43 protein-coding genes, 1 other RNA gene and 10 pseudogenes (2 of these 54 running past the window's edge) are annotated in these 57,671 nt (G+C 39.7%); 40 read left to right on the top strand and 14 right to left on the bottom strand.

All coding sequences use genetic code 11. From position 1 onward, the window contains the following. On the top strand, positions 1 to 318 hold the final stretch of the coding sequence (locus GNP35_RS03095) for a hypothetical protein (RefSeq protein WP_155694402.1). 1,056 nt of this gene lie to the left of the window's left edge; the window shows 318 of its 1,374 coding nt (coding positions 1,057–1,374); the start codon falls outside the window, past its left edge; its stop codon occupies positions 316 to 318. Between the two features lie 55 nt (positions 319 to 373). Here GNP35_RS03095 and GNP35_RS16210 read toward each other — a convergent pair whose 3' ends face one another. The 6 genes from GNP35_RS16210 to map form a co-directional block, all read right to left on the bottom strand. Then, the gene (locus GNP35_RS16210) at positions 374 to 2,356 is read right to left on the bottom strand and encodes a S8 family serine peptidase (protein ID WP_330997678.1); all 1,983 of its coding nucleotides are present in this window, start codon (positions 2,354 to 2,356) and stop codon (positions 374 to 376) included. 23 nt (positions 2,357 to 2,379) lie between these two features. After that, on the bottom strand, positions 2,380 to 2,760 hold the full coding sequence (locus GNP35_RS03085; protein WP_155694400.1) for a hypothetical protein: 381 nt from the start codon (positions 2,758 to 2,760) through the stop codon (positions 2,380 to 2,382). 319 nt (positions 2,761 to 3,079) lie between these two features. Next, on the bottom strand, positions 3,080 to 3,301 hold the full coding sequence (locus tag GNP35_RS03080; RefSeq protein ID WP_155694398.1) for a DUF3820 family protein: 222 nt from the start codon (positions 3,299 to 3,301) through the stop codon (positions 3,080 to 3,082). 106 nt (positions 3,302 to 3,407) lie between these two features. Further along, a complete protein-coding gene (dapD, locus tag GNP35_RS03075) occupies positions 3,408 to 4,235 on the bottom strand; it encodes a 2,3,4,5-tetrahydropyridine-2,6-dicarboxylate N-succinyltransferase (RefSeq protein WP_155694396.1) in 828 nt (275 codons plus the stop codon). A 13-nt stretch (positions 4,236 to 4,248) separates the two neighbouring features. After that, positions 4,249 to 6,864, bottom strand: a complete 2,616-nt coding sequence (gene glnD / locus GNP35_RS03070; protein WP_330997677.1) for a [protein-PII] uridylyltransferase — start codon at positions 6,862 to 6,864, stop codon at positions 4,249 to 4,251. An 81-nt stretch (positions 6,865 to 6,945) separates the two neighbouring features. Continuing rightward, positions 6,946 to 7,737, bottom strand: coding sequence for a type I methionyl aminopeptidase (map, locus tag GNP35_RS03065; RefSeq protein ID WP_155694394.1), 792 nt, complete (start codon positions 7,735 to 7,737; stop codon positions 6,946 to 6,948). Between the two features lie 331 nt (positions 7,738 to 8,068). On the opposite strand from map, the gene rpsB reads away from it, so the two are divergent. From rpsB to tilS, 20 genes and pseudogenes are all read left to right on the top strand, one after another. Next, complete coding sequence (gene rpsB / locus GNP35_RS03060) at positions 8,069 to 8,791, top strand: 30S ribosomal protein S2 (protein WP_155694392.1); 723 nt, start codon at positions 8,069 to 8,071, stop codon at positions 8,789 to 8,791. 149 nt (positions 8,792 to 8,940) lie between these two features. Then, positions 8,941 to 9,792, top strand: coding sequence for a translation elongation factor Ts (tsf, locus tag GNP35_RS03055; protein ID WP_155694390.1), 852 nt, complete (start codon positions 8,941 to 8,943; stop codon positions 9,790 to 9,792). A 136-nt stretch (positions 9,793 to 9,928) separates the two neighbouring features. Further along, positions 9,929 to 10,657 carry a UMP kinase gene (pyrH, locus tag GNP35_RS03050; protein WP_155694388.1) on the top strand — a complete coding sequence of 243 codons (729 nt, stop codon included), beginning with the start codon at positions 9,929 to 9,931 and terminating at the stop codon, positions 10,655 to 10,657. 60 nt (positions 10,658 to 10,717) lie between these two features. Next, a complete protein-coding gene (gene frr / locus GNP35_RS03045; protein ID WP_155694386.1) occupies positions 10,718 to 11,239 on the top strand; it encodes a ribosome recycling factor in 522 nt (173 codons plus the stop codon). A gap of 78 nt (positions 11,240 to 11,317) precedes the next feature. Further along, positions 11,318 to 12,088, top strand: a complete 771-nt coding sequence (gene uppS, locus GNP35_RS03040) for a polyprenyl diphosphate synthase (RefSeq protein ID WP_155694384.1) — start codon at positions 11,318 to 11,320, stop codon at positions 12,086 to 12,088. A 15-nt stretch (positions 12,089 to 12,103) separates the two neighbouring features. Further along, entirely contained in the window at positions 12,104 to 12,748 is a 645-nt protein-coding gene (locus tag GNP35_RS03035; protein WP_155694382.1) for a phosphatidate cytidylyltransferase, read from the top strand. Beyond that, positions 12,717 to 12,971 (top strand): phosphatidate cytidylyltransferase, encoded by a 255-nt coding sequence (locus GNP35_RS03030; protein ID WP_196492398.1) that lies wholly within the window; start codon positions 12,717 to 12,719, stop codon positions 12,969 to 12,971. Before GNP35_RS03035 ends, GNP35_RS03030 begins: the two co-directional genes overlap by 32 nt. Before the next feature lie 9 nt (positions 12,972 to 12,980). Next, positions 12,981 to 13,520: a hypothetical protein gene (locus GNP35_RS16460; protein WP_414153664.1), complete on the top strand. Its 540-nt coding sequence runs from the start codon at positions 12,981 to 12,983 to the stop codon at positions 13,518 to 13,520. Then, a pseudogene (locus tag GNP35_RS16455) lies at positions 13,514 to 14,169 on the top strand (hypothetical protein). Before GNP35_RS16460 ends, GNP35_RS16455 begins: the two are co-directional and overlap by 7 nt. Continuing rightward, a pseudogene (rseP, locus tag GNP35_RS03020) lies at positions 14,162 to 15,507 on the top strand (RIP metalloprotease RseP). The pseudogenes GNP35_RS16455 and rseP overlap by 8 nt, the downstream one beginning before the upstream one ends. A 40-nt stretch (positions 15,508 to 15,547) precedes the next feature. Then, positions 15,548 to 18,022: pseudogene (gene bamA / locus GNP35_RS03015) on the top strand (outer membrane protein assembly factor BamA). A gap of 30 nt (positions 18,023 to 18,052) precedes the next feature. Continuing rightward, entirely contained in the window at positions 18,053 to 18,556 is a 504-nt protein-coding gene (locus GNP35_RS03010) for an OmpH/Skp family outer membrane protein (protein ID WP_155694378.1), read from the top strand. A 68-nt stretch (positions 18,557 to 18,624) separates the two neighbouring features. Beyond that, positions 18,625 to 19,668 (top strand): UDP-3-O-(3-hydroxymyristoyl)glucosamine N-acyltransferase, encoded by a 1,044-nt coding sequence (gene lpxD / locus GNP35_RS03005; protein ID WP_155694376.1) that lies wholly within the window; start codon positions 18,625 to 18,627, stop codon positions 19,666 to 19,668. Between the two features lie 33 nt (positions 19,669 to 19,701). Continuing rightward, positions 19,702 to 20,166 carry a 3-hydroxyacyl-ACP dehydratase FabZ gene (gene fabZ / locus GNP35_RS03000; RefSeq protein WP_155694374.1) on the top strand — a complete coding sequence of 155 codons (465 nt, stop codon included), beginning with the start codon at positions 19,702 to 19,704 and terminating at the stop codon, positions 20,164 to 20,166. Between the two features lie 29 nt (positions 20,167 to 20,195). Beyond that, positions 20,196 to 20,958, top strand: a pseudogene (gene lpxA / locus GNP35_RS02995) (acyl-ACP--UDP-N-acetylglucosamine O-acyltransferase). A gap of 47 nt (positions 20,959 to 21,005) precedes the next feature. Continuing rightward, a pseudogene (gene lpxB / locus GNP35_RS02990) lies at positions 21,006 to 22,162 on the top strand (lipid-A-disaccharide synthase). A gap of 44 nt (positions 22,163 to 22,206) precedes the next feature. Further along, a pseudogene (rnhB, locus tag GNP35_RS02985) lies at positions 22,207 to 22,824 on the top strand (ribonuclease HII); the annotation flags it as partial. Between the two features lie 89 nt (positions 22,825 to 22,913). Beyond that, entirely contained in the window at positions 22,914 to 26,387 is a 3,474-nt protein-coding gene (dnaE, locus tag GNP35_RS02980) for a DNA polymerase III subunit alpha (protein WP_155694371.1), read from the top strand. Positions 26,388 to 26,483: 96 nt separating this feature from the next. Next, entirely contained in the window at positions 26,484 to 27,440 is a 957-nt protein-coding gene (gene accA / locus GNP35_RS02975) for an acetyl-CoA carboxylase carboxyl transferase subunit alpha (RefSeq protein ID WP_155694369.1), read from the top strand. A gap of 88 nt (positions 27,441 to 27,528) precedes the next feature. Further along, positions 27,529 to 29,016, top strand: coding sequence for a tRNA lysidine(34) synthetase TilS (tilS, locus tag GNP35_RS02970; protein WP_155694367.1), 1,488 nt, complete (start codon positions 27,529 to 27,531; stop codon positions 29,014 to 29,016). A gap of 30 nt (positions 29,017 to 29,046) precedes the next feature. On the opposite strand, the gene GNP35_RS02965 is transcribed toward tilS, so the two are convergent. Then, complete coding sequence (locus GNP35_RS02965; protein ID WP_155694365.1) at positions 29,047 to 29,940, bottom strand: GGDEF domain-containing protein; 894 nt, start codon at positions 29,938 to 29,940, stop codon at positions 29,047 to 29,049. Positions 29,941 to 30,117: 177 nt separating this feature from the next. Between GNP35_RS02965 and GNP35_RS02960 the strand changes: the two genes are divergently transcribed. After that, positions 30,118 to 32,097, top strand: a complete 1,980-nt coding sequence (locus GNP35_RS02960; RefSeq protein ID WP_155694363.1) for a cation:proton antiporter domain-containing protein — start codon at positions 30,118 to 30,120, stop codon at positions 32,095 to 32,097. A 9-nt stretch (positions 32,098 to 32,106) separates the two neighbouring features. Here the strand turns inward: GNP35_RS02960 and GNP35_RS02955 are convergent, their stop codons facing one another. Next, positions 32,107 to 33,285: a patatin-like phospholipase family protein gene (locus tag GNP35_RS02955; RefSeq protein WP_155694361.1), complete on the bottom strand. Its 1,179-nt coding sequence runs from the start codon at positions 33,283 to 33,285 to the stop codon at positions 32,107 to 32,109. 214 nt (positions 33,286 to 33,499) lie between these two features. Between GNP35_RS02955 and ffs the strand changes: the two genes are divergently transcribed. From ffs to GNP35_RS02935, 4 genes are all read left to right on the top strand, one after another. Next, positions 33,500 to 33,596, top strand: an RNA gene (gene ffs, locus GNP35_RS02950) — signal recognition particle sRNA small type. A 247-nt stretch (positions 33,597 to 33,843) separates the two neighbouring features. Further along, a complete protein-coding gene (locus GNP35_RS02945; RefSeq protein WP_155694359.1) occupies positions 33,844 to 35,307 on the top strand; it encodes an alpha/beta hydrolase in 1,464 nt (487 codons plus the stop codon). 9 nt (positions 35,308 to 35,316) lie between these two features. Continuing rightward, on the top strand, positions 35,317 to 36,051 hold the full coding sequence (locus tag GNP35_RS02940) for an ABC transporter ATP-binding protein (RefSeq protein ID WP_155694357.1): 735 nt from the start codon (positions 35,317 to 35,319) through the stop codon (positions 36,049 to 36,051). Continuing rightward, positions 36,048 to 37,217 (top strand): ABC transporter permease, encoded by a 1,170-nt coding sequence (locus GNP35_RS02935; RefSeq protein WP_155694356.1) that lies wholly within the window; start codon positions 36,048 to 36,050, stop codon positions 37,215 to 37,217. The genes GNP35_RS02940 and GNP35_RS02935 overlap by 4 nt, the downstream gene beginning before the upstream one ends. A gap of 104 nt (positions 37,218 to 37,321) precedes the next feature. On the opposite strand, the gene GNP35_RS02930 is transcribed toward GNP35_RS02935, so the two are convergent. The 5 genes and pseudogenes from GNP35_RS02930 to GNP35_RS02905 form a co-directional block, all read right to left on the bottom strand. After that, positions 37,322 to 37,510, bottom strand: a complete 189-nt coding sequence (locus GNP35_RS02930; RefSeq protein WP_155694354.1) for a YbaM family protein — start codon at positions 37,508 to 37,510, stop codon at positions 37,322 to 37,324. Between the two features lie 4 nt (positions 37,511 to 37,514). Then, positions 37,515 to 37,784 carry a late competence development ComFB family protein gene (locus tag GNP35_RS02925; RefSeq protein WP_155694352.1) on the bottom strand — a complete coding sequence of 90 codons (270 nt, stop codon included), beginning with the start codon at positions 37,782 to 37,784 and terminating at the stop codon, positions 37,515 to 37,517. Between the two features lie 62 nt (positions 37,785 to 37,846). Then, entirely contained in the window at positions 37,847 to 38,758 is a 912-nt protein-coding gene (locus GNP35_RS02920; RefSeq protein ID WP_155694351.1) for a histone deacetylase family protein, read from the bottom strand. A gap of 1 nt (position 38,759) precedes the next feature. Next, positions 38,760 to 39,310: pseudogene (priC, locus tag GNP35_RS02910) on the bottom strand (primosomal replication protein PriC). 89 nt (positions 39,311 to 39,399) lie between these two features. Beyond that, positions 39,400 to 40,162 (bottom strand): annotated as a pseudogene (locus GNP35_RS02905) (TSUP family transporter). Between the two features lie 123 nt (positions 40,163 to 40,285). On the opposite strand from GNP35_RS02905, the pseudogene GNP35_RS02900 reads away from it, so the two are divergent. The 9 genes and pseudogenes from GNP35_RS02900 to GNP35_RS02855 all read left to right on the top strand — a co-directional run bounded on the left by GNP35_RS02900 (position 40,286) and on the right by GNP35_RS02855 (position 52,915). Next, positions 40,286 to 42,792 (top strand): annotated as a pseudogene (locus GNP35_RS02900) (DNA polymerase II). Between the two features lie 321 nt (positions 42,793 to 43,113). After that, positions 43,114 to 46,020: a TonB-dependent receptor gene (locus GNP35_RS02890; protein ID WP_155694343.1), complete on the top strand. Its 2,907-nt coding sequence runs from the start codon at positions 43,114 to 43,116 to the stop codon at positions 46,018 to 46,020. A gap of 182 nt (positions 46,021 to 46,202) precedes the next feature. After that, a complete protein-coding gene (locus GNP35_RS02885) occupies positions 46,203 to 47,729 on the top strand; it encodes a tryptophan halogenase family protein (RefSeq protein ID WP_155694341.1) in 1,527 nt (508 codons plus the stop codon). A gap of 220 nt (positions 47,730 to 47,949) precedes the next feature. Then, on the top strand, positions 47,950 to 48,717 hold the full coding sequence (locus GNP35_RS02880) for a DUF3450 domain-containing protein (RefSeq protein WP_155694339.1): 768 nt from the start codon (positions 47,950 to 47,952) through the stop codon (positions 48,715 to 48,717). Between the two features lie 6 nt (positions 48,718 to 48,723). Beyond that, complete coding sequence (locus tag GNP35_RS02875; RefSeq protein ID WP_155694337.1) at positions 48,724 to 50,085, top strand: MotA/TolQ/ExbB proton channel family protein; 1,362 nt, start codon at positions 48,724 to 48,726, stop codon at positions 50,083 to 50,085. A 2-nt stretch (positions 50,086 to 50,087) separates the two neighbouring features. Next, complete coding sequence (locus GNP35_RS02870) at positions 50,088 to 50,612, top strand: MotA/TolQ/ExbB proton channel family protein (protein WP_155694612.1); 525 nt, start codon at positions 50,088 to 50,090, stop codon at positions 50,610 to 50,612. Positions 50,613 to 50,623: 11 nt separating this feature from the next. Continuing rightward, a pseudogene (locus tag GNP35_RS02865) lies at positions 50,624 to 51,029 on the top strand (ExbD/TolR family protein). Position 51,030: 1 nt separating this feature from the next. Next, on the top strand, positions 51,031 to 51,645 hold the full coding sequence (locus tag GNP35_RS02860; protein WP_155694335.1) for an energy transducer TonB: 615 nt from the start codon (positions 51,031 to 51,033) through the stop codon (positions 51,643 to 51,645). 1 nt (position 51,646) lies between these two features. Continuing rightward, positions 51,647 to 52,915 carry a tetratricopeptide repeat protein gene (locus GNP35_RS02855; RefSeq protein ID WP_196492396.1) on the top strand — a complete coding sequence of 423 codons (1,269 nt, stop codon included), beginning with the start codon at positions 51,647 to 51,649 and terminating at the stop codon, positions 52,913 to 52,915. 70 nt (positions 52,916 to 52,985) lie between these two features. Here GNP35_RS02855 and GNP35_RS02850 read toward each other — a convergent pair whose 3' ends face one another. Beyond that, positions 52,986 to 53,492 carry a GGDEF domain-containing protein gene (locus tag GNP35_RS02850; RefSeq protein WP_155694331.1) on the bottom strand — a complete coding sequence of 169 codons (507 nt, stop codon included), beginning with the start codon at positions 53,490 to 53,492 and terminating at the stop codon, positions 52,986 to 52,988. A 151-nt stretch (positions 53,493 to 53,643) separates the two neighbouring features. Between GNP35_RS02850 and GNP35_RS02845 the strand changes: the two genes are divergently transcribed. From GNP35_RS02845 to dnaX, 5 genes are all read left to right on the top strand, one after another. Continuing rightward, the gene (locus tag GNP35_RS02845; RefSeq protein ID WP_155694329.1) at positions 53,644 to 54,129 is read left to right on the top strand and encodes an HvfA family oxazolone/thioamide-modified RiPP metallophore; all 486 of its coding nucleotides are present in this window, start codon (positions 53,644 to 53,646) and stop codon (positions 54,127 to 54,129) included. A gap of 98 nt (positions 54,130 to 54,227) precedes the next feature. Continuing rightward, positions 54,228 to 55,055, top strand: coding sequence for an HvfB family MNIO-type RiPP peptide maturase (locus GNP35_RS02840; protein ID WP_155694327.1), 828 nt, complete (start codon positions 54,228 to 54,230; stop codon positions 55,053 to 55,055). 6 nt (positions 55,056 to 55,061) lie between these two features. After that, on the top strand, positions 55,062 to 55,916 hold the full coding sequence (locus tag GNP35_RS02835; RefSeq protein ID WP_155694325.1) for an HvfC family RiPP maturation protein: 855 nt from the start codon (positions 55,062 to 55,064) through the stop codon (positions 55,914 to 55,916). A gap of 79 nt (positions 55,917 to 55,995) precedes the next feature. Next, positions 55,996 to 56,529, top strand: a complete 534-nt coding sequence (gene apt / locus GNP35_RS02830) for an adenine phosphoribosyltransferase (RefSeq protein ID WP_155694323.1) — start codon at positions 55,996 to 55,998, stop codon at positions 56,527 to 56,529. A gap of 25 nt (positions 56,530 to 56,554) precedes the next feature. Then, positions 56,555 to 57,671, top strand: partial view of a DNA polymerase III subunit gamma/tau gene (dnaX, locus tag GNP35_RS02825; RefSeq protein ID WP_155694321.1) — the beginning only. It continues 1,187 nt past the right edge of the window; only the first 1,117 of its 2,304 coding nucleotides appear in the window; the start codon lies at positions 56,555 to 56,557; its stop codon lies off the right edge, out of view.

The following is a 57,671-nucleotide window of genomic DNA, read 5'->3' as shown; positions in this document are numbered from 1 at the left end:
TTAAACCTTTATGACGAATATCAATTAAGGCCTACACAACAGGCTATTTACTGCGATGAAAATCAACCTACCAAGTTGGGTGAGAATTTAATTGTTGCGCCTCTTAAATACAGTATAGAGACCTTACAAACTGAGTTTAATCAAACTCTTTGGCCAGTCAATACTTGTAAAGGAACAAAAAACCAAGCATACAAATGGATACCAGAGTTAACGCCGATGGAATATTTAGATGTGCAATTGACACCGGCAATGCAGCAGTTTTTTAATGAACCAAAGCTCAATCCGTTTCATACAGATTTACAAACATTCTTTGAATAAAAAAAAGCCCGCAAGCGGGCTTCAAAAAGTTACGATTGGGAACATCGTGTTTAAACTAAGGTTGGTATGAAACGTCCATACTAACACCTGAGAATGTGCTGTAAGCGCGAACACCAATATGCCAAGTACCAGCAGTTGGACTATTCACTGAGCAGCTTTCGTTATTACCGCCTTTGTAAGGGCGACATTCGTAAGCTGAAGTAGTTGGTTGCGCACCAAATCTGATATATAGATCCGCATCACCTGAACCACCATACGTGCTTACATCGAAGCTAGACATTCCTGCAGGTACATCAACAGTGTAGTATTTCCAGTTGTTGCGAGTTGCTGAAATGTCACTAATAGTTGTGTCATAACCTTGACCACCACCCGTTGAACCAGCAGTGAAGCTACCAGTCAGACTTACACCACTAAACGCTGAGTAACCAATTACTTTTACGTAATAAGTACCAGCTTGTGCTGTCGCAATAGGACAACTTTCAACATTGCCACCTTTATACGGACGACAATCATAGCTAGAAGTTGTTGGTGCCGATCCAAACTTAACGTATAAGTCTGCATCACCAGAGCCACCAGTCATGTCAAAGTTTAAACCTGTTGCACCGGCTGGTACTTCAAGTGTGAACTCAAGTTGCTGATTTGCAGAGCCTGATAAGCCGGTTTTTGCTTGGCCATTAGTTAATGCGTTACCAGTTGGAGGAGGCGGTGTTGTGCCACCACAGTTCGCTGCTAGATAATCAGAAGCGGCTTTAGTTTGCACTAAACCATATCCCGTTTTATCGTCACGACCAGCTGTTTCCAAGTCAATTGCTGTTGCTTTAAGCGCATTACGCACTTCTGAAGCTGTACAAGAAATATTATTGGACCAAGCTAACGCAGCAGCTGCAGCTACATGTGGTGTCGCCATAGACGTACCATTGTAGTATGCGTAATCTTGATTGGCAGATACAGATAATGAAGCCGATTGACCAATACGTGATGCCAGCTCTAAACCTAGTGCTCTGTTAACAGAAACGGTAGGTACATCAACCGCATTTGTAGCATCAACTAAAAATGGATTTTGAAGACCCGGTCGACTGCTATCGCTATATACAACTACGCCAGAAGCACCGGCATCTGCACAAGCTTTAGCTGGGTTGATTTCAGGATAGTTACTGCCTTTTTGATTATCGTTTCGAGGTGCAATACAAATATTGCCCGCTACGTTAGAACAATTATACGAAGAGCCAGACCAAGTACATTGAGATAAGACACCAGAAGCAGAGCCATTTATGTCTTGTACTACATAACTACCACCACTTTGTACAAAGTGTGTTTGTGGTGCCACGCGGTCGTTTGCCCATGTAGTTCCACCAACTGTTAATGAACCAAGACGGCCATCACCAGCTACGGTAGATAAAATAGCTTCACCAGGGCCAGCAATTTCTACTTGCGGAGTAAATTGAGAAAACTCAGCATGACGACCAGATTCATCTACGGCACCAACAGCCATTACGGTATCGTAAGAGGCAGGGTACGAAAGGCTAGAATCACCGTCATTACCTGATGCGGCAATAAGCAATACGCCTTGAGCAGTGGCAGCTTCTAATCCGTTACGTTCAGACGTACTTTGTGACGGTCCACCAAGACTCATATTAACGACTTTTGCACCGTTGTTCACACAAGTGTTAACGGCTGTTACTAAATCAGAGCTATAACCCCAACCCGCTTCATTAAATACTTTAACAATATGAAGGTTTACATTGGTATTTGGCATTACACCAACAACACCCTCGTTATTGTTCACGGCGGCAATGGTACCTGCTACGTGAGTTCCGTGTGATCCACCGGCTTGATACCAGTTTCCTGTGCCTGGATCATTTGTTCCAGTCGCGTTATTTGCCGCTAAATCTGGATTGTTTGACTGATAACCTGAGTCGATAATACATACAGTCATGTTGCCTGCATTTGAGTCAGAAACTTGATCAGCCTGAATGTTTGGTACGCCCCAAGGAACGTTTTCGGCCATTAAGAAACGAATTGGATCCATTTCAGCCATTTTAATATTTTTATCTTTGCGAATTAAATTAAGAAAGGCTTTACGCTCTTTACTGCCAATTTTTGAGCTAGTTTAAAGATATGCTTTTTGTTTTTAAGTTTACCTTTGTGCTTTACGCCAGACTTTTTAAGCATTTTTCGTAATCGCTTAGCGAGCTTTTTTGCTTCTTTTTTGGTATCAACATTTTCCAAATATTCAATAATAAATTGGTCAGTTTGATCTTCCAAAATCAATTGGCGTTGTTTAGCTTTCCATTCTGCAAAGTCGGCATGTTTGCCGGTATATTGTTTTTCTTCAACTTCTTGAAGGTTAGCAGCGGTTGCTGCACCCATGGTTAACGATGCCGCTGTTGCTAAAGCAAGTACAGACATAGTTGGTACTAATTTTTTGTTATTATTTGTCATCTATCTTCTCTTTTCATGTTCTGTGTCGCGTTGCGCTTCACAAGATTGTTAGATGCATTCCTTTGTCCTGAGACCACACTTTACACTCTCTTCAATGGAGCGCTTGTTTAAAATGTAGAAATAGACCCTAGCTTGTTTTATATAGAAAATGTAGAAAAATTTTTCTCGAAAGTCAGATAGGTGCACTGAAAAGCGGGCTGAGTTGCGTTTTTGGGGAATTATTTTCTGTTCTAAAAGGTATACCTGTTGGGCTTTAGCATGGAGTTGTGAACAGAATATGAAGGTGAAATAAAAAGTTTAAAAAAAGTATTACAAAATGTTAATAGGGAGTTTTTAACGGTTTTAGTACCGATTCTAATCCATTTAATTTAACTTCGTACATTAAGGCTAATTGTTGACCAAGCTTGTTTTCTGGAAACCCTTGTTGGTAAAACCAAACTAGATAGGGCTCAGGCAAGTCAATTAACTTTCTACCCGCGTGCTTGCCAAACGGCATAATAGTATTTACGGCTTGTTTTAGTACTTCTGGGTTATCGAGCATAAGAATACCGCTTATGAATGGTTTTTATTTAGAAAGCTAGTAATTATCGTGTTTATTGACGACTAACTCAGGGAGCTAAATAATAGCTCCTTGAGTTTCTAGAACGCTACTCGTCGATGCCTCTAAGAAGGGCATTAACGCCAACTTTAGCACGAGTTTGAGCATCTACTTTTTTCACAATAATAGCTGCATACAAAGTGTGAGAACCATCTTTAGAAGGTAATGAGCCTGGAACAACTACCGCGCCAGCAGGTACTCGACCATAAGTTATTTCACCAGTTTCTCGATCATAGATGCGAGTAGATTGGCTAATGTATACGCCCATCGAAAGTACTGCACCTTCTTCAACGATAACGCCTTCAACGACTTCAGAGCGAGCGCCAATAAAACAGTTGTCTTCAATAATAGTAGGGTTAGCTTGAAGCGGTTCTAGTACTCCACCAATACCAACGCCACCAGAAAGGTGTACGTTTTTACCAATTTGTGCACATGAGCCTACAGTAGCCCAAGTATCAACCATTGTTCCTTCATCAACAAAAGCGCCGATGTTTGTATACGAAGGCATCAGAACTACATTTTTACCAATAAAGGCGCCTTTACGAACTGCTGCAGGAGGAACAACTCGCATACCTTGTTCTCTAAAGTCTTGCTCTGTGTAGTTAGCAAATTTACTGTCTACTTTGTCCCAGTACTTAGTTTCGCCTCCATCATGAATTTCGTTATCTTTTATTCTGAATGATAATAAAACCGCTTTTTTTAGCCATTGGTGAACAACCCATTCGCCAGCAACTTTCTCGGCAACACGGGCCTTACCTTGATCTAACATTTGTAATGCTTCTTCAACGGCCGATTTAATCTCTGCACTCACAGTACTTGGTGTAATACTGTCTCTTTGCTCAAATGCATTTTCAATAACTTGTTGTAACGTGCTCATAATTTTCCTTTATTCAGTCATTAATCTCAGCTTGCAACGCCTCTACTAAAGCTTGCTTTTGATGTTCGTCTAATCTTTCTCTGTCAGAGGTTGATATCTTAAATATATCTTCTGCTTTTTCACCGTTTGTAGAAATTTTTGCTGAGTACAGCAATATGTTCATTTCGCTAAATACTGTGGCTATTTTAGCGAGCAATCCTGGCGTGTCTAGCGCTGTAAACTCCATCATGTCACGTTTGTTGCTTTTTGCGTCCATAAATTTAACGCGTAGCGGCATCGAGAATTGCTTGATTTGTCTTGGTACTCGTTTCTGAGCTCGCTTAATCGAGACTTCACCGGTGAGGACTTGTTCAATAGTTTGTTTAATGTCATCTCGACGACTTTGAGAGTCTATAACCGTATTGTCATGATCCAACACGATGAATGTATCAATTAAATACCCATCTTTGGTGTTCATAATATGTGCGTCCACAACGTTAACGTTTTTATTGTGGAAAACCGAAACAATATTAGCGAACAAACCAGCCTGATCTTTTGCATAAACAAATACTTGTGTCCCGCCTCTAACCGACTGATTACTTAGCCATACCAAAGGCTTTTTAGTTCGATTTTTGTGCGATAACAAATGTTCAGTATGCCATGCCAATTGTTGTGGGCTGTGCCTTGTAAAATACACAGTACGGAATTGCTTCCATATTTGTGCAGCCCTTTCTAAGTCTAGATTTAGTGCGTCTAGCAATGAAAGCGCTTGTTCTTTGTTCGAGGCAGCTGTTTCTCTCATGTCTTTAGCGTTTTCTAAGCCTTGTCTTAATGCTCGTCTGGTTGCTAAATATAAGTCTGATAAAAGCGTATTCTTCCATTCATTCCATAAGTTTGAGTTTGTTGCTCTAACATCTGCCACTGTTAAACAATATAGGTTGTCTAATCGAGTTTCGTCTTTAATTTTTTTCGCGAAGTCAGCGATAACACCTGGGTCATAAATATCGTTCTTTTGTGCGGTAATAGACATAAGTAGGTGATTGTCCACTAACCAGCTAACAAGCTTTTTGTCTGATGTTGGTAAGCCATGAAGAGTACCAAAGTTGGTTGCATCTATTGCGCCTAGCTTCGAATGATCACCACCTCGACCTTTTCCGATATCGTGGAATATGCCTGCGAGTGTCAACAGTTCAGGCTTATCTAATCGCTTGTAAATTTCGCTGCATAAAGGAAACTCATCTTTATATTTTGCCAAAGAATAACGATGAATGTTCTTTATGAGCCTGTGTGTATGTTCGTCTACTGTGTAAGCATGGAATAGGTCAAACTGCATTTGGCCGACAATGTGTCGCCAGTTTGGCATGTAGTAAGCTAAAACACTGTGCTTAACCATTATTGTAAATGCATGACCTAAGGCATTAGGGTGACGAAGAAATGTCATAAACATAGAACGACATTTTTCTAAGTCATGTAGATCGCCCATGAGCCTTCTGCGAACTCTGCGTAGCAATCGGATTGTATCTGAATGCAGTGTTTTAATGTGCGGGTTGTCGGCTATGTGTATGAACATTTTAATGATATTAGCGCGATAGAAAAATGCATCATTGTGGCGTATAAGTAACGAACTACCGTGCATAGCAAAGTCATCATCAATAATAATGGTTTGCTCTTTAGTACCCAGAATCGCAGAGTTGAAACGCTGCAATAACATGGTATTTAGTTCGGTAACACGCCTAGCAACACGAAAGAACCGTTTCATCATTCTTTCAACAGCTGCTTTGCCATCTTTACCAAAGCCCATGGTTTCGGCAACCAGAGGTTGGTAATCAAATAACAGTCTATTTTCATTTCGATTAGCTACTAGGTGCAAAGCAAAACGCATTTGCCATAAAAAATCTTGGCACTCTAACATTTCTTGATATTCGTCTTGTAGCAAATATTGTTCTTTTACTAAGTCGGTAATGTGTTGAGTATTAAAGTGCTTTTTCGCAACCCATGAAATGGTTTGTAAATCACGTAAACAACCTGGGTTAGCTTTAAGGTTTGGCTCTAGATTATAAGAGGTTGAAAAGTAACGTTTGTGTCTACGTTCTTGTTCGTCTCTCTTTGCTAAATAAAACTCTTTGCTCGTCATGAAATTTGATTCAGCTAAACTTGTTTCTAACGTATCAAAGTTCAGTTTGTTGCCGCATAACAGCCGTCTTTCCATTAAATTTGTGGCAATCGTAATGTCTTCACTAGCACAAGAAATTGACTCTGCAATGGTTCGTACTGAGTGGCCTACGTCAAATTTAAAATCCCAAAGTAGTGTCAAAAATTGGGATATTTTTTCACTGGCACCATTTGTTAATTTTGAGTTTGTAAGCACTAACAAATCAATGTCGGACTCTGGGTGTAACTCGCCTCTACCATAACCACCAACAGCAAGAAGAGTGACGTCAGCTTCATCATTTAACCCACAGTGCTGCCAAATATTTAACAACATAAAATCAACAAAAGTCGCTCGAGCTTGTACTAATTTTCTAACCGATATTAGATTAAAATGCTCTTTGCTCCATGTTGAAAAATCATTTAGCCTTTGCTTATAAATCGGCATGTCAAAAGGCAAAGGTAAAGGGGCAAGTAAATGACTTGGGATTTTTGATTTCACGTTGTTTTCAGCCTCGAATTGTTATTATTGATGGCGAATGTACAGCATTAAAAAAGGAGCGATAATCGCTCCTGTTTAGTTTTAGTGTTCTATCGTTCTTGGGAAATCTTCATCAGAACGAAGCGTTAACACTTCAACCCCATTGGAGGTTACTAAAAGCGTGTGTTCCCATTGTGCAGATAGCTTTCTATCTTTCGTAACTGCAGTCCATTGATCTGGCAATATTTTAAGTTTGTGTGTGCCAGCATTAATCATAGGTTCAATAGTGAAACACATACCTTCTTTTAATTCTTCACCTGTGCCAGGGCGGCCATAATGAACAATTTGTGGCTCTTCGTGGAAGCCTTCACCAATACCGTGACCACAAAAGTCACGAACTACTGAGTATGAATGGCCTTCAGCGTGCTTTTGAATAACTGAGCCAATGTCACCTAAACGACAACCAGGCTTTACTAACTCAATGGCCTTGTATAAACATTCTTGAGTTACTTTAGCTAAACGCTCTGCCATGATTGTAGGTTGGCCTACAAAAAACATTTTTGAAGTATCACCATGAAAACCATCTTTAATAACAGTCACGTCAATATTGACACAGTCACCTTCTTTTAAAGGTTTGTCATCAGGAATACCGTGACAAATTACGTGGTTAATTGAAGTACATACAGACTTAGGAAATGGAGGTTGTCCATAGTTTAGCGGCGCAGGAATACACCCTTGAACATCTACAATGTAGTTATGACAAAGTGTGTTTAATTCGTCAGTGGTAACACCCGGTTTAACGTGTGGACCAATCATTTCTAAAACTTCAGCAGCCAGTCGACCAGCAACTCGCATTTTTTCTATTTGTTCTGGTGTTTTTATTACCGCGCCCATATGACCCTCTCAAGATGTTATTAGTCACAAAACCATTGATATCGGCAAAAATGTCAAAAAATGAGCAATTTTTGAGTGATTTTGTTGTGTTTCACTGGTCTATTATGGTATAAAGCGCGCCTTATTTTTACAAAGGTTTTTTCAGGTTTCCTTAAAACATTTTTGTATTAGTAAGAATGTTGTCTTCTTAAATCAAGAAACAACACTTAACTTTAATTTAAATAACACACATATATCGACACATTCTCCGGGGTGCCAAATCATTGAAAAATGAAGCGGTCGGATTGGAATGGGATATATGGAGGCCTAACCCCAATAGAGGATTATAAAAATGGCAAACGTATCTATGCGTGACATGCTACAAGCTGGCGTACACTTTGGTCACCAAACTCGTTACTGGAACCCTAAAATGAAACCTTTCATTTTCGGCGCTCGTAACAAAGTTCATATCATCAACTTAGAAAATACTGTTCCTATGTTCAACGAAGCACTTGATTTCATCAAGTCTGTTTCTGCGCGTAAAGGTAAAGTTTTATTTGTTGGTACAAAGCGTGCTGCAAGCGAAGCGATCAAAGAAGCGGCAATTGCTAGCGACCAATTCTACGTAAATCACCGTTGGTTAGGTGGTATGTTGACTAACTGGAAAACAGTTCGTCAATCAATCAAGCGTTTAAAAGACTTGGAAGCACAATCTGACGACGGTACTTTTGAAAAGCTTACTAAAAAAGAAGCTTTGATGCGTACTCGTGAGATGGAAAAGCTTGAAAAGAGCCTTGGCGGTATCAAAAACATGGGCGGATTGCCTGACGTTATCTTCATCATTGATGCAGACAACGAGCACATTGCAATCGCTGAAGCAAACAACCTAGGTATTCCTGTTGTTGCTGTTGTTGATACAAACTCGAACCCAGATAACATCGACTACGTTGTTCCTGGTAACGATGACGCTATCCGCGCTATTCAGTTATACACTTCATCTGTTGCTGCAACGATTAAAGAAGGTCGTTCTAACAACATCGAAGTTCAAGCTGAAGATTTTGTAGAAGCTGAATAATAATTGCTGTAATAAATCGTTAATCCCGATTTAATCATTACAACAATTTTAGGGGTCATACTTATGGCCCCTTTTCCAAATTATATAAATTAGCGCTATAAAGCATTTATGCTGACAAGCGATAATCATACAAATTAGAGGACAAGACCATGGCAGTAACTGCTGCATTAGTTAAAGAACTTCGTGACCGCACTGGCGCGGGCATGATGGACTGTAAAAAAGCCCTAACTGAAACTAACGGTGATATCGATTTAGCGATCGAAAACATGCGTAAAAACGGTCAAGCAAAAGCGGCTAAAAAAGCCGGTAACATTGCTGCTGAAGGTACGATCATCATCAAAGAAAACAACGGTGTTGCTGTTTTAGTTGAAGTTAACTGTCAAACAGACTTCGTTGCTAAAGATGCAAGCTTCTTAGCATTTGCTAACAAAGTTGCTGACGCAGCGATTGCTGAAGTAACAACTATCGACGTACTTAAAGAAAAGTTCGAAGAAGAGCGTGTTGCTTTAGTTGCTAAAATTGGTGAGAACATGAATGTTCGTCGTCTTCAGTACGTTCAAGGTGCTGCTTTAGCTTCTTACCGTCACGGTGAGAAAATTGGTGTTGTTGTTGCCGGTGAAGGTTCTGCAGAGACTCTTAAGCACGTTGCAATGCACGTTGCAGCAAGCAAGCCAGAATTCGTTAATCCAACTGACGTTCCTGCTGATGTTGTTGAAAACGAAAAGCGTATCCAAATTGAAATCGCGATGAACGAAGGCAAGCCAGCTGAAATCGCAGAAAAAATGGTTACTGGTCGTATGAAGAAATTTACTGGTGAGATCTCTCTTACTGGTCAAGCATTCATCATGGAACCTAAAAAGTCTGTTGGCGAAATTCTTAAAGAAAAAGGCGCATCAGTTACTTCTTTCGTACGTTTAGAAGTTGGCGAAGGCATCGAGAAAAAAGAAGAAGATTTTGCTGCTGAAGTTGCTGCACAAATCGAAGCTGCTAAAAACGCTTAATTCCATAAGCGCTTAACAGCTAAACAAAAACCGTAATGGGGCAACCTGTTACGGTTTTTTTGTTTTGTAAATTCTCTCGTTTTGACATAGAATACGCCGCAATTTGCACCTCTGTTAAATCTTATCGGGAGCCTTAATGAGCACAAAGCCAGTTTATAGACGCATCTTATTGAAACTTAGCGGGGAAGCCTTAGTAGGCGATGAAGGTTTTGGGATTGACCCAAAAGTTTTAGACCGCATGGCTCAAGAAATTAAAGAGCTAGTTGAGCAAGATATCCAAGTTGGTGTCGTTTTAGGCGGCGGAAACATCTTTCGTGGTGCACCATTAGCTGAAGCCGGTATGAATCGTGTTGTTGGCGACCATATGGGAATGCTAGCGACGGTTATGAATGGCCTTGCAATGCGTGACGCTTTGCACAGAGCGCATGTAAACGCTCGTTTAATGTCTGCCATTCCATTAAAAGGTGTTTGTGACGATTACTCTTGGGCCGAAGGTATTAGTTTACTTAAAAGCGGTCGAGTTGTGATTTTCTCTGCTGGTACGGGCAACCCATTTTTTACTACTGATTCAGCTGCTTGTTTACGTGGTATTGAAATTGAAGCTGATGTTGTTCTTAAAGCAACAAAAGTAGATGGTGTTTACTCTGCTGACCCGGTTAAAGATCCAGAAGCAACATTGTACCGAGAACTTGATTACCAAGATGTAATTGAAAAAGAATTAAAAGTCATGGACCTAGCGGCATTTACTCTAGCTAGAGACCACAACATTCCTATTTGTGTGTTCAATATGAACAAGCCTGGCGCGTTGAAGCGTGTCATTATGGGCGAAGATGAAGGCACAATTGTTACTAAATTAGACAAATAATAGAATTAATCGAAGGATATTTACTGTGTTAGATGAAATTCAAAAGATGCAGCCATTCGCATGGACAAAAGTATTGAGTCGCTTCAGTCTCAACTAAATAAAATTCGTACAGGCCGTGCACACCCAAGCCTGCTTGATGGTATTCAGGTTTCTTATTACGGTGCAGATACGCCACTTAATCAAGTAGCGAATGTAACAATAGAAGACAACCGTACGCTTTCTCTAACTGTTTTTGACAAATCTTTGTCTCAAGCGGTTGAAAAGGCAATCATGAAGTCTGACTTAGGTTTAAACCCTATGTCAGCTGGCACGGTAATTCGTATTCCACTTCCTCCACTTACTGAAGAGCGTCGTCGTGATTTAGTTAAAGTTGTTAAAGGCGAAGTTGAAAGCGGGCGTGTAGCGGTTCGTAACATTCGTCGTGACGCTAATGGTGATATTAAATCATTATTAAAAGACAAAGATATTTCTGAAGATGAAGCTCGCCAATCAGAAGACGAAATTCAAAAGTTGACTGACGCAAAAATGAAAGTAATTGATGCGATGATAGCAACAAAAGAAAAAGAGTTAATGGAAATATAATCCATATCTCAATAAGTTAAGTAAAAACGCCGTTGCAGTTCGAGCTCACGGCGTTTTTATTATCATGTAGGTTATAAAATGGCAAAAAGTAACGTTGTAGATCAAGTTCTAGAACACTATTCATCTTCAATACCGCAGCATGTTGGTATTATTATGGATGGCAATGGACGTTGGGCGCAACAGAAAGGAATGCCTAGAGTATATGGGCACAAGAAGGGCGTTGATGCCGTTCGAGAAACAGTTCGTTTTGCCCGAAAAGTAGGTGTTAAATCTCTAACGTTATTTGCTTTTTCGAGTGAAAATTGGAAAAGACCAGAAGATGAAGTCAGTGGACTGATGGAATTGTTTATGCTGGTATTGACTCGAGAAGTAAATACGCTTCATAAGAATAATGTTCGCCTTAAAATAGTGGGCGATATTTCTGCTTTTAGTGACAAAATTCAAAAGAAAGTCATTTCTGCACATCAAATGACAGAAGCTAATACCGGACTTACCCTTAATGTCGCTGCCAATTATGGTGGTCGTTGGGATATTGCTAATGCAACAAAAAGTATTGCCAATGATGTTCAGTCAGGTAAATTAGACGCAAATGACATTGACGAGACTTTGCTTGGCAAATACATGTGTTTGGCTGATCAGCCTGAACTCGATTTGTTAGTGCGCACTGGCGGCGAGTCTCGCATAAGTAACTTCTTATTATGGCAGTTGGCGTACGCCGAACTCCATTTTACCTCTGTATATTGGCCAGACTTCGATGAGCTTAGCTTTGCACAAGCGGTTGAAGCCTTTGCCGGCACCGAACGTCGCTTCGGGCTGACTGGCGAGCAAATAAAACAGAACGAAATTTAAAATTGGGAAATTAGTTTGTTAAAACAACGTATTATTACCGCAGTTATTTTAGCTGCAATTTTATTGTCAGCATTATTCACCATGCCATTTGATTGGTTTGCATGGGCATCACTGGCTGTTTTTGGTTACGGCGCTTATGAGTGGAGTAAATTTGCGGAAATTTCTAAGCTTAAGTACCAGTTACTTTATGCTGTAGGTTCAGTTGTAGCGGGCATCGCTTTATACGCGGGCTTCTTGGACTTTTCATTATGGACATTCACAGGGCAACTAACCGAAAATAACTACTTAATAATGGTTCTTGCCTGTGTCTGGTGGACAATTAGTTCAATTTTAGTTTTGATTTACCCACGTGGAAATCGAGTATGGCAACACCAGCCTGTGGTAAAAGCTGTATTTGGATATTTAACACTTGTTCCTGCTTGGTTAGCCCTTCTTACTATTCGCGAATATCACTACTTACTTGATAAAGACAGCGGTGCTTGGTTAGCGCTATTTGTATTCAGTATTGTTTGGTCGGCGGATATTGGCGCCTATTTTGCGGGTAAAAAGTTTGGTAGCCACAAGTTAATGCCAAATGTAAGTCCAGGAAAAACCATTGAAGGCTTTTTGGGCGGTATGTTTCGCTGTTGTGGTCCTAACATTAATTGTACTTTGGAATAACGAAATAGACTTTGCAAATTGGTTAGCTTTAACAGCTTGCTGCATTGTTATTGGTGTTGTTTCTGCATTCGGTGATTTGAGTGAAAGTATGCTTAAGCGCGACGCTGGTATAAAAGACAGTGGCAACATCCTTCCTGGCCATGGTGGTTTACTAGATAGAATAGATTCTCTGACCGCAGCAATGCCTGTGTTCTTAGTGTTTTTTAGCCACTTCTACCTGTAAGTTGTTCTGATGCAATCCATCACTATTTTAGGCGCGACAGGCTCTATCGGTTTATCTACGATAGATGTTATGTCTCGCCATTTATCAAGTTATTCCTTATTTGCTGTCACAGGTAATACCAACGTTGAAGGTATGGTAAAAATTTGCCAAACCTATCGTCCTACCTTCGCCGTAATGGCGAACGAAAAGGCCGCACAGGTGTTGCAAGATGAGTTTAACAAGTTAGGCTTGTCTACGGTCGTTAAGAGCGGGCAGCAAGGCCTTGTTGATGTTGCTAGCGATGATCGTGTCGATATCGTAATGGCAGCGATTGTAGGCGGTGCAGGATTAGTTCCTACGATGGCAGCGGCTAAATCGGGTAAACGAATTTGTTTAGCAAATAAAGAAGCGTTGGTAATGAGCGGACAGCTATTTTTAGACGCTGTTAAAGAGCACAACGCAGAATTGTTACCTGTAGATAGTGAGCACAACGCTATTTTTCAATCCTTACCGCTTGAAGTCCAACAAGGCGGTGATTTAAAAGCGTCAGGGTCGAACAAATTTTGTTAACGGGCTCAGGTGGTCCGTTTTTAAATAGACCAATCGACGAGTTTGATTGTATTACACCAGAACTCGCAGTTGCCCACCCTAACTGGAGTATGGGGGCAAAAATATCAGTTGATTCAGCAACTATGATGAACAAAGGATTAGAGTTTGTTGAAGCTCGCCTATTGTTCAATGCGTCCTTTGAACAAATAAAGGTAGTTGTGCATCCTCAGAGTATTATTCATTCCATGGTGTCCTATTCAGACGGGTCAGTCTTAGCTCAGATGGGACAACCTGATATGCGTACTCCTATAGCGCATTCGTTAGCTTACCCACATAGAATAGCATCTGGAGTTGAGCCTTTAGATTTTACAAAGTTAGCGAGCTTCACGTTTTGTGAGCCAGACTTTGAGCGCTTCCCTAATTTACGACTCGCTCTTGAAGCCTCTAAGTTAGGACAAGGAGCGACAACCGTGCTAAATGCGAGCAATGAATTGCAGTTGAAGCTTTTTTACAAAGACAAATATCATTTACAGACATCGCAAAACTGAACGAATGGTGTTTAGAACAAGTAGGTGGCAACAAGCCTAAGTCTATCGATGACATTTTATTATTAGATAGTCAAACCAGACAATTAGCGTTTGAAAAAATCTCTGAAGGGATAAATGTTTAATGGACATATTAATAAACGTAGTGAGCTTTTTAGTCGCCTTAGGAATCTTAGTATTGTTCATGAATATGGGCACTACTGGGTTGCTCGTAAAAATGGCGTAGAAGTACTTCGTTTTGCTATTGGCTTTGGTAAGCCTATTTATTCTTGGATTGGTAAAAACGGAACTGAATATGTAATTGGTCTAATACCACTGGGTGGATACGTCAGAATGCTTGATGGTCGAGTAGACGACGTGCCTGATCATAAGAAGTCGGTTTCATTTGATCAAAAACACGTGCTTAGACGAATTTCGATTGTTGCTGCAGGCCCATTAGCGAACTTTATATTTGCAGTAGTATTAATATTTGTCATGTTACTAATTGGAGTACCAGCTTTAAAGCCAGTCATAGGTGATGTTCAAGAAAACTCTGCAGCAGCTAAAGCGGGACTTCAAACAAACGATCTCATTATCAAAATAGATGAAAACAGTGTTAATGATTGGTCTTCAGTGCAATATAAACTAATAGATCAAATTGGAAATTCTACTATTCCAATGTCAGTAATGCGAAATGACAAAGAACTCTCAATTAACGTAAAAACCGCTCAATGGAAAGTAGAAGATGGCGAGCTGTTCTCTTCTCTTGGTTTTACGCCTTTTTCACCAGAACCAACTCTGAGTTTAAATTACATTGATGAAAAAGGACCTGCAAAAGCCGCAGGCTTTTTAGTTGACGATTTGCTCGTTGCTTTTGGCGAAATTGAACTTGAGTCATGGTCACAAGCCGTAGAAATTATCACTGATTCAGCAGATAAAGCAATTGAAGCCAAGGTGCTACGCGCTGGCAGTATACAAACTCTTACTGTAAGGCCAGCAAACAGACCTACGCAGGAAGGATTTTCACAAGGCTATCTAGGGGTTGCACCAAAATTTGAAGAGTGGCCAAAAGACTATGTATTTACTAATCAATATGCTATTTTGCCCGCTATCAATCAGTCTTTTATTAAAACTTGGGATTTAATAAAGCTCACGTTTAATATGATTGGAAGTTTGTAACTGGTGCTATTGGTCTAGAAAATCTAAGTGGTCCTATAGCTATTGCCCAGGGCGCTGGGATTAGTGCGCAAAGCGGTTTTGTATATTTTATAAGTTTTATGGCGCTAATTAGTGTCAATTTAGGTGTTGTAAACCTTTTGCCTTTACCAGTGTTGGATGGTGGACACCTAATGTATTTTATTATTGAACTTATTAGAGGCAAGCCTGTCTCTGATAGGGTACAGGAAATGGGATTCCGGTTCGGTGCTATTGCACTGTTCATGATTATGGGAATCGCCTTATTTAATGATTTTGGACGTTTGTAGTGCGTTATAAACGGACAGTAGTAGTTGTATTGGAATTAAAATAATAATGAAACAAGTCTTAATTGGTATTTTTTTAGTAAGTGCGAGTTGGTTGTCTGATGCCAATGAAGAAAACTTTGTCATTGAAGATATTCAAGTCAATGGCCTACAGCGTGTTGCACTCGGTGCTGCATTGACTCACGTTCCTTTTAACGTGGGCGATCAAATCTCAGAATATTACGTTTCTCAATCAATCAAAAAACTCTATTCTTCTGGGTTCTTTGCAAATATTGAAGCCTATAGAGAAGGCAATACCATTATTTTCAAAGTAGCAGAGCGTCCAACTATCAGCTCCATTGAGTTTGACGGCAACAGCGACATTAAAGATGAACAGTTACAACAGAGTTTAAATGACAGCAACATTCGAGTTGGTGAGGCTTTAGATAAAACTATATTGGATACTGTAGAGTCTGGTTTAATGGACTTTTACCATAGTGTTGGTAAGTACAATGCTGCTATTAAATCAAAAGTAACGTATTTACCTAGAAACCGAGTAAAACTAGAGTTTGATTTTGATGAAGGTGATGCAGCATCGATAAAGCAAATTAACGTTGTAGGTAATGAAATATTTCCTGATGAAGAACTATTAGAAAGAATTGAAAGTAAACAAAATTTATCTTGGTGGCAGTTTATGGATAACGACCGTTACCAGAAACAAGCTCTTCAAGGTGATATGGAAACTATTCGTGATTATTATCTAGAAAAGGGCTACTTGAAGTACAACTTGGATTCTACTCAAGTATCAGTTGCGCCAGACAAAGAATCTGTATACATCACGCTGAATGTTGATGAAGGCTACCCGTACACGGTTACTGAATTTGAGTTGATAGGTGACTTATTAGGTCAAGAAGACTTTATTAAAAAAATCATACCAATTCAAATTGGTGATATTATAACGGTGAAGTTGTAACTTACACCGAAGAGTTGATAACAAAGTATTTAGGCCGCTTTGGCTATGCAAATGCTAAAGTCCAGACAATTCCAGATGCAAACGATGAAACTAAAGAAGTGGCACTAACAATTTCTGTTTCACCAGGCAAACGTGTTTATGTCCGTAGAATAAAGTTTGTCGGAAACTTCGGGACATCCGATGAAGTATTACGTAGAGAGCTGCGTCAGTTTGAAGGCTCAACGCTCTCAAATAACCTATTAGAAATGTCTAAAACACTAATTCAGCGTCTTAAGTACATTGAAAGTGTTGATTTCTCGACGGTCGAATTGCCAGGTGAAGATGATCAGGTAGACGTAGTATTTAAAGTAAAAGAGCAAGCTTCTGGTGCATTCCAGGCTGGTATTTCTTACGGAGACTATACAGGTTTAGCGTTTAACACATCAATACAGCAAGAAAACTTCTTGGGTACTGGTAACTCTATCGGAATTGGCTTAAACACATGGAAAGCCCAGCAAACAATTTCACTTAACTATACCGATAACTACTTTACAGACGATGGTGTAGCACTTGGTGGACAAATTGCCTACAGTAACTACGACGCCTCTAAAGTAAACTTGGTAACTTATTCAAGAAAAACAGTAAGTATCGGTCCTACATTAAGCTGGCCAGTAATGGAAAATAACCGTGTTAGTGTTGGTGTTGCGTTCAAGGACATTGAAATTTCTTCTTTACAGCCATATGACCAGATTAAGAGATTTGCTGAAGCGTTTATTGATCCAAGTAACCCGGACGCTAAATATGATTTTGAAAGTGTTGAGGCGAATATTGGTTGGAGTAGAAATACTCTAAATAGAGGTGTATTTCCTTCTGACGGTTCAAGCCAATATTATGGTTTTAAAGTATCAGTACCGGGCTCTGATGTTGAATACTTTAAGTTTAACTTTGATTCGAAGTTTTATTTTCCATTGTCAAACGATCACAAATGGACACTACTGACACGTTTTGAAGCAAACTATGGTAATGGTTACGGAACCTTAAATGGCAGTGATCAAATGCTTCCATTCTGGGAAAACATGCAGCAACGTTCAAATGATCTACGCGGCTTTGAAAGTAATACAATCGGTCCGAGAGGTATACAGCGCGAAGCACAATCTTTGGTAGGTTTCGCCTAACGGATTTGGTGGAACGGATGATATTTTCTTAGGCGCTGATTCGGATTTAATAGCGACAACTCTACGAGCAACGGGCGGTAATGCCTCAGTATTCGGTGGGATTGAATTAATAACACCAACACCTCTGCTACCTGAAGAGTTCTCAAATTCTGTACGTACGTCTGTATTTGTTGATGCAGGTAATGTATGGGATACGGAGTTTGATTTAAGTGATTATGACAATTTATCAGAGATTCAACGCTCAAAGATAGTTGATTATTCTGATGCGGGTCGTTATCGTGTATCTGCAGGTGTAAGTCTTCAGTGGTTATCACCAATGGGACCATTGGTATTCACTTGGTCAAGACCGTTAAAAGAATACGAAGAAGATGAACATGAAGTATTTAGTTTTAATATCGGAACTACCTTTTAGGAAAACAGTTCTTTAATTTTGGAGTAAAAAATGACACTAGCAAAAAAAATCTTAGCCTTAACAACGGGCATCTTATTTTCGGTTACAGCTTGGGCTGAATCGATTGCAGTAGTAGACGTTCAAAAAGTAGTTGCTCAGTTGCCTCAAATGGCTGCAATGCAACAACAGTTACAAAAAGAGTTTGCTGGTGCAGCAGAAGAAGTTGAAAAGCTAAAAAGCGATATTCAATTCAGCATGGAAAAGTTCCAACGCGAATCAATGACAATGAGCCAAGAACAACAAGAAAAGCTGCGCACAGACATCGAGCAAATGCAGCAGTCGTATCAAGCTAAGGCTCAGCCGCTACAAGAAAACATTCGTCGTCGCCAAGGCGAAGAGCGTAATAAAATTATGGCTATCATTAAAACAGCCGTTGATGAAGTTGCTGCTGAAAAGAAAATTGATGTTGTTTTACAAGCTCAATCAGTTGCGTTTGTGAAACCTGAAAAAGACATTTCTGAACTTGTTCTCGAAAAAGCAAGTAAAGCTAAGTAACATTACATCACTATAGTGAAGCCCACTTTAGGTTCTAGAGTGGGTTTTTTTGTATCTGGAGATTTTTAATGAAATTTACGCTTAAAGAATTAGCTGATTGGATTTCCGCTGAGTCTGGACTAGAAGTAACTGTCCAAGGTGATGAAAATTTTACTATTAGAAAAATAGCCACTATTGGCGCTGCAACGCAAAGTGACATTACTTTTTTAGCAAATAAAAAATACCAAAAGCACCTAGAAAACTCTAACGCCGGATGTGTCATTCTTACTCCTGACATGGCAAATGTCTGGAGCAAAGCGGCATTAGTCATGGAAAACCCATATGTTGGTTTTGCTCTTGTGGCTCAGAAGCTCGATACAACTCCACAACAAGTTAAGACCATTGCGCCTTCGGCTGTTATTGGTAAAACCGCTACTATTGGCAGAAATGTAGCCATAGGTCCAAATGTGGTAATAGAAGATGATGTTGTTATTGGCGATAACGCACAGATCGGAGCAGGTTCCTTCATCGGACAGGGTACAATACTCGGTGCAGGCACAAGACTATGGCCAAATGTTACGCTTTATCACAATGTAACTATCGGCTCAAATTGTACTATCCAAGCTAACTCAGTAATTGGTGCAGACGGTTTTGGTTACGCACCACTACATAAAAATGGAAACCAAAACTGGATCAAAATTCCTCAATTAGGCGGCGTTTCTATTGGCGAAGGTACTGAAATTGGTGCCAATACAACAATAGATCGCGGTGCAATCGAAGACACTGTTATTGGGATAGGCGTTATCTTAGATAATCAAATTCAGCTTGGTCACAATGTTAAGATTGGCGATTATACCGCAATTGCTGCTGGGACTTTGATAGCAGGCAGTACTAAGGTTGGTTGCAACGTCACCATTGGTGGCGGAGTTGGTATAACGGGCCATTTAAATATTTGCGATAATGCTTATATTACTGGGCGAACCTTTATCATTAACGATATAATGACGCCTGGCGTATATTCATCAGGGATGCCTGCAACAACAAATAAAGAGTGGCGCAATAATGCGGCGCGCTATAAAAAATTGACTGAACTATTTAATCGGGTGAAAACTTTAGAAAAGAAGATACCGTAGTAGTTTAGATTGCAGCTTGTAAGGAGACAAATTTTGTCTGAGCAATTGAATACATTTGAAATTGAAGAAATCATGTCATACCTGCCACATAGATACCCTATGTTGCTAATTGATAGAGTGATAGATTATAAAGTTGGTGAAACGTTGCACGCGATAAAAAACGTGACAATTAATGAGCCTATTTTTACTGGTCACTTTCCGGGGAAACCAGTTTTTCCAGGAGTATTGATTCTTGAAGCTATGGCTCAGGCAACTGGATTATTAGGATTTAAGACAATTGAGGCTCAAAAGGGTGAAGTTGATCCAAATGAGCTATATTTATTTGCAGCAATTGATAATGCTCGTTTTAAACAACCGGTAACTCCAGGAGACCAAATACACTTCCATGTTAAGTTTATCAAAGAGCGTCGTGGTATTTGGAAATTCTCTGGTGAAGCGCTAGTCGATGGTAAAATCGCCGCAAGTGCAGAAATAATGTGTGCTAGGCGCGTACTTTAGTTTAACTAATTAATAAAAGAGACTTTGATTTGATACACGAAACCGCAATCATTTCTGAAAAAGCAAAACTAGGCAAAAATGTAAGTGTTGGCCCTTACTCCATTATCGGTGACGATGTAGTTATCGGTGACAATACAGTGATTCATAGTCACGTAGTTGTAAAAGGCCCTAGTATTATTGGCAGTAATAATGAAATCTTCCAGTTTTCATCGGTAGGTGAAGATTGCCAAGACAAGAAATATGACGGCGAAACCAACTCGACTAGAGATTGGTGATAACAATATTATTCGTGAAAATGTAACCATTCACCGTGGTACGATTCAAGATCAAAGCCTAACTAAAATTGGTAGCAATAACCTGTTTATGGCCTATACCCACGTTGCTCATGATTGCATGATAGGTGACAACGTTATTTTTGCTAATAATGCCAGTGTGGCAGGCCACGTTCATGTAGGTGATTGGGCAATATTAGGTGGAATGGTTGGTGTGCATCAGTTTGTTCATATTGGCGCGCATAGCTTTATTGGTTTAAACAGTATTGTTGTTAAAGACGTTCCTCCGTATATTTTAGCTGCTGGTAATGGCGCTGAACCAAAAGGATTAAACTCGGAAGGGTTAAAGCGTCGTGGCTTTAGTACAGAACAGATTAGTGCCATCAAATCGGCCTATCGTACCTTGTATAGAAAAGGCCTTAAAGTGTCAGAGGCATTGGAGGAAATTGATGATTCTGATCCGTCAGTGGCTGACTTTACTAATTTTGTAAAACAATCTTCGCGTGGCATAATTCGTTAAATTAGCAATTCTACTCGCGTAGAAAGTACTCAAATAGAAAGAGAAATATGTCGACCTTAAAAATAGGCATAGTTGCTGGAGAACACTCTGGTGACTTATTGGGCGCTGACTTAATGTCGGCGCTTTCTGATCTAGCTAAACAACAAAGCTTAACCATTGAATATCGAGGTGTTGCCGGCCCTAAGATGATGGCCCTCGGCGCAACAAGTTATTTTGATATGGAAGAGCTCTCCGTAATGGGAATTGTTGAAATATTAAAACGACTTCCTCGTCTTTTAAAAAAACGAAAACAGCTCATTGCAGATTTAATTGATTGGCAGCCCGATGTTGTTATTGGTATTGATGCGCCTGAGTTTAATTTAGGATTAGAACTTAAATTAAAAGAGCAGGGCATTAAAACAGTGCATTACGTTAGTCCCTCGGTTTGGGCTTGGCGTCAGTCTAGGGTGAAAACTATTAAAAAAGCGGTGGATAAAGTTCTGGCTTTGTTACCCTTTGAAAAAGCATTTTATGACAAACATCATGTCCCTTGCGATTTTGTGGGCCATACATTAGCAGACCAAATCCCCGTTGGAAGTCAAAAGCAAGAGTGCCGAGCCGAGCTTGGACTTGAGGCTGAAACAAAAGTACTGGCTGTATTACCTGGCAGTCGTGGCTCAGAAATTAAGTTTTTATTAGCGCCATTTTTAGAAGCAGCTCAAGAACTAAAACTTACGTTTCCTACTCTGGTTATTTTGGTGCCAGCGGTTAACGAATTTAGAGCAAACAAATCCAAACTATTATTGATGAGCAGTTTGCAGATTTAGATGTTAACGTCTCTATCGCTAACGCTCGAGTCGTTATGGGAGCCGCGGATGTTGTTTTATTAGCGTCAGGTACGGCTACATTAGAAACCATGCTAATGAAAACGCCAATGGTAACGGCCTATAAGGTCAGTTGGTTTAGCCATGAGATATTTAAAAGACTTATTAAAACGCCATTTTTTACCCTTCCAAATCTATTAGCAGGTAAAGAAATTGTACCTGAGTTAATACAAGATGACGCTTCAGTAGAAAACTTGGTGAGCCATGTTAAGCCAATGCTTGAGCATACGAATACACAAATGATTGACCAGTTTACTAAGTTGCATGTTGAAATAAAAAGAGATGCAAGTGCAAGGGCTGCTAATTCTGTTTGGCAGTTACTTGATATAAATAATAAATAGTTATTGGTTGAGATAAGTTAACCAGAGAAGTAGATAAAGAGAAGCTTGCCATGTCAGTCATATTTAATGCAGAAAATTTTGTTCGTCCTAACGTATTGTTAATAGCTGGTGTTGATGAAGTCGGAAGAGGTCCTTTAGTGGGAGACGTAGTGACTGCTGCCGTTATATTAGATCCAAATAAGCCCATAGAAGGGCTGACAGATTCTAAAAAGCTATCAGAAAAAAAACGAACGGCATTGGCGGAAATCATAAAACGTGATGCGTTAGCTTGGGCAATTGGACGAGCGGATCCTAGTGAAATCGATGAGTTAAATATTTTACACGCCACTATGTTGGCCATGCAACGAGCGGTAGCAAGGTTAGATATACAACCAGAGCATGTTTTAATAGATGGTAACCGTGTTCCAGAGTTACCTATTGCGGGAAATGCCGTTGTTAAGGGTGACGCACTTGTTCCTGAGATCAGTGCTGCATCCATTATTGCAAAGGTCGCAAGAGATCAAGAAATGGATGAGCTTGACCAAATACACCCAGAATATGGTTTTGCTAAACATAAAGGTTATCCAACAAAACTTCACTTTGAAATGCTTGCTAAATATGGTCCAACACCGCACCATAGAAAAAGCTTTAAACCAGTGCAAAAAGCCCTGGGTTTGAGTTAAGCTTTAACGTCACTTTACAAAATTTCTGAACAAGTTAAATCGCTCAGAAAAAATTTTACTTTGTACCACTAATAAGAATAATACTACTTATGTCAGAAGCTTTAAGTTCGTCCGCCACTTCAATTTCAGATCCTAAATTTGTGCATCTCAGGGTCCATAGTGATTTTTCTATGATGGACGGGCTTGCAAAAGTTAAGGCAATTTTAGCGCGAGCTTCTGAGCAATCCATCCCTGCAATTGCATTAACCGATCAAATGAACTTGTGTGGACTCGTTAAGTTTTACGAAGGTGCGCACGGCAAAGGTATAAAGCCCATCATTGGAGTTGATGTTTGGGTTAAACGAGCAGATGACGAGCCGTTATTTAGACTTACCTTATTAGCTAAGAACAATGATGGTTATAAAAACATAACCACGCTAATCTCAAAGGCCTATCTTAGAGGCTCACTGCTTGGCAAAGTAGCCATCGATAAAGAGTGGCTAGTAGAGCACAAAGAAGGCGTCATCATATTATCCGGCGCTACGGCTGGCGATGTGGCCTATGCGTTAAGTAAACACAACAAAAAGCTATTGGCTGAAGTTACAGACTTTTACACAACACACTTTCACGATCACTTTTACATAGAGTTAACTCGTACTGGCAGGGCAAATGAAGCCATGTACGTGGAGCAGGCTTTAGATCTTGCTGAGCAATTAGAGTTACCTGTTGTTGCGACAAATGAAACTGTATTTTTAGACGCTTCCGACTTTGAAGCGCATGAAGTTCGAGTTTGTATAAATCAAAAGCGTACTATTGACGATAAAAACAGGCCAAAAGATTATAGCGCAGAGCAATACTTAAAAACTGAAGCGCAAATGTTGGAGCTTTTCGCCGATGTGCCTTCAGCGGTTCAAAACAGTGTTGAAATAGCCAAACGTTGTAATGTCACGGTTCAGTTAGGAACATACTTCTTACCGGAGTGTCCAACGGACGGAATGACGGAAGGCGACTTCTTAGTCAAATTGTCTGAAGAAGGTCTAGAGGAACGATTAGAGTTTCTATTCCCTGATGAAGGTGAACGTGCTGAGAAACGAGTAGAGTATGATGAGCGTCTTGATATAGAACTTAAAGTAATCAACCAAATGGGCTTTCCAGGTTACTTCTTGATCGTTGCTGAGTTCATTCAGTGGAGTAAAGACAATAACATACCAGTTGGCCCAGGACGTGGTTCTGGTGCTGGTTCATTAGTGGCGTATGCGTTAAAGATTACCGACCTAGATCCACTTGAATTTGCCTTGCTATTTGAGCGATTCCTAAATCCAGAACGTGTTTCAATGCCCGATTTTGATATTGATTTCTGCATGGATCGCCGTGACGAAGTAATTGATCACGTTGCTGAGCTATATGGGCGTGACGCCGTATCCCAGATTATTACTTTTGGTACATTAGCCGCAAAAGCCGTAATTCAGTCAGTAGGACGCGTGCTTGGCCAACCCTTTGGCTTTTTTGACCGCATTTCAAAACTAGTGCCGGGAGACCCTGGTATCACATTGGAAAAAGCGTTTAAGGCCGAGCCTCAACTAGAGCAACTGTACAATCAAGATGAAGAAGTTCGCGAGCTTATTGATATGGCTCGTAAACTAGAGGGTGTTACTCGAGGCGCAGGTAAGCATGCTGGTGGTGTTGTTATAGCCCCTACTAAAATCACTGATTTTGCACCATTGTATTGTGATGATGATGGTAATAACCCAGTTACGCAATTTGATAAAAATGATGTTGAGACTGCTGGTCTCGTTAAGTTTGACTTCTTAGGGTTAAGAACGTTAACCATTTTACAATGGGCGATTGATATGGCGAACAGCCGTATTGATGATCCAGCTAAACATGTTGATATCACTTCAATTGATATGGCAGACCCAGCAAGTTTTAGAATGCTGATGAACTCTGAGACAACCGCGGTATTCCAGTTGGAATCTTCGGGTATGAAAAGTCTAATTAAAAAACTTCAGCCTGATACTTTTGAAGACATTATCGCCCTAGTTGCACTATTCAGACCTGGTCCATTAGATTCGGGCATGGTTGACAACTTTATAGAACGTAAACATGGTCGAGAAGAAGTTGCTTACCCAGATCATGATTATCAGCACGATTGCTTAAAAGAAATTCTAGAGCCGACCTACGGGATCATTCTGTATCAAGAACAGGTAATGCAGATTGCTCAGGAAATGGCGGGTTACTCACTAGGTGGCGCCGACCTTTTACGTCGAGCCATGGGTAAGAAAAAGCCAGAAGAAATGGAAAAGCAGCGCTCCTCCTTTGCTGAAGGGTCAAAGAACAACAATATTGACCCTGAACTTGCCATGAAGATTTTTGACTTGGTTGAAAAGTTTGCTGGTTACGGTTTTAACAAATCTCACTCTGCTGCATACGCCTTAGTTTCCTATCAAACATTGTGGATGAAATGTCACTACCCATCTGAGTTTATGGCGGCGGTAATGTCTGCGGACATGGATAATACTGACAAAATAGTTACGTTAGTTGATGAATGTGATCGTATGAAGCTCACTATTGAGCCACCTGATGTTAACTCCGGTTCTTATAAGTTTACGGTTAATGACGAAGGCCACGTAGTTTATGGTATTGGCGCCATCAAAGGAGTTGGTGAAGGTCCAGTTGAAGCCATACTTGAAGCACGGGAAGAAGGCGGGCGATTTACTGATTTATTTGATTTCTGTGCACGAGTAGATGTTAAACGAATAAACAAACGTGTAATGGAAAAGCTGGTACTAGCAGGGGCGTTAGATCAGTTGGGGCCAGAGCCTCATACTCAAGAGAATAGAGCCATTATTATGGCATCGCTTGAAGACGCTATGAAAGCGGCTACTCAACATGCTAAAAACGCAGATTTAGGTCAGTCAGACTTATTTGGTTTATTTGATACTGAACATGAAGAAGTGCAGCCTCAGTTTAAAACAGCAACTTTATGGCCTGACGCTACCTGGCTGCAAGGTGAAAAAGATACCCTTGGACTTTTCTTAACGGGTCATCCAATTAATGCATATCGTAAAGAGTTGAGGCACTACACAAAAATAAAGCTGTCGGAAGTTGAGCCTACTCGCAGAGACCAAATGGTGACAGTTTGTGGATTGATAATTGACATGCGAGTGCTAGTCAATAAAAAAGGAAATCAATGGGCACTGGTAACTTTAGATGACAAAAGTGGTCGTTTAGACTTTAGATTATTCCCCGAACAATTTGAGCAATTCAAAGATTTGTTGCAAAGTGGTGAAATTATAGTCGTTTCTGGACAGGTCAGCTTTGATAATTACAGTGACGGCAATACAATGACCGGGCGTGATGTTATGTCTTTAACAATGGCGCGTGAAAAATTCGTTAGAAATATAAAGCTAGACGTTGCTGGTGAGTCACAAGCCACTAGTGTAATGAATAGTTTAAAACGAATTTTATTGCCATATAAAGATGGAACAACACCAATACGAATTGGCTATCAAAATGAATTGGCAAGTGCAGAGTTAGAGTTAGGAACAGCGTGGCGAGTTACGCCGGATGAACAGTTTTCGTAGATGTAATGGAGCACTTGGCTATTGAGCCTAAATTAGAATTCTAGTATTCATGTAAAGTAAATCATGGATAGAAAATTAAAGTGAACTGGTGAAAGAATGAGTCTCAATTATCTTGAGTTTGAACAACCGATTGCTGAGTTAGAAGCAAAAATTAATGAATTACAAAATGTTAACCGCGGTGGCGAGTTAGATTTAGGCTTAGAGCAAGAAATCTCTAACTTAAAAGAGAAAAACCGTGAATTAACGGAAAAGATTTTTGGAAACCTTGGTGCTTGGCAAGTTGCCCAAATAGCAAGGCACCCACTTCGTCCATATACTAAAGACTATATCGAGCGCATATTTACTGAGTTTGATGAGTTAGCCGGTGACCGCACTTACGCAAATGATTTAGCGATTGTTGGCGGTATTGCACGTTTAGATGATGAGCCAGTTATGATTATTGGTCAGCAAAAAGGTCGTGATACAGCAGAAAAAATTAAACGTAACTTTGGTATGCCTAAACCTGAAGGTTACCGTAAAGCACTTCGCCTAATGGAAATGGCAGAGCGTTTTGATATGCCAATTATCACATTTATTGATACGCCAGGAGCATATCCTGGAATAGGCGCAGAAGAACGTGGTCAAAGCGAAGCCATTGCACGTAACTTAAAAGTAATGTCAGGTTTAAAAGTACCGGTTATTTGTACTGTAATTGGTGAAGGTGGCTCAGGTGGCGCGTTGGCAATTGGTGTTGGCGATCGAGTTAACATGTTGCAATACGCAACGTACTCGGTTATTTCGCCAGAAGGTTGTGCGTCTATTTTGTGGAAAAGCGCGGCAAAAGCGCCAGATGCTGCGGATGCAATGGGCATCACAGCGAACAAAATCAAAGAGCTAGACTTAATTGATAATATTATTTCAGAGCCTCTTGGTGGCGCACACAGAGACATGGATAAAATGGCCTCAAACTTAAAGCAACGTTTAAAACAAGATTTAACGGATCTTAGAACATTGTCAAAAGAAGAGCTGCTAGATAAGCGTTACAATCGTTTGATGGCGTTTGGCTATTTATAAACAAAAAAGTATCGTATTATTAAAGCCATCTTTTAGATGGCTTTTTTATGCCTGTTTATCATCAAACTAAACATTAAAATTGAGACTCATGAGCACTGTTAGTCAATCAGCTACCGCACTTAATCCACTCCATTTGTATCGGTCTTTACAAGATTTAAACGTCATAACTGCAGACAGTACAACTCAACCCTCTATTGTGGTTGCGCTCAGCGGTGGACTAGATTCTATGGTGATGTTAAGACTAATGTTAGAGTTAAGGTATCAGTACCAAGTTAGTTTTAGTGCAATTCATATTAATCATGGCTTGAGTGAAAATGCCGATGACTGGCAATCGTTCGTAACTCAATATTGTCAGATAAATGATATCGAACTTTCTTGTCATCAACTCGTACTAGAAAAAACCGCTCAACGTTCACTTGAGCAAATAGCTAGAGATGCAAGGTACGCCGTTTTTGCCGATAGTTTACCCGTTGGCACCTTTGTTCTAACTGGACATCATTTATTGGACCAAGTTGAAACCTTTATGATGCGACTATCAAGAGGTTCAGGTAGTAAAGGATTATCTGCGATGCGTCCATGTGCAGACTTGCCAAACAGCATGGGTCAAAGTAAACAGATAAGATTAGTTAGGCCTCTATTATCGCTATCAAAGGCTGAATTAATCCAATATGCAAAACAAGAGTTTTTAGACTGGATTGAAGATGAAAGTAACGCATGTTTAGATTTTGACAGAAATTTCATTCGCCATAAAGTCTCGCCTACATTAACGGAACGTTGGCCGCATATGGCTAGCGCAATTAAAACAACAACCGATTTATTGTCTAGAGAAAGTGACTTGTTGTCTTTGTATTTGCAACAAGACCTGTCTGGTTTAATTGAGAACAGAGTTTTCGGTTTTGAGTGTTTAAACTTAGCTAAACTAGCGCAGCTAAACACATTAAAACAACCAGAACTTGTTCGGCTTTTCATCGCAAATCACACAACAAGAACGCCCTCTAGAAACGTATTAACTGAAGTAATGACAACGGTTATTAATAGTAAAGAAGATAGCCAAGCATTAGTGGAGTTTAGTGGTTATTCGTTGCGACAATATAGAGGTTATTTGTATTGTTTAAAGCTTACTTCAGAAGCGGTACCACAAACTTTAACGCTAGATACACGTTCAAATGAACCGAATTCAAACGAACTAATGTTAGGTGGTTTGGTAGCGGCAGATAAGACTCAGACTTATTCACAAGAGTTACCGTCAGGCAGTCTGTTTGCGGGCAAAACCTTTTCGATTAGTGTATTGCCGAGCTTTTTTAAAGAATGTCACCGTTTTAACCAGGTAGAAGCTGATTCAGAAAAGAATGCTGAGTTATTAGTTCAAGTTAAATGGGGCCAAATTGTAGGTAAAATCCAACCCAACGTTAAGTCGGGCAACAAAAAAGTATCTGAGTTATTGAAACAAAAAGGCTGTCCAGCTTGGTTAAGAGAAAGGATGCCAAACGTTTATATAAATAATCAGCTAGCCGCTGTTGGGGAAATTGCGGTTGCTTTTGAACTGCAACCGCATATTAAGGTTCAATTAGATTGATGACAAAAAGTTACGTTAGTTATTAATAAACTAAGCAAATTTAACGCAATTTTTACCGGCTTGTTTAGCTTGGTAAAGGGCTTTGTCCGCTTTAGCAAAAATAGTGCTTTCTAAGTCTTCGGTGGCGCTTATAGCAGCGCCAATACTCACGCTAACATGAAACTTTTTAACAATATCAGAGTCTTTCACCGTACTTAAAAGGCGATTTGAAACGATAGATGCAGAGCTCTTTTTATCGTGTTCCAATATAATGGCAAACTCGTCGCCACCAAATCTGAAAAACTGATCGGTATTTCTCAAACACTTGTTGGCAAGATTTACAAACTGAACTAAAAGTTCATCCCCCATTTGATGACCAAAATTATCGTTCACTTGTTTAAAATTATCTAAATCCATCACAAGTAAAGAAAATGGTGTGTTATAGCGTTTAGAATGCGAAATGGCTCTTGAAATCGCCTCGTTGTAACTAGTCCTGTTTCCTATTCCTGTTAAAGAGTCTTTCAAAGCTAACTGTTGTAATTGCCAAAAAGCCAAAGCGTTACGTAATGGAAATACCAGTCGCTTCTGAAAATTGCTCAATGACGAAAGTAAAATGTCAGTTATTGGCTTTTGGGAATGGTATAAAACCCGACCCATTAACTGATCATGAATTCGAATTGGCAACGCTAATGTCTCACAACCTTTTGCGGCCTTACCTGTTGTGAATCTGCCATGGTAAGTTTCTAAATCAATCGCACTGATTTTAAAACTATTGGAAAGCGCTTCTAAAAAGATGGTAAGTTGTTGTTCAATATCTAGTGTTGTTTGTAATTGTTCAACTAACGATATCTGGTCATTATAGCCTGTCTGGTATCCTGCCCAGTTTGTTAACAAGGCTGCATTTGAGTCAGGGTTTATTACGTCTAGGTGACTAATATAATCCACTGATGCCTCCAAAATTGGTAATAAAATAAAATTCTAATTGTACTAAGCGAAAGTCATGCCAGTTATGCAATGAACTGATAAATAAAGAATAAATATAGTGGTCAAAAGATGTTCTGCTACACTGACAGAATGCCGTCGGCAAACACTGGCCAAATAAGAGGTTTAAACACGTAGATTATGGAACATGGGATTTTTCTAGAGTTAATCTTTTTACTGGCCACCTCTGTGTTTTTAGTATGGTTATTTAAACGGATTAAGCTGCCGGCCATTTTAGCTTACTTAGTGGCAGGCGTAATTGCAGGTCCGCAGGTGATGAGTGTTATCTCAGATCCTAAAGATTTACTCATAGTTGCGGAATTGGGCATCGTTTTTCTGCTATTTAGTTTAGGACTCGAATTTTCTGTACCAAAGTTAGTGGCCATGCGGCATCTGGTTTTTGGTGTCGGCAGTGCCCAAGTTATTCTGACACTAATAATATTCATGCTCATATTTGTTGGTTTAAACCATTCTTGGAGCAGTGCATTTATTATCGGTAGTATCTTTGCTTTATCCTCTACTGCCGTTGTTGTTAAATCTCTTAACGAAACTGGGCTTACTCAGACAAAGCGTGGGCAAGTTGCTATAAGCATTCTGCTATTTCAAGATATAGCGGTGGTTGCTTTTTTAATCGCCATTCCAATACTTGGAGGGGACGGGGAAAGCAGTTTATTGTTGGCTATTTTAATTGCTCTGGGTAAAGGCGCTATAGTCGTTGCTATATTGCTCTCCGTCGGCAAGTGGATATTACCAAAAATATTTAATCAAGTTGCTCAAGTTCGCACAGATGAACTATTTGTACTCACCGCCATACTCGTTACTGTTCTAGCGGGCACGCTCACGAGCTTTTTCGGTCTTTCAATGGCACTGGGGGCATTTTTGGCTGGCATGATGCTCAGTGAGAGCCAATATAAACATCAGTTAGAAGCTGATATCCGGCCGTTCAGAGATATTTTAATGGGGTTGTTCTTTATTTCAGTAGGAACGGCTCTAAACCTCCATGCAATGGTAAGTCAATGGGCTTTTATATTAAGCGCCATTGCCGTCATGCTCATTATTAAAACACTGATTATTAGGCACGTCTCAGTATTAGCAGGGGAAACCAGTGCGGATGGCTGGTCGACCGGACTAATGTTATTCCAAATGGGAGAGTTTGGCTTTGTTCTAGTTGCATTAGCGCAACAATTTGATCTGTTATCATCAGAGCTTGCTGCAGCATTATTAGGCGTGGGAGTGATAAGTATGGCGGTAACTCCTAGTATTATTAGCAACGATAAAAAGCTGGTTTTGGCAGGAGGCCGACTATTTGGTAAAAAAGAGCAGCAGCATAATGAGTCCACGGAAGCTGAATTTGAAACCAATCTAAAAGGTCACGTCATTATTTGTGGCTTTGGTCGAGTTGGCCAAACCGTTAGTCGTTTCCTAAAATCCGAAGCCGTGCCTTATGTTGTGCTTGATGTTGATCCCGTTCGAGTTGCTGAAGCACAAGCGGCTGGTGAAAATGTTCAGTTTGGACATGCGCGTGACAAAGCGATTTTAAATGCCGTGAAAGTAAGCGATGCAAAGCTGGTGGTCATTACTTTTGGTGATTTAACAAAAACACAAACGGTTATTAATAATGTTAAGCAGTGCTCATCCTCTGCTCGAATAATGGTTCGTACTAAATCAGATGAACATATGGCGTTTATCCTTGAAGAGGGAGCCGATCAAGTGGTCCCGGAAGCTATTGAGGGCAGTTTAATGCTTGTATCTCAGGTATTGTTCGAATCTGGTGTTCCTATGTCTCGAGTATTAAGGCGTATTCGTAAGGAACGTGAAAATAGATACGGTCAAATGCATGGCTTTTATCAAGGTGAAGGCACGGAAATATCATCGGATAAAAGAGACTTATTAGAGTTTATTCATGCAATAGCGATTCCGGAAGATGCTTTTGCAGTTGGTAAAACGTTAGCGGAACTAAGAATCGTGGAGCGTCGCATTGATATTATCGGCTTGCGAAGAGAGCGCGAAGAGATTTCAAACCCTGAGCTTGATACCGTAGTAAAAGCTCAGGACATAATTGTAGTGAAAGGAAAACCACGTCGAGTGGAGCGTATAGAGCGCTTTTTAATGACAGGATAAACCTTGTTTTTATTTAGCCTTTGCCTTTGATAAATTTGCCTTTAGTTCGGCGGCCGTGCCCAGCTCCAAAAACTCTAATATTTCGTCGATGCGCTCCATGCCATCTTCGTAGCCAATTTGAATAAGCTTTTCGGTAAATGGCTTTTCAAATAAAATATAGCTAAGCAAAGCAGACTCTTCATTCTGTTTTACACCAAAAAAACGCATTAAAAATTTAATCGCTGGTGATAGGTTTTTATAATAGTGTCGAGCTAATTTATTAAAGTTTCTAGACGGATTAATAAGTAGCGTATCGATATGTTTTAAACCTGTTTTTTCAGTAGGCGCGTATTCTAAGGTTTTGTTAATCCGTTCTAATCTTTCCAAGTCAGCATTCATAGAGTCAGTAAATACGGTATCTAATAAGTGGCCTGTTATAGCGGCTGAATTAGGATGAAACTCAGACTGACCATAGTATTTGTCTTGATTTGGCTGCTCAACACCGAGTATCAAAATTTTGTCTGCACCTAGATGTATAGCAGGACTTAGCGGGCTCAGTTGGTGTATAGCTCCATCGCCATAATAGCTTTCGCCAATTTTTATGCTTGGAAACATAAGTGGTATCGCAGATGATGCCATTAAATGTCGAGTGGTGAGTACGGTTTTAACTCCTTGGCGTTTGGCACGCTTCCACTCTTGACCTTCGCTTGATTGAAAAAATGAAATAGAGTCGCCGTTACTATAGCTTGATGCTGACACTGAGATAGCCGACAAATGATCACTTAGAATATTTCTATCGATTCGTTGAAAGTTAATCACTTGCTTAAGTAAGTCTCTAAGAGGTTCGTTGTTTAACAAACTAGTGGCTCTATCAATGCCTTTTTTACTAAATCGTGATAAAAAGTTTTTAAATAAATGAGAAAAAACACCTCGCCATGTGCTGGCATAAACTTGATCTGTTGAGAAGTTTTTCCATACCCATTCTGCTTTTTTTACCCCGAGATGAAAACAAGATGCATGAGTAGACAAGGTGACCGCATTAATTGCGCCAGCTGACGTACCACATATTATTTTAAAAGGTGTTTTTTGATTACGAGGAAGATGCGCCATTACCGCTTTTAACACGCCAATTTGGTAAGCAGCTCGAGCGCCACCACCGGTTAATACAAGCGCTATTTTAGCGGGTTCTTTGGGCTGATTAAAAAGCATTTGTTCAAATTATCCTTGTTAGAAAACACCAGAAATACAAATCTAAGTATACCCCAAGGTATTCAAACACGACTATTAAATTAGCAACAATCTAAGAGAGCTTGTTTATTGAACAGTTAACGTTGGTTTTCTTTTTACACCTTGCAACTCCCAATATATTGCGTAATAATTCGCGCCGTTAGGTTTTCTATCTAACAGCTCGTTATGGTGACCCCATTGGTTCTCTCGCAACGATAGCTGGTAAACTTGGTCAGGCCCGGAAGGGAGCAGCCATAGCTGGTGATTCGTGTGCCGAGATGTCGCTGGTGGGGTTGCCACCCAAACAATTTTAAAATTCCCGCTTTAGTAAATGTAATCAAACTTGAGAATAGACTTTTGTCTGATGGCTTTTGACCGAAACGACATGATTTCAACAACCTAATCTCTTTATTTCATGATTTGTTACAAGTTACTCTAAATATTCACTTTTGGTTGTTCTTTCCTACATTGCAGTTGCCAACTTAAAATTATACAGTAGCTGATAAATAAAATTCTAATAATGTAAGGGAGTTACCCATTATGGTCTCTGCTAAGTTTCGCTCAATGTCAGTATTGGCAGCAGCGTTAGCAATCTCACCATTTGCTCAGGCATCATCAACACTAGAATTAGAAAAGTGTTTTGTTGATGGCGTTAAGAGTAAAGCCTTGTGCGGCACATTACCAGTTGCTGAAAATCGCTCAAAACCAATGTCTGATGATAACAAAATAGACTTGAATGTTGTTGTATTGCCGCGGTTTAAAGAAGAAAGTAAGTCGTTACCTGTTGTCTTTTTAGCTGGTGGTCCAGGGCAAGCTGCAACAGAGTTGGCTGGTGGTTTAAATATGATGTTAAATGATGTCAGACAGCAGCACGATATCATTTTAGTTGACCAAAGAGGAACGGGTAAGTCTTCTGCGTTAATTTGTAATGAGGATGGCATTGACCCACTAACGTTTGACGAAAGTACTCTAGACATAAAGTTAGAAGTAAAAAAATGTCTTAGTGATTTATCAGATCATCACTTACCAAGTTATAACTCAATAGATTCGATTAAAGATATTGAAGCCGTAAGAGAAGCGTTAGGTCATAAGAAACTACATGTTTTTGGCGGTTCATATGGTACTCGAGCCGGTTTTACCTATCTTCAACAATTCCCAGAATCGATAGAAACTGCAACCTTAGATAGTAACGCGCCAATGCAATTAGTTATTGGTTTTTTTGGCAAAACTTCAGAACGAGCTTTTGACCTATTAATCGAAGATTGTAAAGCCCATGAAGCTTGTAACCAAGCGTTCCCAAATTTAAAGCAAGATTATCTAACGTTAACGAATCGCCTAAAAGAAGGGCCGATTGTTCAACAAATTCATCATCCGTTAAGTGGTGAGCCAGTAGATATGATTTTAAGCTACAACAAGGTCACTGATACACTGCGAGGCACATTATATGCCTTAGGATCTCGAGTGATGCTGCCTTATGTAGTGAACAAAGCTGCTGCAGGCGATTACCGAGCTTTGGCAGCTATGATTGGTCAAACGGACAGAGCAGAACGTGCGCCTGGACAACTGTATGCTGGGTTAACAATGAACATTCTTTGTAATGAAGACTTCCCACGAGCCATGCCTTCTGATTATACCAATGATGCAGATAATTATTTTAATGGTGAGCGTGGTTACAATGCGTTGAGCGAATATTGCAAATACTGGCCTGAATGGTCCGTTGATCCTGAATTTAATAAACCATTAAAAACCTCAGTACCGGTATTACTGTTTTCTGGAAAGTATGATCCAGTGACGCCGCCAGCTTACGGTGAAATGGCAATGGAAACACTAGAGAATGCAAAACATGTAGTGATTGAGCAAGGCTCTCATGTTGCCTCTTTTAGAACGTGTTTAAAACCGATACAAGAGTTTTTAAGTACGTCTTCGTTAGATAACTTAGACTTTAGTTGTGCGGAAGAAGTTCGACCGCAGTTGTTTTTCACGAACAAAAATCAGCTTAAGTAAGGATACGTTATGTTAGAAGTAAAAAATTTAGTTAAGAAGTTTGGTGACGTTGAAGCACTTAAGAACTTAAGCTTTAGTGCCCAAGACGGTCAAATTACTGGTTTGCTTGGACCAAACGGTGCTGGTAAAACAACGGCGTTGCGTGTTCTTTATGGTTTATTAAAAGCAGACGATGGTGTTGGCGTTATCAATGGTATCGACAGCCAGAAAGATCCAATTGGCGCACGTAAAGAGATTGGCATATTTCCAGATAAATTTGGCCTTTATGAACGCTTAACGGCAAGAGAGCAAATTGCCTATTTTGCCGACTTACATGGCCTTGTAGGTGATGCGAAGATGCAAGCGATTGAGAAGGTAATTAAACGATTAGACATTGGAGATATTATAGATCGTCGATGCGCTGGTTTTTCTCAAGGTCAACGTATGAAAGTAGTGTTAGCGCAAAGTTTAGTACATGAGCCTAAAAACTTAATTCTTGACGAACCTACTCGTGGTTTAGATGTAATGAGTACTCGAATTTTACGAGATATTCTTATCGAATTAAAAGAGCAAGGAACCTGTATCTTATTTTCATCTCACGTAATGCAAGAAGTTGCTGCCTTGTGCGATAAAGTAATAGTAATCGCCGATGGTAAAATTGCCGATGAAGGCACTCCGCAAGAGTTGTGTGAGCGCACTGGTAAAGAGTCGTTGGAAGAAGCATTTGTGACATTGATTGGCAGTGATGAGGGGATAGCAGCATGATAAAGGCACTTTTTAAAAAGGAATTTATAGATACCATTCGTGATAAGCGATCGGTAGTTGCTGCGCTATTTGGTGCATTGTTCACACCGTTATTGTTTGCCGTAATGATGACGTTCAATATTGAAAAAGCGCGTTCAGTTGATGATGTTTACATTGAAATTAACAACGCAGATATGGCACCTCAAATAGTTGAGTTGTTAGACCGAGAAAGTATTTTTCATGCAGAGCTACCAAGTACCGGTAAAAAGTTTGAGCTTAATGGTGAAACGCATACACACTCTAAAATTAGCCTGACATTTTCTGACGATTTTGAATCGCAGTTAAGCTCTGGTTTACCAGCAAATATATTAATCAATGCTGACTATTCAGACCAAGAACGTTCTTCTCAAATTAGACGGGTGAAAAGGGTACTTGAGAATTACGAAGGTGCAGTTTTAAACATGCGCTTAGTAGCACGAGGCATATCTCCATTAGTAATAGATGTAGTGGATTTAGAGGAGCAAGATACGAGTACACCAGGTTCTAAATCTGCAATTATTTTGGGCATGTTGGGTGTGTTTATTTTATTCTCGGTCTTTGTTTCATCAACTAATGTAGCAATAGATTGCAGTGCTGGTGAGCGTGAACGTAACTCACTTGAGTTATTGTTGATGCAACCGGTATCAACCTTTGATGTTGTAGCTTCTAAAACCATTAACACAGGTTTGTTTGGGTTATTTGCTGGTACATTAAGTATTGCTTTAACGGCAGTAGTGATTCCGTTTATACCACTGCATAAAATTGGCATGGCATTTAACTTTGACTTAGAAGTTGCGGTGAAGATGTGGTTCATCATTCTGCCACTAGCTTTTTTTGCTGCAGCGTTTCAGTTGGTTACTACATTCCACGCTAAGTCATTTAAAGAAGCACAAACCTACATTCAGTATTCAATTATGCTTCCATTGATTGTGCCTATGGCATTGGAATTCAGTAAATACAAACATGCGGCATTAGATTACTTACCAATTGTTGCTCAGCAACAGGCAATTAGTAAATTAATACGTGGTGAGCTAACTGACTTTACGCCAGTAATAGGCGGAATGATTGTAACTATGTTGTTCTCATATGGATTGGTATTGTTCACTTCAAAGTCTTTGAAGTCAGAGAAGGTAGTGTTAGGACTGTAGTTGCAGGACAGAAGTTTTAAGACAGAAGTTTTAAGACTGAAGTCGCAAGATTGAAGTTGAAGTACTGTGGTTTAATCACAACCCAGCAAAATGAAAAAGCACAGCTAAGGCTGTGCTTTTTTTTGCTTATTAATTAAATCACTCTGTACTATTTCTAATGCTTTAATGGCCGTGTCGGTATTTATATTGTTACTCTCAAATAACATAATTAAATCTACGGCAAGTTGTACATGCTCTGGAGCGTCCTCAAGAGGGTGACCACTATTTTCTTCTTGTTTTTCTTTTTCAGGCAAACCTTTATTCTCTATTTTCTCTAGAGTTCATAAACTCCAATGCTCGACCAATTGCTTCTCGTACTTGCATTTCCATTTCGTAACGTTCGGCTTGAGGTAGATAAAATGCCATATCCACTTCATGACGGATATATTTTGATGGTAATTGATTTAATACAATACAGCACATATCAGCTAAAAATTCGTCGTCGTATTTATCATCTAATTTGTTATGGGCAATGTAGTCAATGACTAGCTTTTCGTAATAATTATGAATGTCGGTAGATAGTTGCATAACGTTTCCCTATTTAATTACTGTTAATAAACATAACACTTAATTTAAGAAAGTGGCAAAATTTACAAAAACGTATGATGGGCCGCTTTAATTAATTGAAAGTGAACCTCTGTAAGCGCTGATATGTCTCTCTGGTAGCCGCCTCCAATGACGGCCATTATTGGTATATTGTGAGCCCTAGCGGTTTCAAATACCATTTTATCTCTTTGGTAAATCCCTTCCGTTGATATATCTAACAGTCCTAAATCATCATTTACATGAATATCCACACCGGCATCATAAATTATAAAGTCAGGTTTAAAGGCCACTAATGCCGATAAAAGAGCATCTTTTACGTGCGTTAAGTATTCTTTATCCAGTAGGTGTTTCTCTAAACCAAGATCAAAATCACTTTGCTGCTTCCTCGAAGGAAAGTTCTTTTCGCAGTGAATTGATAAACTAAAAATAGATTGTTCATCTTCAACACAAGTGGCAGTGCCATCACCTTGATGCACGTCACAGTCAAAAATCAGTACTCGGCTCGCTAAAGATTCTTCAATGGCGACTTTTGCCGCAATAGACAAGTCATTAAAAACGCAAAAACCTGAACCAAAGGTAGGGTGAGCGTGATGATAACCGCCTGTAAAATTGACGGCTATGTTGTGCTCTAGTGCTAGTCTCGCTGTTTTAATTGTACCGGCAACGGCATAACGAGTGCGATCAACAAACTGCTGTGACCAATTAAAGCCAATACGTTTCATCGCTTTAGGATCTATGTTGCCAGTTAAAAAACTTTCAATATATTCTTTCGAATGTATTAAGCCTAACGTTTCTTTAGTTACAGGCGACTCAACTTCATTAACATAAATGCTATCGCTAAACTCTGCTCGGCTCTTGTCATGTAAAAACTGATACTTATCAATTGGGAATCTGTGGTTTTTAGGCAGCGTCAATTGGCTATAGATTGGATGGAAAACGGTTTGTAACTGTTTCATGTTATTGACGACTATCGAGTTGCTGTATTTTATCTTCAACACCTGTGATTGCTTGTCGGCAGCGGCCTAGTCTTTGTTGTGTTAACAATACTTGCTGTTGAAGCTCTGATTTATTGGCACCTGCGTGCTGATAAGACTGGCTTGCTTGTCCGCGACCATATCAATTAAGCGTCGCTCATATTCGTGAAGTTTAGATAGCTCTTCATACAACGACTGGCTTGTTTGTGTTGCTTGTTGGGCAATATTTTTAACTCGTTGCTGGAGTTTAATATGTTTGCCTCTGTGTGCCGCGTATTTAGAATTTAAGTCGCCAGAATTTAACAGGTTTTTAAAGCAACCAAATTGATGGGCAATCATGTCGCTTAAGTAGTCAGCATGAGTTTGATCTTTTACTTTGGCAAGGCGTTCAATATTAGTTTTTAGCTCTTTTACGTAATCTTTAATGTCATCACTTTGCGTATGAAAATAGCTGGAATTGAATATATCGCTCGACCTAAACCAGTTCTGGTAGGTTAATTTACTACTTTGGACTTGGGTTTCTAAAAACGCCACCTGAGATTGAAGCGTCGCTATTGATTGCTGTGCAGACAAGACGTTTACCCTTTTTATTTTTGTTTATTTAAGGCACCAGGCAGTAATGACTATAACCAAGCATCTATCGCCAGTTTAATCGCCATGACAGAAACTACAACTGTAAAAATAGGGCGGATGAATTTGTTTCCAAAATGAATAGCAGAGTGCGCACCTGTGTAGGAACCCACCATAAGCAAAACACCCATCATTAAACCAATGGTAAAATTAACGTGACCAAGAATAATAAAAGCCACTAACGAACATATATTGCTAACAAAGTTCATGGCTCTGGCAACGCCACAAGACAATAACAAGTTCATTTTATAAAGAGCTAGGTTCGTTACTGTCCAAAAAGCGCCGGTTTCCAGGCCCAGCAAATCCATCATAAAAACCAAGAGTAAGTCCTTGGGTGACTTTCTTGATTGTTAATCCTTTACACCTTTGAGGTAACTGAGTATTTCCTGAAGGTTTGATAGGGTTAAATAAAGTGTAGAGGGCGCTAAAGCCAATTAAAAACGGTAATATTTTATTAAGAACCGTTGCATCAAGGAATGAAACCATAACTGTACCCAGCACTGAGCCAATCGCAGTGGCCAACAGACTAATGCGCCAAAAGTAGGGTGAAAACAGCTTCTTTTTATAAAAGGCATAACTTGCCGTAAGTGAACCAAAAGTAGCAGCCAGCTTATTAGTACCTAGTGCAACGTGAGGAGGAAGCCCCGATGCAAGAAGTGCAGGCACAGTAAGTAGGCCGCCACCGCCAGCTATGGCATCAATAAAACCAGCTAAAAACGCAGACACTAAAAGAAGAGCTATAATGCCACCAGACAGCTCGGTAAAATTAAACAGTTCGAGGAACCACTCCAAAAGACATCTCCACGTTTACTTGATTTACGGCAACGGTTGAATACCAAATTCTTACAGGTATTATAACGACCATCTCAATCTTTTGATATGCCGATGTCGACTCACTTATATCAATCTATTCCTAATAACGGTTTTATCCTCACCAGAAATCAATATGACGCCGGCGGAAGATTAGTATTTGAAATTTGGGTTAAAACCTCAATCGGTTTAGCTAAGCTTCTAATTGAAGATCAAGAAGCCGTCTGTTTTGTCCGAGCAACAGACTTAGACGCATTAAAAAGCGTACTTAAATTACAATTATCACCTGCTTATTTTAAGCCATTGCCGTTACGTAATTTTGATAACGAACCTATGGTTGCAGTGTATAGCCCCTCTTTGCGCGCTTATTATAAAGTGAAACAAGTAGCTGAAACGTATCAGATAGAATTATTTGAGGTTGATGTAAAGCCAATAGATAGATATTTGATGGAAAGGTTTGTCAAAGGTGATGTCGAATTTGTTGGTGACTTAGTATCAAACAATCTACCTTACATTGAGTTTCGCAAAGTAAAGTTAAAAGCGGCGAGTCAAAGCGCTGAACCTCAAATAGACTTAAGTTTACTAAGCATTGATATTGAGTGTAATGAAAAAGGTGAGTTGTTCTCAATTGGTTTACATCAAGGTTGTTTAGAGGCTCTGCCAGAAGTTAAGCCAGAAGTTAAGCCAGGAGCTAACCCAGTGCCTAGGCCTCGAGTAGAAGACAAGCCTGTAAAAGAAGCGGCGCCTTATGAAAAGGTGCTTTACAACCTAAATGGCGTTTCTGAGTCCGGCAAAAAAAGCATTGAACTAAGTAAGAGTGAAGGTGAGAGCCTAGATTATGCCGAGTGGCTAAGCACAGAGAAAGCGCTGTTAGTGCGTTTTATTGAGGAAGTACAAAGCCAGGACCCTGATGGCCTGATCGGTTGGAATTTCATTAGTTTTGATATTCGATTAATAGTACGAGCTTGTGAGCGCCATAATATAAAGTTAACTCTGGGGCGCGACGGCACTGTACTTCAGTTTAGTGATGGGCAAAGAGGTCAGCAACGATTTCCTGATCGCGCTTATGTTGCGGGAAGAGTTGTGTTAGATGGTATAGATGTAATGAAAAATGCCACCTATCACTTCTCGAGCTTTTCACTAAATAATGTGGCAAACGAAGTATTAAAAGATCAGAAAATCCAACTAACGGAAGAAGGTGGTGACAAGTTACAAGCAATTAAACTATTGTACACAGAGCAGCCTCTTAAACTTGCTGCATATAACCTACAAGACTGCATTTTAGTATCTAAGATCTTCTCACAAGAAAAGCTTACGCAATACCTTATTACCCGAACTCGTTTAACTGGGCTTGAACTCGACAAAACGGGTGGCTCAGTTGCGGCCTTTACCAATCTTTATATGCCAGAGATGCACCGCAAAGGTTGGATAGCGAATAACCTCGTTGCAATGGAAGATTATGTACATAGTCCAGGTGGCTTTGTAATGGACTCAATACCGGGTATTCATGCAGACGTACTCGTTTTTGACTTTAAGAGCCTTTACCCAAGTATTATTCGAACCTTTAATATAGATCCTGTGGCGCTCATAGAAGCTCAATTTGATGATTCTAAAGAAGAGGTTATTCCTGGTTTTCGTGGCGGGGAATTTAGTCGGGACAAAAGCATATTATCCTCTATCTTAGATAAGCTTTGGTTAGCACGTGAAAATGCTAAAAAGAATAATAACTCAATCCATTCTAATGCCATCAAAATTATTATGAATAGCTTTTATGGAGTGCTCGGTCTGCCGGTTGTCGTTTTTATGACACTAAACTTGCTAGCTCTATTACGATGAGAGGCCATTGGGTACTAAATCAATCTAAAGATTGGTTTCATGAGCAGGGACTTACCGTTATTTATGGTGACACTGATTCCGTATTTGTTAGTACCGAGGGCAGTGAATACAAAAGCACAGATGGTAAACAGTTAGAGGTTCGTCTAAATAGCTGGTGGACGGAAAAGATAAAAACAGATTTTGACTTAACGAGTGAATTAGAGATGGAATTTGAAACTCATTACTCTCCATTTTTTATGCCAACCATTAGAGGCACGGAAGCAGGATCGAAAAAACGGTATGCAGGCAAAAAGCAAAATAAAGATGGTACTAGTGAAATTGTATTTAAAGGATTGGAGTCTGTAAGAAGTGACTGGACACCACTCGCAAAAGAGTTTCAAACCGAGTTATTTGAATTGATTTTTAATAACCAACCCTGCAAGTCATTCTTAGAGCAAACTATTAATGACTTAAACTCAGGAAAACTCGACTCAAAGTGTGCGTACACTAAGCGTATACGGCAACATTTGTCGGAATATGTCAAAACTACACCGCCACAAATCAAAGCCGCAAGGGCTGCAAATGAATATTACGGTCGAGAAATTTATACTAGGGGTTCTCAAGTTAAATATGTAATTACCCATTTAGGGCCGCAAGAATTAGCGATGAATGAGGCTCTCTTAGATTATGAACATTATATAAATAAACAACTTTTTCCAATTGCGGAATCAATTTTGCATGCAGGATTTCCTGAATTTTAGCCGTTTTTGATAAACAACTAAATTGGTCGTTTTAGAAGAAAATTACAGTTAGTAAGTGTTTATAAGCAATTGGTTCTTAATAACCCACTTCTATCAAAAGTTTATTCAACTTTTGTGACAAAGATGAATTAATAAGAAAATATTTTGCTGTGTGGCTAAAAAGTACACAAAAACGATGAACTAAAGGTTGACGCCGTTAATTTAATGGCGTTACTATCAAGGTCGAATTTCTGGAAGATGTTGTTTTCAGAAGCCTGAGAAGGCTAAAAACTAATAAAACTAAAAAAATTGAATCACGACAAGTGATCCAGGGAGAAAATCATGTTTAAACTGAATAAAAGCTTAGCAGCTATCGCAGTTACTGCCGCATTAGGTATGTCATCTGCAGCGTTTGCTGGTAACAACGACGGTTCTTTAAAAGGCTTAGTTGTTGACTCAAACAAACAAACGGTTGCTGGCGCAACAATTACAATTAAAAACGAGAAAACTGGCTTTACTCGTTCAGTAGTAGCAGACGAAAATGGTAAGTACCGTTTTTCTGTATTACCAGTTGGTAACTACACGTTAACAACAACTAAAGATGGCTTTACTACAGAAACTTATGAAGACGTTTCTGTACGTATCGGTGAATCTTCAGTAACTATGTCTCTATTCAGACAAGGTGTTGAACGTATTTCTGTTACAGGTCGTGCATTATCTACTATCGACACTACTTCTTCTGAATCAGCTCTTAACATTGGTGCTGTAGAATTAGCTCGTTTACCAGTAGCTCGTGACCTAACTTCAGTTGCTCTACTAGCACCAGGTGCCAACCTAGGTGATTCTGCGTTTGGTAAACTACCTTCTTTTGGTGGTGCATCAGTTGCAGAAAATGCTTACTTCATCAACGGTCTTAACGTTACTGATTTCCGTAACGGTCTAGGCGGTTCAACGATTCCTTTTGAGTTCTACAAAGAATTCGAAGTTAAAACTGGTGGTTATTCTGCTGAGTTTGGTCGTTCAACTGGTGGTGTTATCAATGCCGTAACTAAGTCTGGTACTAACGAATTTGAATTCGGTGCTAACTTCTTCTACGAGCCAGAGTCACTTCGTGAAACTAACCCTGATATCCGTAAGCGTGATGGTTCAATTGACGTTTATAACTCAGCTGATACTTTCAATAAAATGGAAGGTAACATCTACGCGTCAGGTCCAATCATCGAAGATACTTTATTCTTCTATGTTTTATATAACCCACGTGACGTTAAATCAGAAACTATCAGTGGTGCAGGTCATGTATATAACTCTGCAGAAAACGATGATGCTTTCTGGGGTGCTAAATTTGACTGGAACATCAATGATGACAATATTCTAGAACTTACTGCGTTCTCTGATAAACAAAAAGTTATCACTACACGTCGTGACTACTCTTGGAACCAAGCTGGTACAAGTGCAGAGGTTACTGGTGATGTAGTTGGTGGTTTCCAAGATCTAGGTGGTCGTAACATCGCTGTTAAATATACTGGTTATATCACAGACGATTTCACACTATCTGTACTTTGGGGTGAGAACGAATCAAACAAGACTGTTAAGTCAGATTTTGATGCTTTCCCTGTAATCTATGATAACCGTGAAGGTAACTGGGTTCCTCAAGGTTCTTGGGCTAACTTCCAAGTTTCTGAAGCTAAAGATACTCGTGAAGCATTCCGTATCGATGGTGAGTACGCTGGTATCGAAGACCACAACATTCGTTTTGGTTTTGACCGCGAAATCAATACATCTCTAGACGAAACTGCACTATCTGGTGGCGTTTACTGGGCACTATTTACTTATGAAGCTGGTGAACAAATCAGTGGCATCGGTAAAACGTTCGACGCAACTACAGAAGTAGCACGTCGTCGTGATTACAGCGTTGGTGGTGAGTTTGAAACTGAATCTACAGCATTCTATATCGAAGACACTTGGTACGTTAATGACAACGTAACAGCTACAATTGGTTTACGTTCTGAGTCATTTGATAACAAAAACGCTGCTGGCGAATCGTTCATCAAAATTGACAACCAAATTGCTCCACGTTTAGGTGTTTCTTGGGACATCAATGGCGACGGCGAAAGCAAACTATATGCTAACTACGGTCGTTATCACTTACCTGTTGCTGCTAACACGAACATTCGTATGGCTGGTGCAGAAACTTATATTCACACTTACTATGCATTAGAAGGTATTAATGCAGATTTCACTCCTATTACAGGTGAAGAGTATGGTCGTGACGTAAACGGTGACGGTACGGTTCCAGACGTTCGTGAAGTACTAGATACTAGTATTGATCCAATGTACCAAGATGAATTCATCATTGGTTACGAAACTATGCTTAATGATGACTGGTCTTTCTCAACTAAGTACACACATCGTGACCTTGGTTCTGTAATCGACGATATCACAATTGATAAAGCAATTGGCGCAAATGGTTGGGCACCAGCTTCTGGTAACGTATATGTATTAACTAACCCTAATACAGATATCGAAACTTACTACGACACAGACGGTGACGGTACGCCTGATCCAGTGAGCATTAAAGCTTCTGACCTAGGTTACCCAGATCCAGAGCGTCTATATGATGCGATTGACGTAATGTTCAAGAGAGCATGGGACGATGTTTGGACTCTAGATTTCACATACACATGGTCTCGTAGCCGTGGTAATGCTGAAGGTTATGTTAAGTCAGATAACGGTCAGTCAGATGCTGGTCTTACAACAGACTGGGATTTCCCTTACCTAATGGACGGTGCTGAAGGTTACCTTCCAAATGACCGTCGTCATAGCTTCAAGTTATACGGTGCATATGCACTTACTGAAAACTTAAGCGTTGGTACTAACCTAACTCTAGTTTCTGGTCGCCCAGTTTCTGGTTTTGGTCACGGTTTACCAGCTGACTACGGTACAGAGTTCGATACTTACGAATATGGTCAAACATACTTCTTAGGTGCTGATAACTCAGTATTCTTGCCACGTGGTAGCTTCGGTCGTACACCTTGGGTTGCTAAGTTAGACATGAACCTAACTTATAACACTAAAGTTAGCGGTGCTGATGTTACGTTACAAGCTGACGTATTTAACATCTTAAATGCACAGGGCATCACTAAGTTTGATGAAGATCAAAACGACGGTGCTGTAAACGATGACTTCTTACTACCAACATTGTATCAAGCTCCTCGTTCTGTTCGCTTCAGCGCAACGGTACGTTTCTAATCTAACTTAAGTTAAATTAGATATAAAAGCTGACTTCGGTCAGCTTTTTTTTTATCCCAAATTCAAAGATTCTTTTTTAATAAAAAACTATCAGTAATTGCTTCTAATCATGTGATATTTAGATTTATATTTTGTATAGTGGTGGTGAACTTACAGAAATTTAAGGTAAATAGGTGTACTTGATGGGTAGTGAGAATGTTGTTCAAAAGTTGGTGGTAGTAGGTGGTGGAACTTCTGGTTGGCTATCAGCCGCTTATTTAGCAAAGTTCTTTGAGCTAAAAGGTGGGACCGCACCGTCGATTACGTTAATAGAGTCAAGCGACGTTCCTACCATAGGTGTTGGCGAAGCTACGATTCCTTTCATTAAAGAGACCTTACAGTTCCTAGGCATATCAGAATGGGACTTCATTAAGAACACTGATGCAACCTTTAAACAGTCGATAAAATTTATTGATTGGAACTTAAACTCAAGTCAAAAACACTACCATCACAATTTCTCCCAACCTCTTCACGCAGAACAATTTAATTACGCAAAGCATTGGGCAGCACACAAAGACGAAATTGGCATACCGTATAATTATGCAGCAACAATTCAAGGCCAGGTTTGTGATCACTTTTTAAGTCCAAAGCTACCAGAGGACAAAGAGTTCGAAGGTCCGTTAAACTATGCATATCATTTAGATGCTGGGAAATTTGCAACTTACCTTAAAAACTTTTCTATAGGAAAAAATGTAAATCACGTTATTGACCACATAACTGATGTCAATTTGACGGAAGCTGGTGACGTAGAAAGCGTTCTATTAAAAACTGGTAAATTAGTAGATGGTGATCTCTTCATAGATTGTTCAGGTTTCATTGGTCTATTAATAGGGAAATCTCTAAAGTCTGAATTCACATCCTTAGATGACGTGTTATTTGTTGACTCTGCCGTTACTGCTTTAGTACCTCATAAAGATGAAGAACTACCATCAGCTACGCATTCAACTGCTCAAGAGGCCGGTTGGATTTGGGATATTGGTTTACAGTCTAGAAGGGGGACCGGTTATGTATACTCTTCTAAATACGCCACTTCGGACGAAGCGGAGCAAACTCTTGCTAAGTATCACGATAAGGACGTTTCTGAACTACAGTTCCGACACTTAAAAATGCGTACTGGTTATAGAAAGGAGCAATGGAAGAATAACTGTGTGGCAATAGGTTTGTCAGCTGGTTTTATCGAGCCTTTAGAGTCAACAGGTATTTACCTTGTTGAGATTGCGCTGAGGACATTAACGAATTTATTACCAACTAAAAAAAACATGAGCAGTTTCGCCGCTCAGTATAACGCACTTATGTTGTCACAATTTGAAGGGGCTATAGACTTTATAAAACTACATTACGTGTTGTCAGACCGTGCGGACACAAAGTTTTGGACAGACAATAAGTTAGAGCAAAGCATTCCAAATTCATTGCAAATGTTTCTTGAACGAATAAAAACAAATGTTCCAACTCACTTTGATTTACCTGTAGGCCCTCAATGTTTTACGCTATATAGCTATTATGCGGTTATTTATGGCATGGAAAGTGTTCCTGAAACTATTAATAACAGAAACTTAAATGCCAACAAAAAAACTGAAAACCTCCATAAAGAAGTAAATGAGGTTTGGAACCGAGCAAATCAGGTACTGCCAACCCATAGAGAAATTATTGACCGAATCAACCAACGATAAGCTTCAAAAAGAATTATTTAAAAACTTGGTGGAATGATTTATTACTTTGCACAATATGTGTTCAGTTACTACATTTTAGAGACGAGCGCCGTATATTGTCGATTGACAATGCCTGTTTTGTTTGGGAGACTCGGTAGTGATTATTCGTGTAGGTTTTTATACGAATACAGAGTTATTACTCTAAAAAAGAAAATTTAAACACATACATTGGTTGGGAACTATGTCTAAGATGAAATTAAATCTAGTAGCTACTGCGCTAGTAGGAGCGGTAACATTTGCCGGTTCTGCATTAGCTGCAGATCCACTAGAGAAAATACACGCTGCAGAGCGCACTATCCATAAGGCGGCTGCTAAGTCACAAACTAAAATTAATGCTATTCAAGAGCAAACTACTGAGTTGATGTTTGAATACCGTGATGTTGTTGCCGAAACTGAAATCAACAAAGTTTATAATGATCACGTAGCTAAGTTAGTTGCAGCTCAAAATGACGAAATTAAGTCACTTGAAGATCAAATAGCAGAGATTGAAAACACAAAACGCAATGTTGTGCCTTTAATGTATCGTATGATCGATATGCTAGAGAAATTTGTAAACGCAGATATGCCTATCAAACTTGATCGTCGTGTAGCTCGTGTTGAAAAACTTCGCGCAACTATGATCAACCCTAACGTTAGTACTTCTGAGAAGTACCGTCAGGTGTTAGAAGCGTACCAAATTGAGAAAGATTACGGTACAGCTGTTGAAGCATGGGAAGCAACAGAAAATCTTGGTGGCCAAGAAATTACTGCTGACTTCGTTCATGTAGGCCGTATTGCATTGATTGCACAGTCTAAAGATCTTAAAAGCGCATGGGTATGGGACAACAGCACTCGCAGTTGGTCTAAACTAGGCGATGAGTACCTTAAAGACGTGACATTAACTATCCGTATGGCTCGCAAGCAAGCGCCATATGAGTTAATCAAATTACCAATCTTTGCCGCGGAGTAATAACACATGAAAAAGATTTTTAATTCATTGGTTTTAGCGGCTGTTGTATCTTCAGCTGGCTTCGTAGCTAATGTAAACGCTGCTGACAAATTAGATGATTTGTTGAAGCAAGTTAAACAAGACCGAATTTCTGAAGGCGCTTTAAACAAAAAGCGTGAACAAGAGTTCAATGCAGCAAAAGCTGACAAGCAAGCTTTATTAAATAAAGCTAAAAGAGAACTAGCTAACGAGAAAGATCGTGGCGATCGCTTACAAAAGCAATATGCTCAAAACGAAAAAACTTTAGCGGTTAGAGCTCAAGAGCTAGATAGCGCTAAAGGTACACTAGGCGAGATGTTTGGTGTTGTACGTCAAGCAGCTGGCGATACTATGGGTTCAGTTTCTGCATCAATTATTTCTGCTCAGTACCCTGGTCGTGCAGAACTTCTTACAGAACTAGCTGAAGCTAAAAAGCTTCCTACAACTCGTGAACTTGAAGAGTTATGGATTGCTTTACAAACTGAAATGACAGAGTCTGGCAAAGTTGTAACTTTTGATAAAGAAGTTTCAGCAACGGCTGGCGGTTCTTCAGTTGAAAAGCTTACTCGTGTAGGTGCATTCAACTTAGTAACTGAGTCTGGCGATTATGTTATCTACAACTCAGATGTACAAATCGTTCAACACTTAGGTAAGTCTGCTGAATCACACTACCGTTCATCTGCAGAAAATCTTGCAAATGCAACACCTGGTGAGTTAGTTCCTTTTTATGTTGACCCATCACGTGGCGGTATCTTACGTCTAAACACTCAGAAAGCGACACTTGAAGATCGTTATCACCAAGGTGGTACTCCAGGTTACGTAATTACTGTTGTTTTAGCGTTTGGTTTCCTACTAGCACTACGTAGCTTAGTTATTACACTAGGTGAAGGTTCTAAGATGAAAGCTCAGCTTAAAAACACTTCTAACGCTTCTGATAACAATGCTCTAGGTCGTATTCTTAAGATTTACCAAGAGAACAAAGACTCTGACGTAGAAAACCTAGAACTTAAACTTGATGAAGCTATCTTGCGTGAAACTCCTCGCATTGAAAGCGGTATCAATACAATCAAAATCTTAGCAGCTGTAGCGCCTCTATTAGGTCTACTAGGTACTGTTGTAGGTATGATTGAAACGTTCCAACAGATTACATTATTTGGTACAGGTGACCCGAAACTAATGGCTGGTTCAATCTCAATGGCGTTGGTAACAACAGCTATGGGTATCATTGCAGCATTACCATTAATCTTCGTTCACAGTGTTGTAGCAGCACGCGCTAAATCAATTGTTCATGTTCTTGATGAGCAAAGCGCCGGTATCATTGCAGCACATGCTGAGAAGGAGAAAGCGTAATGATGATTTACCTGATGGGCCTATGGGAATCTGTCAGGGATTTTATCGGCACGGGCGGCTTCGTTTTATACTTTGTCGCCGCAGCTCTTCTAATTATGTGGGCGTTAATGATTGAGCGTTGGTGGTTTTTAACCGCTGAGTTCCCAAAGCTTCGTGCGAATATTATCGCTAGCTGGGACGCTCGAATTGACACCACATCTTGGAGTGCTCATAGAATCCGTGACGCTTGGGTTTCTGAAGCATCCGAATTATTAAATGCAAGAATGTTAATTATTAAAACTCTTGTTGCTATGTGTCCTTTAATCGGCCTTTTAGGTACGGTTACCGGTATGATTACCGTATTTGACACAATGGCATCTCAAGGTACTGGTAACCCTCGTTTGATGGCGGCTGGTATCTCAATGGCAACAATTCCTACTATGGCAGGTATGGTTGCAGCATTGTCTGGAATATTTTTCAGCTCAAGGCTAGAAACAAGAGTTAAAGTGGCAAAAGAGAAGCTAGTTGATAGCTTGCCACATCACTAGGAGATTGAACTATGGCACGTAAACAACGTTTTCGTGAAGACGAAGATGCTGCAATTGACATGACTCCGATGCTAGACATCGTATTCATTATGCTTATCTTCTTTATTGTTACCACGTCTTTTGTTAAAGAAGCTGGTATTGATGTACTTAAGCCTAAGGCTTCAAATGCATCTAACAAGCCTTCTGCCAACATCTTTATTGCTATCAGACCTAACGGTGAAGTGCACATGGACAAGCGTCAAGTTGACGTAGAAACGTGTAGCCGCTAACATCGAAAGAATGATTGCTGAGCAGCCTACGGATACAGTTATCATCCAGGCTGATAAAGAAGCTAAACACGGCGTAGTAGTTAAAGTAATGGACGCGATTAAGTCTGCTGGTATAGAGAAAATCTCAATCGCTGCGGAGAAAAAGTAGTATGTTAAGACTTATTGCATCAATATTGGTTGGTGTAGTAATCACATTCGGCTTGTTCGTTTTCATGGCTAAATTGATCTCCAGTGGAGGTTCGTCTAACCAAAATGAATTCGAAAATATCATAGTCGAAATAAATACTACGCCACCGGAGAGTAAGGCGCAGAAGCGTAACCGCGTTCCGCCGCCGCCTCCACCGCCGCCTAAACAGCCGCCTAAGCCACAAACACCAGAGCCTGAGCCGCAAATCTCAAGCAGTGGTCCTAGCTTCAACATACCATCTATTGATGTTGGTGGAGCTGATGCAGGTTTAAGTGGGCCTGGTGGTCTAATTCGTGACGGTGATGCGACACCTATCGTTCGAATTGAACCAAAATTCCCAGCTAAAGCTGCTCGTGATGGCATTTCTGGTTGGGTACAGTTGAGTTTCGACATTAACGAACTTGGTGGTGTTGAAAACGTAAAAGTTATCAATTCTGAACCTCGTCGTGTATTCGACCGTGAAGCTCGTAAAGCTTTACAACGCTGGAAATACAAGCCTCGTGTTGAAGATGGTAAGCCAATTCGTCAGACTGGTTTACAGGTTCAACTAGACTTTAACTTAGATGAGGGTAACTAATATGAAATTAATTTCTAAATTATTAGCTGCTTCACTAGTATTCGGTACCTATGCGGTATCGATGCCTTCTTTCGCAGATGTTCCATCTGATCAGTTAGAAGAAGTTGAGCGTCGTAAGAAAGAACGTGGTGGTCAAGTTTTAGGTACTAGAATTGGTAAAAAAATCGGTGCAGCTTATGAACTTTTCTCAGAAGAAAAAGTTAAAGAAGCATTGGAAATGTTACTTGAACTAGAACCTAAGGGTGCTTTCGATAAAGCTTACGTAAACCGTTTTATCGGTAACATGTATGCTGGTATGGAAGGTAAAGCTAAAGAAGCAATCGATAGATTAAAAAAAGCAGAAGCTGCGGACGAGCTACCGTTTAACGACCATGCTGGTACGCTTAAGTTGCTTGCTGATCTGTCATTACAAGAGCAAGCTTATGCAGAAGCTCTTGTTTACTACAGAAAGTTTATTGACTTTTCTTTAGACCAAGACCCTAATGTTTACTTAAGAATGTCAAATGCATTATATGAGATGAAGAAGTACGAAGAAGCAATTAAACCCGCTCGTCGTGCTATAGAGTTGTTTGAAACTCCGAACCAAAATCCATATGTAATCATAATGGCTTCTTATTACGAGCAGAAGAAGTATAAAGAAGCAACCAAAGCTGTTGAAGAGCTAGTTAAGGTTTTTCCTGAAGAAGCCAAGTGGTGGACTCAGTTAGGTTCTTTTTATATGTCGACTGAAGATTTTGAGCGTGGTCTGTCAACGTTTGAATTAGCTTATAAGCAAGGTTTCTTAGAAACTGAAACTCAAGTTAAGCAATTAGCTCAGTTATATTCTACGAATGGGATCCCGTTTAAATCGGCTCAAGTTCAAGAAAAACATATAAAAAGCGGCTTGATATCAGAGTCTAAGCAGTCATTATCTGTTTTAGCTTCTACTTATAGAAATGCTAAAGAGTTTTTAAAAGCTGCTGAATACTACGCGAAAGCTGGTAAATTCGCTGATGACGGTGAGTTGTACAAAGATCAAGGCAATATGCTTTTGGCTATTGAACGCAACTCAGAAGCTGTAAAAGCTTTCAACTTAGCACTTGATAAAGGTGTTAAACGTAAAGGTGTTGTATACATGGCTATTGCCGAAGCACACTTCTACGAGCGTCAGTGGAAACAAGCACATAAAGCAATTAAACTTGCTATGAAAGAGAAAAATACAGCAAAGTCTGCTAAAAGTTGGGAAGCGTATATTCGCGAATCAGCTGAACGTGACGGCGTTAATCTTTAAAGTTTAAAGCTTAGTTAAAAAAACCGCCTTATGGCGGTTTTTTTATGTTTAACTTTTAAAGTTTCGGCTTTTAATGCAACTTCAAATATTCAAGTTTGTATGCGTTCTTACCTTCTAATTCAGCAGCATCTGCTAGTTTTTCTGTACGCTCAAATACATCTTCTAAATCTGCTCCATTCGAAGGCAAAACGTTAAGTGCACCAATTGAGAGGTCAATAGGGTATGTAAAATTTTCTAGGCTTTCTTCAATGTCTTCAAATATTCTGCTCAGAACTTTTTCAGTGCCGCCCTCATCTAAGTTAAAAAGCCCAATTGCTATTTCATTAGTGTGGAATCGGCAAACAAGATCAGTGGAGCGCTTAGTGCTTCTTTTTACAGATTCTGAAACAAGCTTAAAAGCTAGCTTGTCATCTTCTCTATTTGTATTTAAATGAGGGTGGATTATTACAACAGACAAGGCATCTCTCTCCCTCAACATTCGGTGCCATTCTCGATAAAAAACTTGTACAAAATATTCTTCACTATAAAGGCCAGACAGTCGATCTCTAAAAGAAGTATCTAGGTGGTTAAATATCATTCTTAAACTCCAATAACTTAACTACTATAATTATAGTCGTTATTAGGAACTTGCTATTTAATTAATAGGTTTGAATTAAATCAACGAAATTTTTTACTCTATCTCAAGGTCTGATACATTAGATTAATATTAAAATAACAATAGGTGAATTATGAAACTGAATAAAAAATCAACTCTAACGGCTTTAGGTTTAGCTGCATTAACAACTTCTGCTATGGCAAGCGCTCAAACAATGAGCTTTGAGGCAAATACATTGGAAGCTGGTTATCAAGTAGCTAGCATGGAAGGCAAGTGTGGTGAAGGTAAGTGCGGTGCAGATAAATTAAAAAACGATATGAAGGATAAAGCCAAAAAAGCTAAAGAAGGCAAATGTGGTGAAGGTAAATGCGGCGCCGACAAAATGAAGAACAAGATGAAAGACAAGGCCAACAAAGCCAAAGAGGGCAAATGTGGTGAGGGTAAATGCGGCGCAGATAAGATGAAGAACAAGATGAAAGACAAAGCCAACAAAGCCAAAGAAGGCAAATGTGGTGAAGGTAAGTGCGGCGCCGACAAAATGAAAAATAAAATGAAAGACAAGGCAAATAAAGCTAAAGAAGGCAAATGTGGCGAAGGCAAGTGCGGTGGTACTAAGTAAGTCTTTTGAGCCTTCCCTTTTGAAGTAGTCTTAGTAAACTACTGTCATATTAATCAGCCAGCGTGTCTGGCTGTTTTTATTTAAGATTAGAGGTATTAATGATAAGTGGAGTAGGGCTTGGTTATCGTCGCGAGATGGTAGACTTGAAAGATGAGATATTAGCATCAAACGTTGATTATATTGAAGTCGCGCCCGAGAACTGGATGCGCATGAATGAGCGTTATCAAGCACCATTAAAAGAGCTGGTTCAACACATCCCACTTTCAACTCATGGTTTATCGCTATCTTTGGGTAGTCCAGATAAGCTCGACGTTGAGTTTGTTAAACAGGTCAAACGGTTTCTAACAGACTTTAATGTAAGTTGTTATTCAGAACACTTAAGTTATTGTTCGTCAGGAGGCCATGTCTACGATTTAATGCCGATCCCTTTTACAGAAGAAGCTGTGTTTCATGTCGCGAACCGTATTAAAAAGGTACAGGATATTCTAGAGCAACGTATCGCTATAGAGAATGTATCTTACTACTTACAAACCATGAATGATTTAACCGAAGTTGAATTCACAAAAGCGGTTTTGGAAGAAGCTCAATGTGACCTGTTGCTTGATGTAAATAATGTTTATGTTAATAGCATAAATCACAATTACAACGCCAAAGAGTTTATCAGTGCGATGCCGACTGAGCGTATTGCTTATGGTCATATAGCGGGACATTATGATGAAGCAAAAGACTTAAAAGTTGATACACATGGAAGCCCGGTAATCGATGATGTTTGGGGACTGTTAGACTTTGCTTATCAAAAGCATGGGGTTTTCCCGACGTTATTGGAACGAGATTTTAACATTCCTGATATGTCTGAACTAAACGTGGAAATTGACAAAATTCATTCTTTCCAAAAAAGCGACATTAAAAAGAAGCAAAAAGGGTAGTTCGATATGGAAGACTTTAGAGACACTCAGCAAGCTCTAACAAACGCCATCGTTGACCCTTCAGTAACTAACGATATTGGCGTTGAGCAACGAAGATTAAATATTTACCAAGAGCTAATCTTTAACAACATTGAAGGTTTCTGTAGCAACGCATTTCCCGTTCTAAAAAGTATATTAGAACAATCAATATGGGAGAGTTACGTTAGACAGTTTTTAATATCTGGTGAAAAGTCGTCGCCTTATTTTGTTGATATCGCTGAACAGTTTTTAGACTTTATTACTCAAACTCAAACTCAAACTCAAACTCAAACTCAAACTCAAACTCAAACTCAAACTCAAACTCGGTTAGCGTTGTTGCCACAATACTTGCTTGAACTAGCCCACTATGAGTGGGTAGAGCTTAATGTTTCAATACAAGAAAATGAGATTACTGACAACGACTGGCAAGTCGACTCTAACTTAATAGTCCCAAACTCTACTTGGGCTCTTGGATATCAATACCCTGTTCATACAATATCTAAGCAAATGTTGCAGAGTGCAGGGCATACAAACAACACTGAACAAGCGACAGAAATAGAGCCGTTAGATACCTTTTTGATTGTTTACCAGGATACAGACGGAGACGTGGCTTTTATGACGACTAACGCAATTACCGCCCACCTAGTGAATTATATCGATGAATGTTCAGTCTATGCACAACATAATGGAGTAGAGGGCAGCGCTGAGTCGTTAACTACTCTTAGTGCGTTAGAAAGGTACTTTCAGCAAGTTCAACCCGGCACCGACAGTAAAGTCATTAAGAACTTCCTAACAGAAGCCATCAGTGATTTTGTTCAAAGAGGCGTATTAGTAATCGATTAGAAAAATAAATCAGTAAAGGTATTTTTCATATCAATGGGTTCTGGCATACTTAGTTTAAGTTAAGTCAAAGAGAGCCGAAATGTCGGATTTGATTAAAAACAGTATCAAAACTATTCCAGATTATCCTAAAGCTGGAATTCAATTTAGAGATGTCACATCTTTAATGCAAAACCCTGAAGCTTTTTCAGCAACTATCAATGCATTCTACGAACAATACAAAGACGCAGGCATCACAGCCATCGTTGGTACAGAAGCTCGTGGTTTCATTTTTGGAGCACCTTTAGCTTATAAAATGAATGTTGCATTCATTCCGGTTCGCAAGCCTGGTAAGTTGCCAAGGGAAGTTATATCGCAGGATTATCAATTAGAATACGGTGAAGATATTTTAGAGCTTCATACGGATGCCTTGTCAGCGAGCGACAAAGTTTTAATGGTTGATGATTTATTAGCAACTGGCGGTACAATTGAAGCGACAACAAAGTTAATTCGTAAATTGGGCGCAACAGTAAATGACGCTTGTTTTGTGGTAAATCTGCCGGATATTGGCGGTGAAAAACGTTTATCTGCATTAGATATAAACAGTTTCAGTCTTACTGAATTTGAAGGCGAATAATTTTGAACAAGGACGGTAAGTAAGCATGAGTTATCAGGTACTCGCACGAAAATGGCGTCCTACTAAGTTTTCTGAGCTTGTTGGTCAAGATCATGTTAAGTCAGCAATTATTAACGGCCTTACTCAGCAACGAACTCATCATGCTTATCTATTTACCGGTACTCGTGGAGTGGGAAAAACCACTATCGCGCGTATATTTGCAAAAAGCCTAAATTGTGAAACAGGGATCTCCGCAGAGCCTTGTGGCACTTGCCCAGTATGTCTTGATGTTGATGCAGGCCGATTTGTCGACTTAATAGAGATCGATGCTGCCTCTCGAACAAAAGTAGGTGATACACGAGAAATTCTTGATAACGTTCAATATGCACCAACTCGTGGTCGTTATAAAATATACCTAATTGATGAAGTTCACATGCTGTCGCGTCACAGCTTTAATGCGTTGTTAAAAACGTTAGAAGAGCCACCAGAGCATGTGAAGTTTTTGTTGGCGACGACGGACCCTCAGAAGTTACCTGTTACTATTTTGTCACGTTGTTTACAGTTTAACCTGCAAGCTTTGTCAGTTCCTCAAATTAGCGCGCAGCTTAAACACATCCTCGATGCTGAAGGCATTCCATATCAAATTGAAGCGTTAGATTTACTCGCTAAATTTGCCAGAGGCAGCATGCGAGATGGTTTGAGTCTCACGGACCAAGCAATTGCTCAGTCAGGACAAAACGTCACGTTAGATATTGTTCAACACATGTTAGGAACAGTTGATCAATCCTGGAGCCAACAAATACTTCTGTCTATAGCGAAAAAGGATTCAGCTAAACTAGTTGAGCTTTTTGCGAAGTTGAGACAACAACAGCCTGACTTTTCTAAAATATTTGATGATCTTATTACCTTAACTCATCAAATCGCCATGTGTCAGTTATTGCCAGCGGCGGCACAATTAAGCGAATCAAACGAAACTCTTATTAAAGCATTAGCGTCGTCTACATCAGCGGAACAAACCCAAGTTAACTATCAGCTTCTAATTCAAAGTAAAAGAGAGCTGCCATATAGCACAGACCCAGGCTCCGCTCTTGAAATGGCGTGTTTACGCTTATTAGCTTTTACACCAACAACTGAACTAAATATCGAAAAAAAAAACGCTGAAG

The sequence above is a fragment of the Psychrosphaera haliotis genome, from assembly GCF_009728465.1.
GTDB lineage: Bacteria > Pseudomonadota > Gammaproteobacteria > Enterobacterales > Alteromonadaceae > Psychrosphaera > Psychrosphaera haliotis.
Note: the sequence above shows the minus strand (reverse complement) of the source record. Positions and strands in the feature narration are given on the sequence as shown.

Coding starts and splice junctions, on each gene's coding strand:
- GNP35_RS16210 (WP_330997678.1), bottom strand. CDS start 2,356: ATGGCTGAAATGGATCCAATTCGTTTCTTAATGGCCGAAAACGTTCCT.
- GNP35_RS03085 (WP_155694400.1), bottom strand. CDS start 2,760: ATGACAAATAATAACAAAAAATTAGTACCAACTATGTCTGTACTTGCT.
- GNP35_RS03080 (WP_155694398.1), bottom strand. CDS start 3,301: ATGCTCGATAACCCAGAAGTACTAAAACAAGCCGTAAATACTATTATG.
- dapD (WP_155694396.1), bottom strand. CDS start 4,235: ATGAGCACGTTACAACAAGTTATTGAAAATGCATTTGAGCAAAGAGAC.
- map (WP_155694394.1), bottom strand. CDS start 7,737: ATGGGCGCGGTAATAAAAACACCAGAACAAATAGAAAAAATGCGAGTT.
- rpsB (WP_155694392.1), top strand. CDS start 8,069: ATGGCAAACGTATCTATGCGTGACATGCTACAAGCTGGCGTACACTTT.
- tsf (WP_155694390.1), top strand. CDS start 8,941: ATGGCAGTAACTGCTGCATTAGTTAAAGAACTTCGTGACCGCACTGGC.
- pyrH (WP_155694388.1), top strand. CDS start 9,929: ATGAGCACAAAGCCAGTTTATAGACGCATCTTATTGAAACTTAGCGGG.
- frr (WP_155694386.1), top strand. CDS start 10,718: ATGGACAAAAGTATTGAGTCGCTTCAGTCTCAACTAAATAAAATTCGT.
- uppS (WP_155694384.1), top strand. CDS start 11,318: ATGGCAAAAAGTAACGTTGTAGATCAAGTTCTAGAACACTATTCATCT.
- GNP35_RS16460 (WP_414153664.1), top strand. CDS start 12,981: ATGCAATCCATCACTATTTTAGGCGCGACAGGCTCTATCGGTTTATCT.
- GNP35_RS03010 (WP_155694378.1), top strand. CDS start 18,053: ATGACACTAGCAAAAAAAATCTTAGCCTTAACAACGGGCATCTTATTT.
- lpxD (WP_155694376.1), top strand. CDS start 18,625: ATGAAATTTACGCTTAAAGAATTAGCTGATTGGATTTCCGCTGAGTCT.
- dnaE (WP_155694371.1), top strand. CDS start 22,914: ATGTCAGAAGCTTTAAGTTCGTCCGCCACTTCAATTTCAGATCCTAAA.
- accA (WP_155694369.1), top strand. CDS start 26,484: ATGAGTCTCAATTATCTTGAGTTTGAACAACCGATTGCTGAGTTAGAA.
- tilS (WP_155694367.1), top strand. CDS start 27,529: ATGAGCACTGTTAGTCAATCAGCTACCGCACTTAATCCACTCCATTTG.
- GNP35_RS02960 (WP_155694363.1), top strand. CDS start 30,118: ATGGAACATGGGATTTTTCTAGAGTTAATCTTTTTACTGGCCACCTCT.
- GNP35_RS02955 (WP_155694361.1), bottom strand. CDS start 33,285: ATGCTTTTTAATCAGCCCAAAGAACCCGCTAAAATAGCGCTTGTATTA.
- GNP35_RS02945 (WP_155694359.1), top strand. CDS start 33,844: ATGGTCTCTGCTAAGTTTCGCTCAATGTCAGTATTGGCAGCAGCGTTA.
- GNP35_RS02940 (WP_155694357.1), top strand. CDS start 35,317: ATGTTAGAAGTAAAAAATTTAGTTAAGAAGTTTGGTGACGTTGAAGCA.
- GNP35_RS02935 (WP_155694356.1), top strand. CDS start 36,048: ATGATAAAGGCACTTTTTAAAAAGGAATTTATAGATACCATTCGTGAT.
- GNP35_RS02925 (WP_155694352.1), bottom strand. CDS start 37,784: ATGCAACTATCTACCGACATTCATAATTATTACGAAAAGCTAGTCATT.
- GNP35_RS02920 (WP_155694351.1), bottom strand. CDS start 38,758: ATGAAACAGTTACAAACCGTTTTCCATCCAATCTATAGCCAATTGACG.
- GNP35_RS02890 (WP_155694343.1), top strand. CDS start 43,114: ATGTTTAAACTGAATAAAAGCTTAGCAGCTATCGCAGTTACTGCCGCA.
- GNP35_RS02885 (WP_155694341.1), top strand. CDS start 46,203: ATGGGTAGTGAGAATGTTGTTCAAAAGTTGGTGGTAGTAGGTGGTGGA.
- GNP35_RS02880 (WP_155694339.1), top strand. CDS start 47,950: ATGTCTAAGATGAAATTAAATCTAGTAGCTACTGCGCTAGTAGGAGCG.
- GNP35_RS02875 (WP_155694337.1), top strand. CDS start 48,724: ATGAAAAAGATTTTTAATTCATTGGTTTTAGCGGCTGTTGTATCTTCA.
- GNP35_RS02870 (WP_155694612.1), top strand. CDS start 50,088: ATGATTTACCTGATGGGCCTATGGGAATCTGTCAGGGATTTTATCGGC.
- GNP35_RS02860 (WP_155694335.1), top strand. CDS start 51,031: ATGTTAAGACTTATTGCATCAATATTGGTTGGTGTAGTAATCACATTC.
- GNP35_RS02855 (WP_196492396.1), top strand. CDS start 51,647: ATGAAATTAATTTCTAAATTATTAGCTGCTTCACTAGTATTCGGTACC.
- GNP35_RS02850 (WP_155694331.1), bottom strand. CDS start 53,492: ATGATATTTAACCACCTAGATACTTCTTTTAGAGATCGACTGTCTGGC.
- GNP35_RS02845 (WP_155694329.1), top strand. CDS start 53,644: ATGAAACTGAATAAAAAATCAACTCTAACGGCTTTAGGTTTAGCTGCA.
- GNP35_RS02840 (WP_155694327.1), top strand. CDS start 54,228: ATGATAAGTGGAGTAGGGCTTGGTTATCGTCGCGAGATGGTAGACTTG.
- GNP35_RS02835 (WP_155694325.1), top strand. CDS start 55,062: ATGGAAGACTTTAGAGACACTCAGCAAGCTCTAACAAACGCCATCGTT.
- apt (WP_155694323.1), top strand. CDS start 55,996: ATGTCGGATTTGATTAAAAACAGTATCAAAACTATTCCAGATTATCCT.